General features: G+C 32.0%; 48 protein-coding genes, 1 riboswitch and 1 other annotated feature (1 of these 50 cut by a window edge). Of the genes, 23 read left to right on the forward strand and 25 right to left on the reverse strand.

Annotated elements, in window-relative coordinates; all coding sequences use genetic code 11:
- Positions 1 to 108: 108 nt before the first annotated feature.
- The gene (locus tag RAH41_RS11380; RefSeq protein WP_331222596.1) at positions 109 to 909 is read left to right on the forward strand and encodes a class I SAM-dependent methyltransferase; all 801 of its coding nucleotides are present in this window, start codon (positions 109 to 111) and stop codon (positions 907 to 909) included.
- Positions 910 to 951: 42 nt separating this feature from the next.
- Here RAH41_RS11380 and RAH41_RS11385 read toward each other — a convergent pair whose 3' ends face one another.
- On the reverse strand, positions 952 to 2,214 hold the full coding sequence (locus RAH41_RS11385) for an ATP-binding protein (protein ID WP_331222597.1): 1,263 nt from the start codon (positions 2,212 to 2,214) through the stop codon (positions 952 to 954).
- Positions 2,215 to 2,446: 232 nt separating this feature from the next.
- Between RAH41_RS11385 and RAH41_RS11390 the strand changes: the two genes are divergently transcribed.
- A complete protein-coding gene (locus RAH41_RS11390; protein WP_331222598.1) occupies positions 2,447 to 3,592 on the forward strand; it encodes a metallophosphoesterase in 1,146 nt (381 codons plus the stop codon).
- 129 nt (positions 3,593 to 3,721) lie between these two features.
- The gene (locus RAH41_RS11395; RefSeq protein WP_331222599.1) at positions 3,722 to 4,948 is read left to right on the forward strand and encodes a HAMP domain-containing sensor histidine kinase; all 1,227 of its coding nucleotides are present in this window, start codon (positions 3,722 to 3,724) and stop codon (positions 4,946 to 4,948) included.
- Between the two features lie 158 nt (positions 4,949 to 5,106).
- Here RAH41_RS11395 and RAH41_RS11400 read toward each other — a convergent pair whose 3' ends face one another.
- The 3 genes from RAH41_RS11400 to RAH41_RS11410 all read right to left on the reverse strand — a co-directional run bounded on the left by RAH41_RS11400 (position 5,107) and on the right by RAH41_RS11410 (position 7,535).
- Positions 5,107 to 5,742 carry an FMN-dependent NADH-azoreductase gene (locus tag RAH41_RS11400; RefSeq protein WP_331222600.1) on the reverse strand — a complete coding sequence of 212 codons (636 nt, stop codon included), beginning with the start codon at positions 5,740 to 5,742 and terminating at the stop codon, positions 5,107 to 5,109.
- A 163-nt stretch (positions 5,743 to 5,905) separates the two neighbouring features.
- A complete protein-coding gene (locus tag RAH41_RS11405) occupies positions 5,906 to 6,520 on the reverse strand; it encodes an acetate uptake transporter (protein WP_331222601.1) in 615 nt (204 codons plus the stop codon).
- A 133-nt stretch (positions 6,521 to 6,653) separates the two neighbouring features.
- Positions 6,654 to 7,535 carry a radical SAM/SPASM domain-containing protein gene (locus RAH41_RS11410; RefSeq protein ID WP_331222602.1) on the reverse strand — a complete coding sequence of 294 codons (882 nt, stop codon included), beginning with the start codon at positions 7,533 to 7,535 and terminating at the stop codon, positions 6,654 to 6,656.
- A gap of 1,040 nt (positions 7,536 to 8,575) precedes the next feature.
- Between RAH41_RS11410 and RAH41_RS11415 the strand changes: the two genes are divergently transcribed.
- The 5 genes from RAH41_RS11415 (at position 8,576) to RAH41_RS11435 (ending at position 12,432) form a co-directional block, all read left to right on the forward strand.
- Entirely contained in the window at positions 8,576 to 8,974 is a 399-nt protein-coding gene (locus tag RAH41_RS11415; RefSeq protein ID WP_331222603.1) for a hypothetical protein, read from the forward strand.
- A 20-nt stretch (positions 8,975 to 8,994) separates the two neighbouring features.
- Entirely contained in the window at positions 8,995 to 9,555 is a 561-nt protein-coding gene (gene lepB / locus RAH41_RS11420) for a signal peptidase I (RefSeq protein WP_331222604.1), read from the forward strand.
- A 449-nt stretch (positions 9,556 to 10,004) separates the two neighbouring features.
- Positions 10,005 to 10,264: a binding site (T-box leader), on the forward strand.
- Between the two features lie 66 nt (positions 10,265 to 10,330).
- On the forward strand, positions 10,331 to 11,107 hold the full coding sequence (locus RAH41_RS11425) for an amino acid ABC transporter substrate-binding protein (protein ID WP_331222605.1): 777 nt from the start codon (positions 10,331 to 10,333) through the stop codon (positions 11,105 to 11,107).
- Positions 11,108 to 11,123: 16 nt separating this feature from the next.
- On the forward strand, positions 11,124 to 11,765 hold the full coding sequence (locus RAH41_RS11430; protein WP_331222606.1) for an amino acid ABC transporter permease: 642 nt from the start codon (positions 11,124 to 11,126) through the stop codon (positions 11,763 to 11,765).
- Between the two features lie 13 nt (positions 11,766 to 11,778).
- Positions 11,779 to 12,432, forward strand: a complete 654-nt coding sequence (locus RAH41_RS11435) for an amino acid ABC transporter ATP-binding protein (RefSeq protein WP_331222607.1) — start codon at positions 11,779 to 11,781, stop codon at positions 12,430 to 12,432.
- 483 nt (positions 12,433 to 12,915) lie between these two features.
- Here RAH41_RS11435 and RAH41_RS11440 read toward each other — a convergent pair whose 3' ends face one another.
- From RAH41_RS11440 to RAH41_RS11465, 6 genes are all read right to left on the reverse strand, one after another.
- A complete protein-coding gene (locus RAH41_RS11440; protein ID WP_331222608.1) occupies positions 12,916 to 13,932 on the reverse strand; it encodes a cytochrome d ubiquinol oxidase subunit II in 1,017 nt (338 codons plus the stop codon).
- A gap of 115 nt (positions 13,933 to 14,047) precedes the next feature.
- Complete coding sequence (locus RAH41_RS11445; RefSeq protein WP_331222609.1) at positions 14,048 to 15,379, reverse strand: cytochrome ubiquinol oxidase subunit I; 1,332 nt, start codon at positions 15,377 to 15,379, stop codon at positions 14,048 to 14,050.
- Positions 15,380 to 15,765: 386 nt separating this feature from the next.
- Positions 15,766 to 17,094 carry an MATE family efflux transporter gene (locus RAH41_RS11450; protein WP_331222698.1) on the reverse strand — a complete coding sequence of 443 codons (1,329 nt, stop codon included), beginning with the start codon at positions 17,092 to 17,094 and terminating at the stop codon, positions 15,766 to 15,768.
- A 59-nt stretch (positions 17,095 to 17,153) separates the two neighbouring features.
- Entirely contained in the window at positions 17,154 to 17,516 is a 363-nt protein-coding gene (locus RAH41_RS11455) for a GIY-YIG nuclease family protein (protein WP_331222610.1), read from the reverse strand.
- Positions 17,517 to 17,535: 19 nt separating this feature from the next.
- On the reverse strand, positions 17,536 to 18,291 hold the full coding sequence (locus tag RAH41_RS11460; RefSeq protein WP_331222611.1) for a DUF2087 domain-containing protein: 756 nt from the start codon (positions 18,289 to 18,291) through the stop codon (positions 17,536 to 17,538).
- A gap of 509 nt (positions 18,292 to 18,800) precedes the next feature.
- Positions 18,801 to 19,556 (reverse strand): hypothetical protein, encoded by a 756-nt coding sequence (locus RAH41_RS11465; RefSeq protein WP_331222612.1) that lies wholly within the window; start codon positions 19,554 to 19,556, stop codon positions 18,801 to 18,803.
- Positions 19,557 to 19,615: 59 nt separating this feature from the next.
- Here RAH41_RS11465 and RAH41_RS11470 point away from each other — a divergent pair, with 59 nt between their 5' ends.
- Positions 19,616 to 19,804, forward strand: coding sequence for a hypothetical protein (locus RAH41_RS11470; protein WP_331222613.1), 189 nt, complete (start codon positions 19,616 to 19,618; stop codon positions 19,802 to 19,804).
- Positions 19,805 to 20,150: 346 nt separating this feature from the next.
- On the opposite strand, the gene RAH41_RS11475 is transcribed toward RAH41_RS11470, so the two are convergent.
- Both RAH41_RS11475 and RAH41_RS11480 read right to left on the reverse strand, forming a co-directional pair.
- Positions 20,151 to 20,285 carry a hypothetical protein gene (locus RAH41_RS11475; protein WP_331222614.1) on the reverse strand — a complete coding sequence of 45 codons (135 nt, stop codon included), beginning with the start codon at positions 20,283 to 20,285 and terminating at the stop codon, positions 20,151 to 20,153.
- Positions 20,286 to 20,608: 323 nt separating this feature from the next.
- On the reverse strand, positions 20,609 to 20,839 hold the full coding sequence (locus RAH41_RS11480) for a hypothetical protein (RefSeq protein WP_331222615.1): 231 nt from the start codon (positions 20,837 to 20,839) through the stop codon (positions 20,609 to 20,611).
- A gap of 327 nt (positions 20,840 to 21,166) precedes the next feature.
- Between RAH41_RS11480 and RAH41_RS11485 the strand changes: the two genes are divergently transcribed.
- The 4 genes from RAH41_RS11485 to RAH41_RS11500 all read left to right on the forward strand — a co-directional run bounded on the left by RAH41_RS11485 (position 21,167) and on the right by RAH41_RS11500 (position 26,702).
- Complete coding sequence (locus RAH41_RS11485; RefSeq protein ID WP_331222616.1) at positions 21,167 to 22,465, forward strand: polysaccharide deacetylase family protein; 1,299 nt, start codon at positions 21,167 to 21,169, stop codon at positions 22,463 to 22,465.
- 577 nt (positions 22,466 to 23,042) lie between these two features.
- Positions 23,043 to 23,528: an RNA polymerase sigma factor gene (locus RAH41_RS11490; RefSeq protein ID WP_331222617.1), complete on the forward strand. Its 486-nt coding sequence runs from the start codon at positions 23,043 to 23,045 to the stop codon at positions 23,526 to 23,528.
- A 24-nt stretch (positions 23,529 to 23,552) separates the two neighbouring features.
- On the forward strand, positions 23,553 to 24,425 hold the full coding sequence (locus RAH41_RS11495; protein ID WP_331222618.1) for a DUF3298 and DUF4163 domain-containing protein: 873 nt from the start codon (positions 23,553 to 23,555) through the stop codon (positions 24,423 to 24,425).
- A gap of 249 nt (positions 24,426 to 24,674) precedes the next feature.
- A complete protein-coding gene (locus RAH41_RS11500) occupies positions 24,675 to 26,702 on the forward strand; it encodes an acyltransferase family protein (RefSeq protein ID WP_331222619.1) in 2,028 nt (675 codons plus the stop codon).
- Positions 26,703 to 26,900: 198 nt separating this feature from the next.
- On the opposite strand, the gene RAH41_RS11505 is transcribed toward RAH41_RS11500, so the two are convergent.
- Positions 26,901 to 31,055 carry a S8 family serine peptidase gene (locus RAH41_RS11505; RefSeq protein ID WP_331222620.1) on the reverse strand — a complete coding sequence of 1,385 codons (4,155 nt, stop codon included), beginning with the start codon at positions 31,053 to 31,055 and terminating at the stop codon, positions 26,901 to 26,903.
- Between the two features lie 415 nt (positions 31,056 to 31,470).
- On the opposite strand from RAH41_RS11505, the gene RAH41_RS11510 reads away from it, so the two are divergent.
- Positions 31,471 to 32,691, forward strand: a complete 1,221-nt coding sequence (locus RAH41_RS11510) for a helix-turn-helix transcriptional regulator (RefSeq protein ID WP_331222621.1) — start codon at positions 31,471 to 31,473, stop codon at positions 32,689 to 32,691.
- A 62-nt stretch (positions 32,692 to 32,753) separates the two neighbouring features.
- Here RAH41_RS11510 and RAH41_RS11515 read toward each other — a convergent pair whose 3' ends face one another.
- The 5 genes from RAH41_RS11515 to RAH41_RS11535 all read right to left on the reverse strand — a co-directional run bounded on the left by RAH41_RS11515 (position 32,754) and on the right by RAH41_RS11535 (position 40,369).
- Complete coding sequence (locus RAH41_RS11515; RefSeq protein ID WP_331222622.1) at positions 32,754 to 33,560, reverse strand: M15 family metallopeptidase; 807 nt, start codon at positions 33,558 to 33,560, stop codon at positions 32,754 to 32,756.
- A gap of 885 nt (positions 33,561 to 34,445) precedes the next feature.
- Positions 34,446 to 36,020, reverse strand: a complete 1,575-nt coding sequence (locus RAH41_RS11520; RefSeq protein ID WP_331222623.1) for a SagB family peptide dehydrogenase — start codon at positions 36,018 to 36,020, stop codon at positions 34,446 to 34,448.
- A 25-nt stretch (positions 36,021 to 36,045) separates the two neighbouring features.
- Positions 36,046 to 37,989 carry a TOMM precursor leader peptide-binding protein gene (locus tag RAH41_RS11525; RefSeq protein ID WP_331222624.1) on the reverse strand — a complete coding sequence of 648 codons (1,944 nt, stop codon included), beginning with the start codon at positions 37,987 to 37,989 and terminating at the stop codon, positions 36,046 to 36,048.
- Complete coding sequence (locus RAH41_RS11530; protein WP_331222625.1) at positions 37,986 to 39,932, reverse strand: putative thiazole-containing bacteriocin maturation protein; 1,947 nt, start codon at positions 39,930 to 39,932, stop codon at positions 37,986 to 37,988. Before RAH41_RS11530 ends, RAH41_RS11525 begins: the two co-directional genes overlap by 4 nt.
- 206 nt (positions 39,933 to 40,138) lie before the next feature.
- Positions 40,139 to 40,369: a heterocycloanthracin/sonorensin family bacteriocin gene (locus RAH41_RS11535; protein WP_331222626.1), complete on the reverse strand. Its 231-nt coding sequence runs from the start codon at positions 40,367 to 40,369 to the stop codon at positions 40,139 to 40,141.
- Between the two features lie 1,150 nt (positions 40,370 to 41,519).
- Between RAH41_RS11535 and RAH41_RS11540 the strand changes: the two genes are divergently transcribed.
- The 4 genes from RAH41_RS11540 to RAH41_RS11555 all read left to right on the forward strand — a co-directional run bounded on the left by RAH41_RS11540 (position 41,520) and on the right by RAH41_RS11555 (position 45,750).
- Positions 41,520 to 42,953, forward strand: a complete 1,434-nt coding sequence (locus RAH41_RS11540) for a BglG family transcription antiterminator (RefSeq protein WP_331222627.1) — start codon at positions 41,520 to 41,522, stop codon at positions 42,951 to 42,953.
- Positions 42,954 to 42,986: 33 nt separating this feature from the next.
- Complete coding sequence (locus RAH41_RS11545; RefSeq protein ID WP_331222628.1) at positions 42,987 to 43,553, forward strand: HD-GYP domain-containing protein; 567 nt, start codon at positions 42,987 to 42,989, stop codon at positions 43,551 to 43,553.
- Positions 43,554 to 43,626: 73 nt separating this feature from the next.
- Positions 43,627 to 43,728: riboswitch (purine riboswitch) on the forward strand.
- Positions 43,729 to 43,831: 103 nt separating this feature from the next.
- On the forward strand, positions 43,832 to 44,419 hold the full coding sequence (locus RAH41_RS11550) for a xanthine phosphoribosyltransferase (RefSeq protein WP_331222629.1): 588 nt from the start codon (positions 43,832 to 43,834) through the stop codon (positions 44,417 to 44,419).
- Between the two features lie 278 nt (positions 44,420 to 44,697).
- On the forward strand, positions 44,698 to 45,750 hold the full coding sequence (locus RAH41_RS11555; protein WP_419471595.1) for an NAD(P)/FAD-dependent oxidoreductase: 1,053 nt from the start codon (positions 44,698 to 44,700) through the stop codon (positions 45,748 to 45,750).
- A 238-nt stretch (positions 45,751 to 45,988) separates the two neighbouring features.
- Here RAH41_RS11555 and RAH41_RS11560 read toward each other — a convergent pair whose 3' ends face one another.
- The 3 genes from RAH41_RS11560 to RAH41_RS11570 all read right to left on the reverse strand — a co-directional run bounded on the left by RAH41_RS11560 (position 45,989) and on the right by RAH41_RS11570 (position 50,480).
- Complete coding sequence (locus RAH41_RS11560) at positions 45,989 to 47,383, reverse strand: amino acid permease (protein WP_331222630.1); 1,395 nt, start codon at positions 47,381 to 47,383, stop codon at positions 45,989 to 45,991.
- Positions 47,384 to 47,531: 148 nt separating this feature from the next.
- Complete coding sequence (gene gabT / locus RAH41_RS11565) at positions 47,532 to 48,836, reverse strand: 4-aminobutyrate--2-oxoglutarate transaminase (protein ID WP_331222631.1); 1,305 nt, start codon at positions 48,834 to 48,836, stop codon at positions 47,532 to 47,534.
- Between the two features lie 222 nt (positions 48,837 to 49,058).
- The gene (locus tag RAH41_RS11570) at positions 49,059 to 50,480 is read right to left on the reverse strand and encodes an aldehyde dehydrogenase family protein (protein ID WP_331222632.1); all 1,422 of its coding nucleotides are present in this window, start codon (positions 50,478 to 50,480) and stop codon (positions 49,059 to 49,061) included.
- Between the two features lie 459 nt (positions 50,481 to 50,939).
- On the opposite strand from RAH41_RS11570, the gene RAH41_RS11575 reads away from it, so the two are divergent.
- On the forward strand, positions 50,940 to 51,947 hold the full coding sequence (locus RAH41_RS11575) for a LacI family DNA-binding transcriptional regulator (protein WP_331222633.1): 1,008 nt from the start codon (positions 50,940 to 50,942) through the stop codon (positions 51,945 to 51,947).
- A gap of 276 nt (positions 51,948 to 52,223) precedes the next feature.
- On the opposite strand, the gene RAH41_RS11580 is transcribed toward RAH41_RS11575, so the two are convergent.
- Positions 52,224 to 52,769 carry a hypothetical protein gene (locus tag RAH41_RS11580; RefSeq protein ID WP_331222634.1) on the reverse strand — a complete coding sequence of 182 codons (546 nt, stop codon included), beginning with the start codon at positions 52,767 to 52,769 and terminating at the stop codon, positions 52,224 to 52,226.
- 304 nt (positions 52,770 to 53,073) lie between these two features.
- Between RAH41_RS11580 and RAH41_RS11585 the strand changes: the two genes are divergently transcribed.
- Positions 53,074 to 53,421: a PH domain-containing protein gene (locus tag RAH41_RS11585; RefSeq protein WP_331222635.1), complete on the forward strand. Its 348-nt coding sequence runs from the start codon at positions 53,074 to 53,076 to the stop codon at positions 53,419 to 53,421.
- Positions 53,422 to 53,464: 43 nt separating this feature from the next.
- Here RAH41_RS11585 and RAH41_RS11590 read toward each other — a convergent pair whose 3' ends face one another.
- A complete protein-coding gene (locus RAH41_RS11590; RefSeq protein WP_331222700.1) occupies positions 53,465 to 53,899 on the reverse strand; it encodes a DUF488 domain-containing protein in 435 nt (144 codons plus the stop codon).
- A 298-nt stretch (positions 53,900 to 54,197) separates the two neighbouring features.
- Here RAH41_RS11590 and RAH41_RS11595 point away from each other — a divergent pair, with 298 nt between their 5' ends.
- The 3 genes from RAH41_RS11595 to RAH41_RS11605 are packed head-to-tail and all read left to right on the forward strand — an operon-like array spanning position 54,198 to position 55,274.
- Positions 54,198 to 54,395: a helix-turn-helix transcriptional regulator gene (locus tag RAH41_RS11595; protein WP_331222636.1), complete on the forward strand. Its 198-nt coding sequence runs from the start codon at positions 54,198 to 54,200 to the stop codon at positions 54,393 to 54,395.
- Positions 54,396 to 54,417: 22 nt separating this feature from the next.
- On the forward strand, positions 54,418 to 54,858 hold the full coding sequence (locus tag RAH41_RS11600) for a DUF6773 family protein (RefSeq protein ID WP_331222637.1): 441 nt from the start codon (positions 54,418 to 54,420) through the stop codon (positions 54,856 to 54,858).
- Between the two features lie 20 nt (positions 54,859 to 54,878).
- Positions 54,879 to 55,274: a hypothetical protein gene (locus RAH41_RS11605; RefSeq protein WP_331222638.1), complete on the forward strand. Its 396-nt coding sequence runs from the start codon at positions 54,879 to 54,881 to the stop codon at positions 55,272 to 55,274.
- A 155-nt stretch (positions 55,275 to 55,429) separates the two neighbouring features.
- Here the strand turns inward: RAH41_RS11605 and RAH41_RS11610 are convergent, their stop codons facing one another.
- Together RAH41_RS11610 and RAH41_RS11615 are read right to left on the reverse strand one after the other, a co-directional pair.
- A complete protein-coding gene (locus RAH41_RS11610; protein ID WP_331222639.1) occupies positions 55,430 to 56,647 on the reverse strand; it encodes an acyl-CoA dehydrogenase family protein in 1,218 nt (405 codons plus the stop codon).
- A gap of 13 nt (positions 56,648 to 56,660) precedes the next feature.
- Positions 56,661 to 57,671, reverse strand: the 3' portion of a protein-coding gene (locus tag RAH41_RS11615) for a CaiB/BaiF CoA-transferase family protein (protein ID WP_331222640.1). It continues 174 nt past the right edge of the window; the window shows 1,011 of its 1,185 coding nt (coding positions 175-1,185); its start codon lies off the right edge, out of view; its stop codon occupies positions 56,661 to 56,663.

A 57,671-nucleotide genomic window follows, 5' to 3' on the forward strand; every position in this document is an offset into this window, starting at 1 on the left:
ATAAAAATATCTTATTAATGCCAATAACTTATTGATATTATTCAGTGTAATATCATCGTCTATACTAATAAATAGAAGCACCTTTATCAAATTTGGGGAGGTAATCTGATGGCCATCAACTTCCACGATGCACAAAATAAAAAGACTTATACAACTAGAGAGGCTGATCAATCTTGGATTCAGTTAATGAGGGATACTGTTGATTTGTTTGGAAAGGACGTAGTTGATCTAGGCTGCGGTGGAGGCATCTATTCGAAAGCTCTCTCTAAGTTAAAAGTAAACCACGTTACGGCGGTAGATTTTTCAGAGGAAATGCTTAAGGGAACTGCTGAAAATTGTAAAGACTACGGTAATATCTCTTTTAGTAAAGGAGATGCATATGATACTAAACTTCCATCTTCAAATTATGATGTAATTTTGGCAAGAGCTTTAGTCCATCATTTAGATAATTTAAATGCCTGTTTCAGTGAAACAAATCGTTTACTAAAAAAGAACGGTATGCTAATCGTACAAGACCGGACGCCAGAAGATTGTTTACTTCCTGGAGACAATAGCCATATACGAGGTTATTTTTTTGACCTTTATCCAAAATTGAAAACGAAAGAAATAGCAAGGAGATATGATACACAAGAAATGCACTCGGCATTAGAATCAGCTGGGTTTCATATAGAAAAAACAGTGAAACTTTGGGAAACAAGACGCATCTACGCTGACCTAGAATCACTTCAGAGTGATTTATTACTTAGAACAGGTCGATCAATTCTTCATGAACTCACTGATAAAGAGCTAAAACAATTAGTAAAATACATCAATAAAAAGCTACAGCATCAATCTACTATTATTGAAAAAGACTGTTGGACAATTTGGTTTGCTAGAAAGAAATATTATGATGGACACAACTCATATTAATTGAAACGCTAAGTTAATTCTAAACGTTTTTTCAATCTCCCATTATGGTTCTTTAATCTCAACTTTTGGTAGTTTAATCGTTACTTTTGTTCCTTCATCAACGCTGCTCTCGAAAGTGATTGTTCCGTTCATTGCTTCAATGATTCGAACAGAGACTGTTGTTCCTACGCCAGTTCCCTTTTCTTTCGTTGAATAGAATAGTGTACCAATACGTGAAAGCTGTTCTTTAGTCATTCCTTTTCCATTATCTCTAATCGTTATGATCGTTTTATCTTTTTCTTCGTGTAGCTTTGTATGTACAAATCCCCCCGAGTTAGTTGCCTCTATCGCGTTTTTAATTAGGTTTATTAGTGCTTGTTTAAATTGATTTTTATCTGTATTTATAAATGTATCGACCTCTGTATCTCCTTTTAATTTAACATTTTGCTTTAAAGCTAAAGGAACTAATAAGGTAACTACATCTGAAACGCATTGCTTTAAATTGAACGTTTCTACTTTTTCAAATTGTGGTTTAGCAAAGTTTAAATAATCATTAATGATTCCTTCTGCTCTCCCTAATTCGCTTAATACTAGTGGCAAATATTCCATAGACTGATTGTCTTTGCTCTCTTGCATTAATTGAAGGAAACCTTTCACAACTGTAAGTGGATTCCTAACTTCATGAGCAATAGAGGCTGCCATCTCACTTAACGTATTAAGTTTCTCAGCTCTTTGGATTTCTTTATGTAATATTTTATTTTCAATTAGTGTTTCAATCAGTTTTGCTCCTAAAGTAATTGCGATTAACTCTATTACAATAAAAATAAGGACTAATCCAAATAGTCTATAATCGCTTTTAAAACTAATCTTATTTACGATTAAAAAAGTGAATAAGATTCCTAGTTGAACTAAAGCTGGCCATAAACTAATAAGAGCTGTTGCGATTATTCTCTGTTTAGGCTTAAATGTCCAAAACCATTTAAATAAAATGAAAGACCCTAGTGAGGATAAGGTAATACTGATGATACCAAATATGATAGCATCTCCGCCTAAAATGATTCTAGCTAACAAAATCGCTAAAAAAGTCACGATCCCCCAGCGATAGCCGCAATATAGAAACGCAATCGTTAGTGGGATATATCTCAAATCCCAAAATAACCCATATGCAGGATACGGAAAGGCCATGCAAAAAAAACCTGCTACAGCCTGAAACATACCAAAAAGATAAATTTTATCTTTATAGCCATGCCTTTCATAAATAATACTGTATATTAATATTGGACTTAATGTGATTAAAACATGTAGCAAAAGTTTTTCGATTAACACGTATTTACCCTCACTAAATTCGAAATTTCCGAAATATAATTAACATAGATATAATACGACAAAACTTCCAAAAATCCTTTATTTTACCCTATTATCTCACACCATTTTTCATATTCTGTCGATTAATATTATTATGGTATTTTTCAATTTAAAGAAAGTGTAATAGGTGCGTTTATAAGTTTAAACATTTATACTAGAAGTAGCTTACCACTATCGTATGAAAGGGATCTATATGAATAAAAGATTAGTTTTAAATATTATTTTGGTTATGACTTTCTTTTTCTTAATTAATTTTTACATTGGTATAAATGGATGGATTTATATTAATTCTTTACTAAGTAGATGGATGAATCCAACAATCGAAACAATCTATTGGATTATCTTTCTGTTACTAACTTTTTCGTACATTCTTTCAAGAGTTTTAAAGAGTAAGCTTCCTACTTCATTCTTTAAACAGATCCATAAAATTGGAGCATACTGGTTAGCCATCTTTTATTATTTAATTTTCTTTGTCATTGTTGCTGATTTGATTGCACTTATTTTAAGAGCATTTACATCTATCAAAACAAATAGTATAAGTGTAATGCTTGGAACAATTGTCATATTATGTGTCGTAACCCTTATCGTAAAAGGTAGAAAAAGTGCACTAGACACACAGATTGTTCATTATGACATCAATGTTGATAAACCAAATGAAAAGTATAAAGAACTATCAATTGTATTAGTTTCGGATTTACATTTAAGCACACTAGTCACGAATAAAAGATTAGAGTTTCTTGTTGAAAAGATTAATAAGCTTGCTCCTGATTTAGTCTTAATTGCTGGAGATATAATTGATGAAGATATTACTCCTTTCGTTGAGGAAAATATGATTCAAACGTTGAAAAAGTTAAAGCCAAAAATTGGTATATATGCAGTTCCTGGAAATCATGATTATTACGGTGGACATTTAGATTTACTTGCCCGGCATTTAAAAGATGCTGGTATTCATTTTTTATTAGATGAGAAAGAACTAGTTGATAACAATTTCTATATCGTTGGTCGTAAGGACCTTGCAAGTAAAAAACGCTTAGATTTACATGAACTACTTGAAGGAATTGATCATACAAAACCAATTATCTTACTTGATCATCAGCCTTATCATTTAGAAATTCCAACTCAATTAGGCGTAGATTTACAAGTGTCTGGACATACACATCGCGGCCAGTTTATGCCTAATCATATAATTACTCGTCGACTTTATGAGGTTGATTGGGGCTATTTACAAAAAGAACGCTCACACTTTGTCGTTTCATCAGGTTTTGGAACTTGGGGACCTCCAATTAGAACAGGGAACCCTTCTGAAATTGTAACAATCACTGTTTCATTTTCTAATTAATATAAAAGGAGACCAAAAATCATTTTTTGGTCTCCTTTTATATTAATTTTGTCATATTTTATCTATAAATAATTTTCTGAAAAGTGTAAAATATTATTGAAAGTTTCTTTTCAGAACGGAGATTGAAGCATGAAAAATACAGAGTACTACAACAAAAGGAGCCGTCGAATTTATATTTTTTTTATGGCTTCACTCACTTCCTTATTACTAGTAGGAATTATACTCTCTCCTTTAACTTTTAAGGAGCATCCAATTGAACTAATTACTCAAATTATTCTAATGTTCATTGTTTTTTTTGCTTTATTCAATTTTGTTAAAAAAGATAACACATCTTCAAAAGTATTATTTACGACCATTGCTTCGCTGTATGTGTATATTAAGTTTTGGACATACCCAGACACATCAACAATGTATAGTTTTGTAGCAATCATCCCTGTCTTTACAATCTTTTTATATAATCGCATAGCATTTTATATCGGTTGGGCATTAAATATACTAATTGGACCTACTTTTGTATTACTAATCTCATTCAGCAATCTAAAAGAAAAATATTCTTATATCGCATTAGACCCTGTCGGCAATATATTAGAATTCCTGTCCATTCAATTAATACTCTTATTTGTATTTTTACAAACAGAGACGAAAGTTATAGCTTTAGAAGCTAATCACAAGGAAATACAACAGGCAAAACAATTAAATTCGATTGGTCAACTAGCTGCAACGATTGCACATGAAATCCGTAATCCTATTACTGTCGTAAAAGGTTTTGCACAACTATTTCAAAAAACAAAAACAATGAACCCAGACGAAAAATACTATGTTGATACGATGTTAAAAGAGTTAGAATATGCTCAAATTATTATTAATGATTATTTATCACTAGCAAAACCTCAAACTGAAACGCTACAAGTTGTAGAAGTTAATAAAGAAATATTAAATGTAACTGATTTGCTTGCCTCGATGGCAAATAGCCAGAGCATCGGTTTCCATTTAAACTTAAATCAAATACTTTATACAAAAATAAATCCAATTGAATTTAAACAAGTTCTCGTTAACTTGATGAAAAATGCAATCGAATCAATGCACGATGCTGGTTTTATAACAATCAATCTATTTCAAGAAAATGAATATGCACTTATTGAAATCATAGATACAGGAATTGGAATGTCCCAAGAAACAATCGATAAGCTCGGTACACCATTCTACTCACTAAAAGAAAGAGGCACAGGCATTGGGTTAACCGTCTGTTTTAATATAATCGAAAAATTTAAAGGCAAAATTAAAGTAAGTAGTAAGGAAAATGAAGGATCTAAATTTCGGATTTATTTACCGATTTGGCAAAATGAAAATGAATGAAGAAAATTTGGAGTAGTCGACTTTTTATAAAAGGAAATATCTGTCATTAACTTGCCATAACAAATCCTTGAGTAAGTTAAAATTCTAAAAAACAAAAAATTCCTAATCATAATAAAGAAAAAACTCACCAAAAAGTGAGTTTTTTCGTTTTAAACAGATTAAAAATCTTTTGCAGTTTCTTTCGCTTTTTGAATTGCTTGTTCTTTAATTTCTTGTGCGCGGTCTGGGAATTGATTTTGACCTTCTACAAAAATTCCGTTAAAGTCTTGAACACCTAAGAAGCCCATTATCACTCCAATATAGCGATGTCCCATTTCAAGACCTGCAGCTGGTCCTTCTGAATAAACTCCTCCACGTGCCTGGATATGCAATGCTTTTTTACCACCTAATAATCCTTGAGGACCATTAGAAGTATATTTGAAAGTTTTACCAGCAACGCAAATCGCATCAATATAGTTTTTCATAATTGGAGGGAATAAAAAGTTCCATAAAGGTGTTACAAATACATATTTATCAGCTTCAGCAAATTGAGTAACAATCTCATTTAATCTTCCTACTTTTGATTGCTCTCCTGAAGAAAGTGTATCAAAAGATCCTCCAGATTGAAGTTTCCCCCAACCTGCAAACACTTCCGCATCAATATGAGGAATCGTTTCCTTATAAAGGTCAATATGTACTACTTGGTCATTAGGATGTGCAGCTTTATAACTCTCGATAAAAGCATCACCAACCGCCATACTGTACGAAGTAGACTTATCGTGAGGATGTGCTGTGATATACAATAATGTCGTCAAACGAATTTCCACCTTTCATTCTTTACCTTATTAAAAGCACGATATTATCATCTGTCATTTTGAACTAAACAATACAAATAATTATAAAAAAAACCTTTACTCAAAATGGTAAAGGTTTTTACGTATAGACAAAGTCCATAAAATTAATCCTAAGACTGAATTATTATTTCGCTTTAAAAATCCCAAAAGGTTTCCCTACAGGTAAGAATTCTCTTCCAAAGTGACTATTTAAAACAGCTGCAGCCGATCCATAAAATGACATGATTGCAATTCCTAATTCACTATATGCTGCAAAAGTATGAGTAGCTTCTTCCATAAAGCCTAATGTGCTTAATGATAAGCCAATAAATAAACAATCAATTAAAACAAAAATAATAAATAAGACCTTATGAGTTTCCATTGCACCAATTGTCATAAAAATTGAAAAGATTAAATAGCCTACAAAAGCAAAACCAAGTTGTTTAACATCAGCAGCTTTCATTAATGCTTCTCCAAAAACACCTAATTGGATTAACCAAGTAGTACCAACAGCTAACCAAAAGAATGCATATGCTCCAAATGCTGTTGCTCCAAAAACATTATTATGTTTAAAATCCTGGATACTAGCAAATAATTGTGCAATTGCACCTAAAAAAATCGCCCACGGTAATACTAATGAAACACCATCAGTAATTCCTAATTTTTGAGTTGAGGCAACAAGCGTTACCATTGCTAAACCGAATAAACCAATTGCAGATGGATCTGCAGTAGTTATTTTAATTTGTTGTACGTCTTTCATTGATGTATATCCTCCTAAAATATTAAACAGACTAAACTATACTACTATAAAATTTTAGTGATTCATATAGCTTTTTTTTGCTTTTAAATAAGAAAGCACTTTCTTTTAAAAAGAAAGCGCTTTTTTCCAAAAATTACTTTTTATGTCGTTTTGCATAGCCACATCTTTTGCATAATTCTTCCACTGCACATCGTCTTGAGAAACCATCATATATTGCTCTTGCTCGCTCAGAGTTTAAAATATCTTCTAACGATGTCTCATAAATATTCCCTAACGGAATCTTCCCTTCACTATCTAAACAACATGGTACAACTGTTCCATCAACTAATACACCAATTTGATCCCTTAAACCATAGCAGAATACATTTTCATCGATGATATCATTACCCATGTCTGGCCATTGGAACTTTTCTGCCATATTCAAATAAATTTTATCGCGCAGTTTAATATTATGTGTTTCCTGAAGTCTTTCACTTAAAGAAAAATCTAAATTTAATTTTTCCTCAAGCAAATTTAATATATCAATATTCAGTGAGTTACTTGCTCTTAACTCCTCACTATCCATATTCCAAAGCCTAATTGCACAAATCATATCACTTTTTTCATTCGCTTCATTAATGAAATTCGTAATATTTTCAACGTAATCGTGCAAATCCTTCGTTAAATCATTCGCCTCAAAACTATGAAGTGAAAAATTGATTTGTCTTAAACCTTTGGATTCAATTAATAAATCCTTTACTTTATTAATTAGTGTACCATTCGTTGTTATGTTAACCTTCAATCCATTTTCATGACTAATGTCCAAAAATCTACCGAGCTTTGTATTTAAGAACGGCTCACCCATCAAATGAAAATATATATGATCTGTATACGGTTTAACTGATTTTATAACGTGCGTAAATGCTTTTTCATCCAAAAACTTCAATGGTCTTTCCAACGTAGGACTCGGACAAAAATTACATTTCAAATTACAAATGTTTGTAATTTCTACATAAACTTTCTTAAATTTTCGCATTCTACTCTCCTATTTACATTTATCTATATCCCTATATCTCGTTCAAAAACAACTCTAATCCTATCATACAATAATTTTTAAGATATTAATATTTCAACACTCTGTTCAATTTTTTCCAACCGAACAGAATTGTAATCATTCTAAAACTTCATGAAACTGTTTAAATTTCACAATAATAACTTCAGTTAATAAAAAATTATTTTATTATAATTAAATCAAGCAATCGAATAGCATAGGGGAAATGGTTTTATCTTCTTTTCTACGTATTTTTTTGTAGAAAGGAGGTGCTGCCAATGCAACACTTGAAATACATACACTACTCTTTATCGCAATGACCTTTATCGTTGCATTGATTTAATTAGTAGTTAGTATTATTAATGCAACAAAAAAGAAATAGCCCCTATGCATCAGATGGCATGGGCTACTTCTTAGTACAACTTTAATAGATAAAACCATTTCAACTTATTTAGTTGCCTAGAACGAGTGTTACAACACTCGTTCTTTTTTAATATATATTTATATATTTATTATAGCATATGAATCATTAGATATACTTTGATGGCTTGAATATTTTGTTAAATATACTAAACTTTTCATAATGAAATTTGTCCTTTGCACGATCCAAGTAGTCAGTATTATTAATGCAACAAAATAGAAATAGCCCCTATGCTTTTGCTCGCATGGGCTACTTTCTTGAAAAACTTCATAGATAAAACCATGTCGGCTAGTTTAATTGACTAGAACGAGTGTAACAGCACTCGTTCTTTTTGTATTCTTATCATTAAAACGGATTAATTCAAAATAGAAACATTTGATAGAAGAAATCATAGTATTTCAAGATAATTTTTTATGATTTTAGAATTAATAATATCATTTAGACCTACAAACACTCAATATTCTTCTTTTTTATATCAGATATCCCCCTAAAAAATAGTATCTAAAAAAAAACACTTTTTCTTAATATCGGGATTTATGGATTTATTTTCCTTGTTATCGTTATTTTAGAGGCAAATAAATTGTAAAGAAAAGAGGAATAAGAAATGGTTTTTTTATCAAAAAGGAAAAATATATTTGTAATTATGTTTTCTTTGCTAATTTTTTTAGGATTTAATACATCTATAGCTAAAGCTGCAACCTTAGTCGATGATTCTGGTTTTAATTTACAAACCGGTATGACTAGTGCTACTACTAGTAGAGTTACTTTAAAATCAGGACAATCATTAAAAATTGAAGTTTACATGTACGCTAACAGTCCTAAAAAAGCTTTAAAATATAAGATATTTAGAAATGGTGTTGAATTGTTCTCTGGCTCTATAAACGGCACTACCCAAAGATACATTGAAAAAAGTTTTTCCCCTTCAAGTGCAGAATACTCTTTAAGAGTATATTCTGCCGATAAAAAACAATCAGCATATGGTGGTATCCAAGTATATAAATAAAAAATTGAAAAGGTGAAAGAATGAAAAAAGGAAAAAACGATTCATTTGAATTATTGAAAACAATGATAGCCTCAGTTGGAATAGCTTTGTTAATAAGAATTTTTTTATTTACACCAGTTGTAGTTGATGGGGAATCAATGATGCCTACATTAAAGAATGATGAGCGAATGGTTGTAAATAAAATTAATTATAATTTAAGTTCTCCCAAAAGATTTGATGTGATTGTTTTTCATGCATCTGAAACAAAAGATTATGTTAAACGCATCATTGGACTGCCTGGAGATAAAGTAGAATATAAAAATGACAAATTATATATAAATGGTAGAGTTTATAACGAGCCGTATTTAGACCATTATAAAAGTAAATTAACAGATGGGGACTTACTTACATACGATTTTAAGTTAGAAGAAATTCCTCCTAATTATAGTAAGACTGTACCAAAAGGACATTATTTTGTATTAGGTGATAATAGGAGAAATAGTCTGGATAGCAGAATTATTGGTAGTATTCCGAAGGGTAAAATTATAGGAAAAGTTAGCTTAGTATATTGGCCTGTTAAAGATATAACTTATTCTTTTTAGGAATTACAAAAGAGATTAACTACTGTTAATTTCTCTTATTTTTTATTTAATCTGGTTATAGGTAAGTAATCTGTTTTGGCTTTACTTTAATCCATCCATGAAAATGATAACCCATTCCACCTCTTTATTGACCGACTAAATATCTTTTTATATTCCAGATCAAAAAAATATATCTTTAACTTTTCCAGTTTTTTTAAATCTTTTATTAACGATTATCATATATGTGAATTTATAATATTTGACAATTCCAATCTATTTTATCAGCATATATCCGACAATTTTCCATATTTCCCGAGAAATTTCCTTCCCAAGTTTTGACAAATTCAAAGGTTTTTTAAATAAAATTTGTTGACAGTTGTTTGTAATCTGTAATATTATTTGTTCATCGCAAAACAAACTAGTTTGAATTTATAAAGACTGCAGTATTGAACATATTTGAAAATTTAATTTTAAAAGCAATGATGAGAAATAGTAAAAATATTAAGTTCTTAAACAGAGAGTTCCCGGTTGGTGCGAGGGGCGTAAGACAATATTTTGAACACATCTCTGAGCTGAGCACCGAACCCTTTTTGGTAGTAGACTGTTTCCGGATTCCCTGCACCCGTTATCGTGCTAGAGTATAGCTTAATTGCTGCACTTGAAGAGGTTGGTATCGTGAGGTATCAATAAATAGAGGTGGAACCACGTGAGTAATACTCCCGTCCTCTAGCTATTTCATATAGCTAGAGGTCGGGAGTTTTTTGTTTTTCAAGAATATTTTAAGGGAGAGAGTAAAATGAATAAAAAATTAATGTCAGCAATTATCATTTGTATGATTTCAATATTAGTTGTAACTGGTTGTGGAAAAGAAAAACGAAATGCAAACGAAGTTGTCGTTGGATTAGATGATACTTTTGTACCGATGGGTTTTAAAGATGATAAAGGTAAAGTTGTAGGTTTTGATATTGATTTAGCAAAAGAAGTATTTAAACGTGAAAATATGAAAGTAACTTTCCAGCCAATTGATTGGTCAATGAAAGAAACTGAATTAAAATCAGGAAATATTGATGCAATTTGGAACGGCTATTCAATTACAGATGAACGTAAGAAAAAAGTTAATTTCTCTGATGCATATTTAAAAAATAGACAAGTTATTATCACCCTAGCAGATTCGAATATAAAAACAAAAGCAGATTTAAAAGGTAAAAATGTTGGAATTCAAGAAGGATCAAGTTCTTTAGATGCAGTTAATAAAGATAAAAAATTAGTAAAATCGTTTAACGGTAGTAAACCTGTATTATATGAAAATAACAACCAGGCTTTAATGGACTTAGAATCAAAACGTGTTGATGTGGTTGTAGCAGATGAAACTTTAGCTAGATACTACACGAACAAAAGAGGCCAAGACAAATACAAAATTTTAGAAGATAACTTTGGTGAAGAAGAGTATGGCGTTGGCGTTAGAAAAGATGATACTGCTTTAGTTAAAAAAATTAACAAACAAATTCGTGCTATGAAAAAAGATGGTACTTACGACAAAATTTATAAAAAATGGTTCGGTACATTGAAATAAAAAGGAGCTTACGATCATGGATCAAATTACATCTTTATTACCTTCCATGCTTGATGGATTAAAAGTAACGCTAGAGGTTTTCTTAATTACTCTAGCGTTAGCAATTCCATTTGGAATCATCATTGCACTTGGAAGACTTTCGAATATAACAGCAATCAAATCAATTATTAGTTCTTATATTTTATTAATGCGTGGTACACCTCTACTTTTACAATTAATCTTTATCTTTTTTGGTTTACCACTAGTTGGAATTGTATTTGACCGTTTTACAACAGTTATTATCGCATTTGCACTTAATTATGCCGCTTATTTTGGAGAAATATTCAGAGCCGGTATTCAATCAGTTGATAAAGGTCAATATGAAGCAGCAGAAGTTTTAGGCTTGAGTCGCAGTCAAACTTTTAAAAGAATTATTCTGCCTCAAATGACTAAAAAAGTTTTACCTCCTGTTTCAAACGAAGTAATTACTCTAATAAAAGATTCAGCTCTTGTATATGTAGTTGGACTTGATGATATGCTTCGAGTAGCTAAAATCGCCTCTAATACAAGTGCATCACTACTGCCACTTGTTTTCGTTGGTATTATTTATCTACTACTAACAGCAATCTTAACGAATTTATTTAAACGATTAGAAAATCGATATTCATATTATAAATAAGGAGACACTAAACATGTTAAAAGTAAATAACTTAACAAAACAGTTTAATAAACAAACCGTATTAAATGAAGTCTCTTTTGAAGTTAATAAAGGAGAAATCGTTACGCTACTAGGACAATCTGGAGCAGGTAAAACGACAATACTTCGTTGTATTAATGGTTTAGAAAGCTTCGATAGTGGATCAATTGAAATAAGTGGCCAAATAATAAAATCTAAGAAAGATCTTTTAAAAGTAAGGAAAAACGTTGGCCTCGTTTTTCAAAACTATAATTTATTCCCACATAAAACAGTCATTGAAAATATTATTGAAGCCCCTACTCTTGTACTAGGTATGAATAAAGAAGAAGCTACAAAAAGAGCAATGGATTTATTAAAACAAGTTGGTCTTAGTGACAAAGCAAATTCATTACCAGACGAGTTATCAGGTGGCCAACAACAACGTGTGGCTATTGCTAGAGCGTGTGCACTTCAACCAAAAATTCTTTGCTTCGATGAACCTACTTCAGCACTAGATCCTGAACTAACGAACGGAATTGCTGAGATTATGAAGAAATTAGCAAAGGACGGAATGAGTATTTTAGTGATTACCCACGACATGGAATTCGCAAGTAATGTTTCGACTCGCACCCTACTTGTAAACGAAGGAAAAGTTTTAGAAAGTGCATAAATGTAGCGGAAACCAAATTATATTGATTAGACTCACTGATTTCTCAAAAAAAACTAAATAATATGAACGGAATTTAATATAAAATCGACTCATTTTAGGTGAATTTAGCATGTTAATTGCAAATTCACCTTTTTTATTTGCAGTTATGACATTGCAGTTTTACTTTATTTAATAGTTTTGCCTTCTTTATTTGTAGCTCAATGAGTTAATTTGCAGTTCTGCCCTATTTAATTGCAGATTCATCCATTTTATTTACAGCCTTCATCCTCATCCTTATTTCCATTTCAGCTTACTTAACTAGTCTCCAAAATATTTCAACATCAAAAAAAGACGCCTCAATATCGATAGGCGCCTCTCTCTATTCATTATTTAATGAAAAAATTTACTAATAAAAGATAATCCCATAATAAAAGCTACAATAAAGCATAGAAGCACAAGTCGCTTTTCATGTTTATTAGAAGAGTGCATTTCATCTCCCCCACTTTACTTTTTGCCTTGAACATACTCAGCATCAAATAAAAATAGTTTAAATAAGAACAATAACGATGGAACTAGCAGTAGTAACCCTAATACAAATACAGTTACTAGCATCGTACCGGATGTTTGATTAGTGTATCCATTGTATATCGTAATATATGGATCTAATATATATGGTAAGTGTGCTGCCCCATAGCCGAAAAAAGCGAAGAAAAATTGGAGCATAACAAATATAAATGCTGTTCCGTAATTTCGTTTTATTAAAATTAATAATGATGCTATTAAAAAACAGATTAATGATAATAAAAACATCCACCAATAATGATTAACTATATTTTCATAAAATCTAACATTATTATCTCTTAATCCAACAAATATAAGAAAGCTTGAAAGGATCGTTGGAACGGTCCAAAATAAAGCATATTGTCTTAATATTGCTAACGCACTTTCATCTTTTGCTTTACTTGCGTAATAGGTTAAAAATGTTGCGCTTATATATAAGACTGAAATGATTGCAATGATTACAACACTCCAGGAGTATATACTTGTTAAAAGATTTTTAGCTAAAAATTGAACGACTCCATTTTTTTCAACTATATACCCTCCTCCAGAAATGGTCAGAACAGTACAAAGTGAAGCTGGAATCAATAGGCCAGTCGCTCCATATAGGAATAAATAAACTTTGTTTTCCTTGGATCCATAATTAGAAAAGGCATAAAATGAGCCTCTAATTGCCAATAGGACTAGCGAAATACTTCCAGGAATTAATAGGGCAGTTCCATAGTAAAATGCAACACTTGGAAAGAAACCTATAATGCCAACAAAGAAAAATACAAAAAATACATTCGTTATCTCCCAAACAGGTGATAAATATCTACTAATCAAATTATTTATTAAGTGATCCTTTTTCGTTACTTTTCCATAATAAGCAAAGAATCCAGCACCGAAGTCAATTGATGCAATAATGATATATCCATATAGAAATATCCATAAAACGATTATTCCTAATAACTCAATATTCAATGTTCACCCTCCTATTCATTGGCTTTGTCTTTAACATCCAGTATTACTCTTTCAAGCTACAACATTTAAATATTCGTAACTTACCGAGAGTTTTTAATTGAATTTTAAACAGAGCCTATTTTTTTAAACGATATTGAAGTTCATCTTCGGGTGGATTATGAATGAACATTTTTCGAATAACGATTGTACAAAAGACTCCTAAAAAAACATACAATACAAAAAATAACCAAAACATACCGCCTAGTCCTTTAGCAGTTGTGGCTCCCTCTGAAACCTTCATATAGCCTCTTAATATCCATGGTTGGCGGCCAATTTCGGCAATCATCCATCCAAGTTCAATATTGATCATCGCTAAGGGGCCAGTCAGCGCTAGTCCACGTAAAAGCCATTTATTATGCATCCAATTTTTCTTCCTAATAGAAAACACAACAAATAGGAAAGTCATCGATATAATTAAACCTACAAAAGTCATCTTAATATCAAATAAATAATGTATAAACAAAGGTGGCGTCTCATCTTTTGGAAATTCATTTAATCCAGTTACTGGTGCATTAAAATCTGAGAAAGATAAAAAGCTTAGCAGTTTAGGAATTCGAATTTCATATTTTACTTCATGTGTTTTATCATCTAGTGTTCCGAATAAGACAAAATCTGCCCCTCTTTCTGTCTCAAAATGCCATTCAATTGCGGCTAGTTTTTCTGGTTGATATCTAGCAAGAAATTTTGCTGAAACATCTCCTGTGACACCTGTTAAAACGGCAAAAATTAAACCTAGTGTTGCTGCTAATCGAAGCCCTTTTCGTGTGTATTCCGTATTCTTTCCTCTTAATAATTGAATAGCGGCGATCGAGGTTAAGATAAGAGCGGATGCAACATATGCAGTAACTATTACATGTAAAGTTTTAGAAGGAGCAGCTGGATTAAACATTGCGGCAATTGGATCAACCGTTTTAATTACGCCATTTTTGAGCGTAAAACCTTGTGGAGTATTCATAAACGCATTTACTGTAGTGATGAAAAATGCCGACAAAGTTGAACCTAATATCACAGGTAAAATGATCAACCAATGATAAATAGGTTTTTTAAATCGATCCCAAGTGTATAAATAAATCCCTAGGAATATCGCTTCAAAAAAGAAAGCGAATGTTTCCATAAACAATGGAAAACTAATTGCTTGCCCCGCGATTCTCATAAAGCTCGGCCATAATAATGATAGTTGTAGACCAATACATGTTCCAGTTACAACTCCAACTGCAACGGTAATGGTGTAACCTCTAGCCCACCTTCTTGCCATTAACGTGTAATGTGAATCCTTTTTTAAGATTCCTAACCCTTCTGCAATTGCGATCATTAAGGGCATGCCTACGCCAATTGTTGCAAAAATAATGTGAAATATTAGTGTCATACTTGTTAGTAATCTACTGAGTGTGACATTATCCAACTCCATCCGCAAATCCCCCCTATAATGTAATATCTTATTGTCCAATGGATTTAATTATTCTAATCAAATGACCGATAATGTTACGATTTTATGAACACAATTAGTAAAATTGCATTTTAATTTGTATCTATAAAAGTATGTTCCTATAACACCAAAGGTATACGATATTTCTAAAGGGAAAACAAATAACCACAAGGAATTCCCTTGTGGTTTCAGACTGCCCGCCAAACGCTCGCTTTCTTCGTTACTTCGCCTGCCTGCGCGGTGCTCATTACCTTCTAAGGTAACTCCTTTCCTCACCAGGCTTCGCGCCTCGAAAGACAAGCGCTAGCAATCAGTCTGAAAATCAAGTTTTTAGTACTTTGTCTACACACTAAATAATGAATTTCAGATTAATTGACTAAACGGACTATACGTTTCTTTCTCCATGAAAATTTATAATATAAAAAGTTTAATCCAAGTCCAACTATAAAAGCTGCCGGGTATCCGAACCAAATTCCTTTCATTCCGAGACTTGTGTAATGAGATAAAAAATAGGCTACAGGTACTTCAATGCACCATATTACGAATATACTAATAATCGTTGGCCACAGTACTGCTCCACTAGCTCGCATTGTAGACGATAAAATAAATGAATGTCCGAGTATTAAATATCCCCATAACGTAATCATCAATAAACTATTCGCTATTTGTACAGTACTATCATTCGTTAGAAATAAATTTAAAATAGGCTTTGAGAAGAAATAAGTGAGTAATACTACTATGCTACCTAGTACATAGTTAAGTAATAATCCTATTTTAATAACTTGGTTTAATCGATCAACCTGATTTGCTCCAATAGACTGAGCAGCAAAAATTGATACTGCGATTCCAATACAAATTGATGGCATTTGAACATAACTTACTAACTGATTTACTACCCCATAGGATGCAGTAGCATCTGAGCCATACTGATTAACAAAAGTAATAACGGCAATCTCAGAAATCGAAAGAAATATCATGTTAATACTCGTTGGAATACCTAGTTTTAAAACTAATTTTAAAAGTTCAGGGTCCATCCTCAAATAGTTTCTTATTGAAGTATCAAGACGAAGGGGATGATTCGTTTTGTGTAAGTAGATGAATAGAACGATACATGTCAAAAACGTTGAACCTACTGATGCATATGCTGCCCCATATATTCCTAGCTTCGGTATGCCTAGCCAACCAAATACTAATGGTGGTAAAAGTGCAACATTTAAAACTGTACTTATTATAAGAAAATAAAACGGTGTTTTTGAATCCCCAATACCTCTCATTAGAGTTGTATATACCATATAGATAAATAGAACGGGAATCGACCAAAATACAATGGAAGCATAGTGTGTACTTACATGAAGAATATTTTCAGGAATTCCTATTAAACTCAAAATTTTTTCAATAAAAATATTGCCAATTATCGCAAGCGCTACTGAGAGGAAAAGAGTAAAAGTAAGAGTCGATCCAACAATAGCTTTTACTCTATCTTCGAGCTTTGCACCATATGCCTGACCGATTAAAATTGAACTGCCAGAACCAATTCCAATAATAAATGAAACTAAAAAGAAAAATATTGGAAAAAAAGCAGATATTGCTGCTAATGCATTTTCTCCTAACCAATTTCCTACAATCATCATGCTAAAAACCTGGCCTATAGACTGCATAATATTACTTAAAAGTAATGGAATTAGAAACATAATCATTGGACGTAATAAAGTAAATTTTACTTTTTTTTGCTCCTGAGGATTAATCTCAGATGTAATCAAGTCTGATCACCCTTACCAGTGTGATACCCTCTTTCGCCATATGGTTGGAGTTTTTCTAACCATTTTTCCTCAAGCTTTTTTAGATCTCCCTTGATACCTAATGGACTAATGTCTTCTTCCTTTAAAATTTCTAATTCCTCGAATACAAATGACTCTTTTCCATATTCATTCCATTCTTGTTGAAGAGTTTTATTTGTACAAGACCCAGCTTCTAATTCAAATTTCTTTCCATTAATTGTTTTTAAATTTTTAGTACTTACTATGAATAATTTTTGATTTTTTATGTTTTTAATTTGATAAATACCTGCTTGAACTTTCGTTTCCTTATATTGCATTTTTAATTCTTTTTTTCTACTCATTTTTAACAACCTTTCTCTTCTAAGCTTTTATCCAATAACTACTGCCATCTGATTTTCGATCAATAAAGCCATATTCAATTAAGTATCTTCTTAACACGACATAATCAGGATAAATAGCTGTCAGTACTTCATTTATCTCTTTTTCTGTATATTTCTTATTTGGTGAAAAACTTTTAACGATTTCTCTTAAAACAATAAGCTTTTGTTTTTCCTTTAATGGAAATTTTTTTAATGGTCCATCTATGCCTTCAGGAAAGTATTTTTTTAAGGTTTTTTCCATTTCTTCTTCCGTAATGTTATAGCGCTCATCGACCATTTTTGCTGTTTTATGAAGTGGTAAAAAACTTGGCGCATGCTGATCCTTTTCTTTTAAAAGCTCCATCATGACAAGAAATAATTTTGCTTGTCTTTCTTTTTCCTTTAAGACAAAACGATGATTCCTGATTGTAGAAGCGCTACCGATACCAGTTTCCTTTTGAATATCTGTATCACCCTTCCCTTGATAAAAAAGCCGTAAAAGATGGTTTTGATGCTCTGTTAATCCTGTTAGTTTTTTATCCAGTTGGATTAAATAATCAAAAACAGACTCATGACTTTGTTCTATATGAACTTTCATGTATTTTTCGGCTTCATATAAAATGCCTGAATCTTGATAAATAATTCCTTTTTCAATTTTTTTACTACAAAGTAAACAGAAATAATGATTTTCTTCTTCGATATATCCTTGTTTTAATTCTTCTATATCGGCATTCCAAAAAACGTCTAAATTTTCCACTTAACAAACACAACCCTTTTTTGTTTATAATATACCAAACAATTATATTTAATGTTTATTTATTTACAAACATAATATGTTATTGTTTACAAAATGTCAATTTTACTTTTTAATAACAGATGTTTTATACTTTCTTATTTATAAAAAGGATGCCTCAAAAGACCTCTTAAAATGTTGGAACTCTTCATTTATACAAAAAATGCGCCTCAAAGGTACTTTTTTCCTAATGAGACAAATTCACTAAATCTCTCTCCTTTTCTTTTTTATATTGTAGTTTGGATTCAAAAAAAATGTAAATTAACTAAACAGTAAGACCTTAAAGTATTTTATTTTTATCGCATAGTATATTATCTTTAAACCATATCTTGTTAGGAATAAAAAATAAACCTAATGGATTTCATTAGGTTTATTTTTTAAGTTAAGATATAAAAATCATAGTCAAAATAAATGGAATGGTCTATGAAACTTGTATTCACTTATTTCTTTCTATGAATTTGATATTGTATTTATCAAAACTTATAACTAGTCGTTCCATCAAAAATCGGTTTAACGCTTTTAGTATAAGATTCTTTGTTGGTCCAAACTTTTATATTGGTCTTTAATTTAAAATCTTCATACCATCTTGTTACTTTGTAATAATGACCAGCATATGGTTTAGGGAATCCTTTAGTTGAACTTGTTACACTTCTTAAATCAGATATTTTTTTATACCCTTCCCAAGCTGTAACAACTACAACTTTTGCAACTTTTCCACCAGGTGTTGCCAACGTAACAACAACATCAGCCCCAACATCATTAAGGATATAACTTGCTGCAGCTTCTTTTTTTGTGACGGTATGATATGTCACTTTTTTTGAAGTTGGTGCATTAAATACACTTTTTACTAGTTTTTCATCAGGGTAACGACCACTTAAATACAAACAGATATTTTCTCTACCAATTAAATTTACTTTTGGTTTTGGAACTGTAAGAGTATATGTACCTTTTTTATTTTTAGTTTTTACTTTTTGTGAATCACTCTGCCTGTAATTAGAAGGATACTCATATCCAATAGAAATACCCGCTGCACTTGTATCAAGAGTTCTTAAGACAGTATATTTTACTTTTACTGTACCATCTGAATTCTTGGTAGCAGAATTCACCTTCACGAAACTTCCTACTACTTCCCCAGAACTTGCAAACACACTATGAGTTACCATAGTTGACATGATGAAAACATTAATTAAAATTATATTTAACATACTTTTCCAATTTTTCTTAACCATGTAGTTCTCCTTACTTAAATAGAAATATTCTTTTTTCCCTTGAAAGGGTGGTGAAACAAATGAAATTAGGAAATATTGTTTTAATTCTTGGTTTTATAGTCTTACTTCTTGCGGGTGGCTATCGTCTAGGGTATTTCTCCAAAGAAGTGTACATTACATTAGATGTACTCTCAGGTGTTTTAATCGTTGCTGGAGTGATATTACGGCAGTCCAATCGTTCTAAACAGAGTAAGATTTGTAAAAACTAAAAATGGAGCATTTTATATGCTCTTTTTTTATTTCCAAATTTTCCCTCCTTCGTTTTTATTATAATCGTTTAATTTTTCACTTCACCCATTATCATTCGACAATGTTTTTAATGGTGGTGCATTTTAAGTAGAAAAATCTCGATATTTAGTGAAAAATGTACGAAATAAACAGCATCTTTTATTTAAAAAGATGCTGTTACGTTTTTTTAAAATGAATTTTTTCTAATGATTATTTTAAAGCATCATATTTAACTAAATATACTTTTTCACGCATGTTTATTTTCGCCCATTTTTTATTAAAAAACTGAAGGAACGCCCCTTTATTGGACATTCCTTTTCGCACTAGTCATTCGATTGTTTTTTTTAAATTCTCACCTTGAAGTTCTTCCCTTTTCTTATGGTTAGATAATTCAACTTCACGTATGATATCTTCAACAGTTGGGTCTGCTCGAAAATAGGGTGCGAATGCTGCATGTACCACTTAGTTGATATCTTTACTTCCGAAATTTTCTTTCCCTAAATTTAAGACAGATTCCTTTTTTTCATAGAGTACTCCTTAACAAGCACATATTGATAAACTTATTTTTCCGTTTACCAGTTTTTTATTCTGTAAGTGGAATTTGAAGACAAAATATATAATCATTCATTCTACTATTTTATTATTTATTTTGTTGTTATCACTAAAAAAGACTCAACCATTGATTGAGTCCCATAAAAATATTTACTTATGTTTTATTTTATAAATTTTAGATTTTTTTACATTTTTATTTGTTTTATCAATTATTTGGAAATACGTTCATTCCTTCACCATTTATCTTTATCTTCAAATTCAAATGTATAAAACTTATTACCTTTACCTGGTAATACATGAGTGTACCTTGCAAAATCTTCAGCAATTTTTTTGTGATTTTCATCAAGGATAACCATACTACGATTCTTATCAGTATATAATGCTTCATTCTCTAATTTTGAATCAATTTCCTCTTCATACCATTTGTTATCTTTTACCTGGAATTGGAACCATGGTGACGTCATTCCAATCTATTAAAAATTATTAAATGGTACTTTCTATACTTTTCAACCTAATTCTCTTGTTCCAAAGGGACTAATTTCAAATCTTCAATTGACAATTTCTTACAGTACTTTACAATTAAATTGTAAGGCAAATTTAATATTCGACATATTTTAATGTATTTAAAAAACCTGTTCTTAATAGGGAAAATCTTTACATATTATTTTCCTTATAGACTAATATATTTAAAGAAAAACAGTAGAAATACATATGACAAAAGATATAGGTCAGCCTTTACTGTCTTTGAATAAACGAAAATTAATGATTTCTTTACAAGATAGGAGGAAGTTATGTCAATTTACAATGAAAAACTTATTGATCTTTTATCAATCGAACAAAAATTCGATAAATCCTTTTTGCATATAAAACTATTTTTTAATCAAGAATTAGAACTTCATTGGGAAATTGACAACGAAACGGCCAATCTTATGAAATCAAAAATTATTTTTGATGATAACTATAAGTTTAGCCTTTCTTTATGTAGTACTTGGGATGAGGATAAAAATAAGTTTACTAGTTTTGTAACTAAATCAAACAATAATGAGAGTGAAGAAATTTACTTTTCTTGTTCAGAAGAGTTTCATCTTCAACTTCACTCCATAAAAAATATGAAGGATCTTAGGATTTTAATTGATCTACCTTATTTATCAATTAGTCGATCCAGTTCTAAAAAAGAAACGAGTAAATCGAAACGTTATAAACTTTATGGTTGGCTTACTGTTGCTGCTATTAGTATACTATCCATTAGTTTAATAGCTTATAAGAGTCAAACTTGTAAATCAGAATCTTTATTTTGCGGAAAAAAACCAGCAAAAGCTGAAAGTGTTTCAAAGGCACAAAATGTAAAATCTCCAGAAAAACCAACTAAAACAAATCAGGATAAACAAGATCCAAAGAAAACTAATATTAAAAACGTATCTCTACCAAATTCACACACAAATGAGCCTGATGTTAGATATGCAATAAAGCAAGAACCAATCAATAAACCTGTCCAATCAATTTATCCGACTGTAAAATTAAACAATGTAGTTAACTATAGTATCCCGCAAGGTAGCGTTGCCCTTACTTTTGATGATGGTCCCTCGAAATATTCAAAGGAAATTGTAAATGTATTAAAAAAATACAAAGTAGGCGGTACTTTTTTCTATATCGGAGATAACGTTCAAAGATATCCTGATTTTGTACAATACGCATATTCTAACGGTTACTCGGTTGGAAGCCACTCCATGCACCACAATGACTACTTAAAACTATCTTATAAGAATCAAGAAGATGATCTGGTTAGAACAAGTAACTTAATAACAAATATTACAAAGCAAGACACGACTCTCTTCAGACCACCATATGGTGCAAAAAACCAAGCGACTGTTGAATTAATGCAAAAGCATCAATTTAAAATGGTTTTATGGGATAAAGATACTGAAGACTGGAAGAACCGCAATACAAATACAATTATAAATTACGTTAAAAACCACACTGAATCTGGAAGTATTATTCTACTTCACGAAACTAAACCTTCTTTAGATGCTTTACCACAAATTATTGAATACCTTCAATCAAAAAATTTAAAAATAGTTAGTTTAAATTAATAAAGTAGTCGCTATTAGCTTAGCGACTACTTATTTATTCAAACGTTTGTTTAAACTTTAAAATCCTTTCCTACTTCAATGACTTGTAAATCAAGTGTATTAAATCCATATGCTAACACTGATTTTAATGCCTCTTGCATAATTCCTTTTCCTTGAGCTCTGGTAAAAGTTCATATTCAACTTCCCCTTTTGATTGCTCGATTGAAAACTTCTCACAAGCAAATTGTACCAATTGACTATCGTGTACTTTAATCATATATCATAGAACGACTACAAAGAGCAGGTTTCTAGATTCTTGCTTTTTTTTCGTTCTTTTTATACTGTTAAAAGCCGGTTGATTCGATCTGACGTACGCTATGGCTTTTATTTTTAATTAACCGTCTATAGTTTGTTTACGAATAAGTATGTCATCTGTATACTACTAATTTAGGCCGAAATTCCATTAAACTATTAGGTTGATTTTTAGTAAAAATTTCCTTAAATATTTTTTACTTTTTATAAAACTTTTTCGAATCGGTATACGTCTTTTATAATGTGTACCTTCTTAGATACGTATCTCAAAAAAGGAGCTCTTTAAATGAAGGGGAAATCTAACTTAGAAAAGGAACTTGTAGATTTTATTATTAATAATAAAGACGATTTTTACCGGTTAGCTTATAGCTACGTTAAAAATTCAGAAGATGCGGTGGATATATTACAAGATTCTATTCATAAAGCCATTTCCTCAAAAGATAAAATAAAAAATGAACAATCTTTAAAAAGTTGGTTTTATAGAATTGTAGTAAATACATCATTAGATTTTTTAAGAAAACAAAAAAAAGTAACTGTAATGGATGAAGAAACGATTGAGTTATATTCTTCAGGACAGGATGATAATTATACAGATATTGATTTAGAAAGATCATTAGAATCTTTACCAACTAAATATCGGGCTGTAATTGTCCTCAGGTATTTCGAAGACTTAAAGATTGAAGAAGTTGCTGAAATTTTACAGGAGAGTCCAAATACAATAAAAACTCGTTTATATAAAGCTTTAGAAATACTCCGGATTAAAATGAAATGAATTTATTTTTGGGAGGCCAATTAGTTGGATAAAAAATTAGAAAAATTAAGATCGGACTATAAAAATGTCCCTATCCCTGATAATTTGGACATTATTGTTAAAAAAGCAATTAAACGTTCTATACAAAAAAGATTCCCTCTAAAGTCAATTACAGGTTTTTTTACTGCTGCACTATTTGTTTTATCAATTAATACTAGTTCGACTTTTGCAAAGACATTATCGAATGTTCCAATACTTGGAGATGTAGTTAATGTATTAACTTTTACTGAATATACTGTAGACGAGCCAACTTATAAGGCTAATTTAAAAGTCCCAGCAGTTAAAAATTTAAAAAATAAAGATTTAGAGCAAAGCTTGAACAAAAAATACTTAAAAGAAAATAAGAAGCTCTATGATCAATTTATGAAAGAAACGGAATCTGTCAAAAAAGATTCTGGTGCACACTTAGGAATTGATAGTGGTTATGAAGTTAAAACAGATAATGAGGACATATTGTCGATTGAAAGATATGTTGTTAATACTGCTGCTTCCTCCTCAACAACTATGAAATTTGACACAATTGACAAGAAAAAGGAAATTTTATTGTCATTACCTATTCTTTTTAAAGATAAATCATATGTAAAAATAATTAGTGAAAACATTAAAGAACAAATGAAAGAGCAGATGAAAAAAGATGAAAGTAAGGTATACTGGATACCGGAGGCAAATCTTGACTATTCAATTGATCCTTTCGTAACCATTAAAGACAATCAAAATTTTTATATAAATAAAGATCATAAGCTTGTTATTTCATTTGATAAATATGAAGTTGCCCCAGGTTATATGGGTGTTGTTGAATTCACGATTCCAACTGATGTTCTTTCAAATGTTTTAGTTGGACATCATTATATTAGATAACTCTTAAACAAACGAATAAAGGAGCCGCTCTTAATCCATTAGGTTTGGCTCTCTTTAAAGAAAAAAATACATTAAAGAAAAAGCCAAATATATATAAAGAAGGCTGATATAAATAGTTAAATTAGGGGAAGGGGAAATTAGTAATGAACTTCGCGGTTCAGACAGTTAAGAAATTAAATTTTATAAGAGCTCAACATTTTTTCGAAAAAGAAATGGTTTATGAGGTGTTTAAACAAAGAGGTTCTGCTTATGTCTAATACTAATAAACCGTTTCGTTATATGGCTGGATTAGACGGGCTTAGAGCATTAGCAGTTTTATCGGTCATTGCATATCACTTAAATTTTTCTTGGGCTTCTGGTGGGTTCCTAGGAGTAACAGTATTCTTTGTACTCTCAGGGTATTTGATTACTGATTTATTAATTGCCGAGTGGAGTACAAATAAAAGGATCGACTTAAAAAGTTTTTGGTACCGCCGCGCTAAAAGACTTTTACCAGGAATGTTCACCTTACTACTAATCGTCATTGCATTTGTTTCATTATTCAACTCATCAATGATCGGAAATCTAAAACAAGATTCAGTAGCTGCAATATTTTATTACAGTAACTGGTGGTATATTTTCCATCATCTTTCGTATTTTGAGTCTTTTGCAAATCCATCAATCTTAAATCATTTTTGGTCGTTAGCAGTTGAAGAGCAATTTTATATTATTTGGCCAATCCTTACATTATTAGGATTAAAATATATTAAAAATAAAGATCGCCTATTTTTGTATACATTAATTGGTGCAATCGTTTCTGCATTACTGATGGCTATATTATTCCATCCGGGTAGTGATCCTAGTAGGGTCTATTACGGTACTGATACGAGAGCTTTTTCATTATTAATAGGAGCTTCCTTAGCATTAGTATGGCCTAGCCGAAAACTTACAAATAACGTTACAACCTCTGGAAAGATTTTAATTGATCTAATTGGGATTACTGGTTTACTTATTTTTCTACTTATGGTCGGTAAAACAAATCAATATGATAGTTTCCTTTATCGCGGAGGAATGTTCCTATTGTCTATTTCTGCTGCAATGTTAATCGCAGCACTCGCTCACCCTACAAGTAAGATTGGTATATTCCTATCAATGAAACCATTGAAATGGATTGGATTACGTTCATATGGAGTCTATTTATGGCAGTATCCTGTAATTATTTTACTTTCCCCTAAGGTTAACACTGGCGATATTTCACTTTTTAGAGCAATTTGTCAAATTACTTTAATTTTTGTTCTTGCAGCACTATCCTATCACTATATTGAAGACCCAATTAGGAAAGGTAAACTAGGTATACTTTGGAAGAACTTCCTCGCAGGGAATATAAATTTAAAAGAATTCTTTCATAAACATATTGTAATTATTAGTACGTTTATTTTACTATCTGGTATCGCAAGCTTTGGACTATCTGTTCTCCCTGATGCGAAAGGTGTAAAAGCAAGCTCACAAATTGAATCGGTTCAATCCGTATCAAAGCAATCATCTGAAACTGTTGTTGAAAATGATACGAAAAAACCTCCTTCAACAGCTATAGTTGATCACGATAAACAGGTAACTAAGCCAATTCAGCAAAAAGATGACGAAAAAAATGTAAATAATGAAGAAAAAAACGCAAATAAAGATGAAAAGCCAGTTACTGACAATACGAATAAGCAAAATAATAATGGTCAAACATCTGAAGTTACTAAACCAGGTCAAAATAACAATCAAACTCCAGATACTACTACTAACAATAAACCTGCTGAAACAAATAAGCCGGTTGTTTCAAACAATAGTGTGTTTATCATAGGAGATTCTATCGTTATTAATTCGATTCCTGAACTCAAAAAAACATATTCATCTCTTTCAGTAAATGCCAAAATAGGAAGACAATTTACCGAAGCATCTCCAATTATTCAACAAGCAAAAAATACAAATTCGCTTGGTAATATTGTTGTCATAGAGCTAGGTACAAACGGTCCGTTTACCGTTAAACAAATGTCTTCTCTTATAGATTTAATTGGAAAAGATCGAAAAATTTTATTTGTTAACACACGTGTACCAAGACCTTGGGAATCGATTGTTAATAAAACTTTAAGGGAAGTTTCAAGTAAATATTCAAATACTAGAGTTGTAGACTGGCATAGTGCTAGCGCAAATCATAATTCCTATTTTTCTCCAGATGGTGTTCATTTAAAACCAAATGGTGCAAAAGTATTTGCCTCATTACTAACAAATGCCATTGAATCTTGGAAGTAACACCGATTGAATTAGATACATGGTAAAAGACCGCAAGTTAAAATTGAAGTGCACCCCAAATGTAAGGGGTGCATTTTTTTATGATTAAATTTACTATGGTTTCATCATAATGTTTATCTAAACTCTTTAAAACGAGAGAAAAGCCACAAGGTAAATTCTCCTGTGGCTTATTATCGCAAAATCACCTAATCTTGCAATCTAGTTAAATTTCTTTTTCAATTCTTCTAATGTTAATTTACCTGTTTTTTCAACTGGTTTTATAGATGTAGGGAAAAATGGATTTGTTGTCATAAAGTTCTTTTCAACATAATTGAAGTCCTTTCTATCAACTACTCCATCTTTATTTAGATCTTCCTTCAACATATCGCCAGTTTCCTGAGCTTTATTTGCAATAAGCTTTGCATCATAAATATCGATTACATTATCTCCATTAATGTCTCCTGCCGCTGCAGTATCAGTATAAGCGATATAGTCTATACCTTGGATTTTTCCATCTATTAATTTTCCTAATTTAATTTTTCTACTATATTCATAGTGTCCTGGAATGTTAACTACGAGTGTATAATCATCTTCAGTTGCCGGAATATCAAAGATCGTCATATAACCATTTTCGGAAATATCCGCTTTATATTGTTTACCGTTTTTATCTACAACATATGCTTTTACACCTAACTTCGAATAATCTAAATCGTAGTTATAAAAGTTAACTGCCTCACCGTGGAAATACCCTTCTACCACTGAATGGTGGGCGATGAATTTAAAGCGATTAGCATATGTCGGTAACGTAACCTTATTCCCTTCATTTGTTTGATATGTTGACTCTTGATAATAGAAGCCACTCTCCCTCATATAATTAAGGTCACTCACAACTTTGAAATTAATATCCAACAAATCAATATTGCCATTAATTTTCACTGGTAAATTTGTCTTTTTATCCTTAATATCAATTGAAAGTGTTGTATTACTTGACCAGGTATCCTCTATTACTTGTGGTTTTCCAATGCGAATACTCCAATTATTTTTCTTTATTAACTCATCTAATTGTCCCGATTGTTTTACACTCATAACTTTGTAATAGTTTGGAATATTTATTGTCGCGTTGGCGCTTGTTAAATCTTTTGCGTTGTGGACCGTAAATGTACTTGTAAACTCTGAACCAAGTGTCACTTCTTTAGATTTTGTATTAATCGTTGAATATCGATCACCTTTATTCATAATTGTAAAGTCTGGGAAAATTGGATTTCCCGCTGATGCATAATCATAAGTATAGATTGCTATGTTCGTAGGGTAATTTGCATACTCTTCTGGTAATACACCAAATTTGAAGTCTCCATTTTTAGTTGGGAAAAATTGTGCTGTCGGCCATGAGGAATCTTGATATGCATAAACTGAATTTGCTTCCTGCGTTAAATCATGTCCTTTACTCTTTAAATAATCAATCGTATCGTCGTATACATTCCCGTGAACCCAGAAAGCTTTGTAATCTTTACCATCCATTGGGTTCGTTTCGGTTGTTAAATCTGCATCAGAAATTTCATTAATACCTGTCTTTTTATCAAATACTACTTTCGGAGGTGTATTATCAATTACCATATCATTGTCTACTTTATAGGTTTTTCCATCTGCATCTGTACCAATATAAGAAACAATATATTTGCCCTCATCTAATGATTCATACTCTAGAGATAGTGGCTTATTTGGGTCACCAGTAAATAATTTTACATCACCTGAAAAGCCGTACATAATTAAGTAGTCTGTATCAACATTTGCACCATCTAAATCGAAAGTACCATACAGACCAATCGGTTTACCAGATAGATCGCTAACAACGACATCGATTTTTTTCATTTCACTATTTAATCTTATTGTAACTGGTGTAAAAGGTAGTATATCAGGATGGAAGTTACTTAAGTCATTTGTAATGGCATTTTTAAAGAAATCAACCTTTGCAAAGCCACTTGTCGTGTATCTCACGTGGAATGGAATTTGGTACTCCTGTGTTTTTGATTCATTTTCTACATAAATATATCCTTCATAAATGCCTAACTCAGCAGTTTTTGGTATTGTTACTTTGGCTTCTAGATTGACACTTTTATTTCCATCAACTGATACTTTAGAAGGCAATTCGAGTTTTACTCCATTTTTACTAGCATCCTTTGAAACATCATTGCTCCTTAAAAATTCTACTCTTGTTTGATATGTTTCAACATTTTTACTTAAATTTTTAATACTAATTGATGTTGTTCGATTTTGTTCCTCGCTTGTTTGTGTAATACTTCCGAAAGGTAATGAACCTGAGACATCATCAATTTGCTTTTTAAACCCATTTTCATCTAATGTGTACGTTTTATTTTGTACTTCTACTAAAGTGGTGTTATGAACTGCTTCATATGCATCCACACGTCCAGCTCCAACTTCATTTACATTATATGTTCTTCCTTTTAATGGATCTGCTGTATTCATAAGTGCAGCTTTTACATCGGCTACAGTATATTCCGGATGAGATTGTAGTAATAATGCAGCTACACCTGCAACATGCGGTGTAGCCATTGAAGTTCCATCCATACTCGCGTAACTAGTGGAATAATCCGTTTCTTCCCCAGGATTATTGATATATTCTGGAACGGTTGAGAAAATCGAAACACCTGGTGCCACAACATCTGGTTTAATATCAAAATTATTATTTACTGGTCCTCTGGAACTAAAGTCTGCTAATACGTCACCAGATGTCATATTTGACTGTAAATCCGTCATTTTTAATTTAACATTCGGATTTTTATTGAGTTCATCAACAATACTTTCTCCTTCCTCTTGACTCATTTTAAAGGTTGGTGCATATCCAAAGTTTTCTCCTAAGAAGAAAGGAATCTCTTCTTCTATATTGTTATAAATTAACACTGCTACTGCCCCTTTTTCATGAGCACGACGGATTTTTTCATCAAAAGATAAAGTACCACGTGATATTAAAGCCACTTTTCCATTTACGTCTTTATTTGTATAATCCTCTTCGGTACCTATTCCTACATCTACTACATTTAGTTCTTTATCAAGAATACTTACATAATCTTTCCCTAAACCGTGAGCCATTAACTCATTTTTAACTGAAACATTCCCTAGACTCGTCTGTACAGTTGGTATATCTGTAGGAACATCGCTTGCTCCAACAGTTATAGCTAACGGTGATGAACCAGGAGAACCTAATGAACCTGGCGTAGGACCTGCGTTACCCCCTGCTACAACGGGAACTACACCTTGCAATGCTGCATTATTAATCGCTACTGCTGTGGCATCTAAAGAATAATTATTACTGTTTCCTAAAGAAAGATTAATTACATCCATACCATCTTCTACAGCCTTTTCTATACCGGCTATAATCCAAGAATCATAACCTGAACCATAGTGCCCTAACACACGGTAAGCATATAAATCAACATTAGGTGCAACGCCAGTCATCGCATAATCAACGTTATTTCGTGGGTTTGATGCAATCGTACCTGCTACATGCGTTCCATGCTCAGTAACAAATGGGCGACCATCAATTTCTGCCGGCTCACCCGAAGCAGAAAGATCTGCAGGTGTAGACTCCATTGGATCCGAGTCATTATCTACAAAATCATAACCACCTTTATAAGCATCCTTTAAATCCGGATGATTGTAGTCAATACCCGTATCAAGAACTCCTACCTTAATCCCCTGGCCATTTATATCCTCGTTATGTAAACGATCTACACCCATAAGTGGTAATGCTGGTGGAACACTTTTATTTTTAGTAGAAGAATTAACAGAAAGTTCATTGATTGGTACACTAATTTTGTTATCTTTCCATACTCGTTTCACAACACCTGTTTGAAGAAGCAAATTAATTTGATCTGTCGGAATCGTCATTGCTACTCCATTAAATACATTTTCAAATGATTGTTTAATATGAAACTGATTTGTCTTCTCCTTAGCTTGCTTAGTTACTTCCACCTTTTCGTTTTTCTTATCCCATAATTCCTTTAATCGCTTTTTAAAGAACTCTTGTTCACCTTTAATTTTTTCTTTCTTACTTTTAGATACCTCTTTTAATTTCCTATCTTGACCATTTTCAACTGGAGATGTTTTTAGTTCAACGATTATGTTTGCAGTTTTATCTTTTAAAGATAATAAACTAGGGTCGATCACGAATCCTTCTTGAGGAGTTAAACGCTTAATCGATTGTCTTTGCTCATCTGTTAACCCCTTTAAGATTGATTCTACAGAGTTCGAGGTAGCATAAGATTTTTTTTGAGGCATTAAATAAGATGTAAAAAAGCTTGTAGTTAATACACTTGTTACCATTACATTTAGCATTTTCTTATTTCTAATCTTCATTTCGATGCGCTCCTTCTACTAGATTAAGTTAAATTAAGTAAAAAAATCGTACTGCATGAAAAAATGATCAAATAAACTAACTTTAATTCATTCCTCCAATTTAAAAAATAATGTAAAATTAGAATAATTAGACAAATCTAATAATTTGATTTTAATTTAGCTATTTTTCGTGGTAAATGGGGGTTATTTCAGACCAAATTTTCACGTATAATCCTTATTTCGACATTAATCTTCATAATTAATTTTTCTTTTTAGAATTAAATCTCATATTTTACTAAATTTATTGATATAAAGATTGTGTTTGGAAAGAAACTATTAAAATTCAATAGAAATTTTTATTATTAACTTGGGGGAATCGATGGTTTTCTGCTGCTCAAACCATTAATAAAAAGCTTTACAAAGGGAGAAATTTGTTATGTATGAGGGGAAAATCATAAAATATTATCGAGAAAAATCTCAGATAACACAAGAACAGTTAGGGAAGGGAATTTGTTCTAGTACGCATATTAGTAAAATAGAAAGATCTCAAACTGAATATGCAAATGAAATTATAGCCCTACTATCGGATCGACTTGGAATAAAAATCGAAAATGAGATTTTAAAATTAAAAAATATTAAAATGCGTATAAATAGTTGGCAGCAGTCTATTGTAATGCAGCTATTTGACGAAATAGAGGAAATCAACTTAGAACTTGAGCAAGAAGAGTTAATTCAAATTTCAAATTATGTTAATCAATATAAATTACTTCGCATCAGATATTTATTAATGAGTAATTTAATGAATGAAGCAAAAGAGCTCATTAATGAAATAAAAAAAATAAAACACAAATTGTCACCATATGAAATAAATCTTTTTAGACATGTGCAAGGTATTTATCACTTAACGAACCATGAACCTTTACTTGCCATTCAAGTTTTAAAGAAAATTAAGATTGAAGAATATGCCAATGAGGAATATTATTATCATTTAGCATCTGCTTACCATTCTAATGATTTACCTGTTATGGCTTACTTTTATGCTGATAAAGCCCGTCAGTATTTCAAAAGTATTAATTCCTATCTTCGTGTAATCGATTCCGAAATGCTTATGCTAATACAAGTTAAAGATAATGAAGAATTTTCAGAGACGATTAAAAGATTTGAAAACTTAATCCAAAGCTGTGAAATATGTAGATCTTTAGACCGAAAAGCAAGGGTATATCATAATTTAGCCTTTGAATATTACCGAAGAAAAAAATATGAGTTAGCAAAAAAATACTATTTTGAGTCTATGAAGTTGAAGGATTCTAACTCTATACCATACTTACTTTCCATGGAAGGGTATATAAGAAGTTCCTATTACGGAGAACTATTATCTAAAGATGAATTATTACAGTATGTAGGTAAAGGGTTTGACATTGCTTCAAAAAAAAATGACAAACTTTTTATGAATCTATTCATCTTATTAGACTTTTTAATCTTAGAAAAAGAACAAGAATATCACCAATATTTGGCCGATCATTCTTTACCATATTTTAAAAAAGTAGGATTCGCTTATTTAATCAATCAGTCAGAAAAAGAATTGTTTAACTATTATTCTAAACGGAAACAGACCCGTAAGGCACTAGGTATGGCAAATACTTTAATCAATCAGTAATAGTATTTTGTAGATAGTAAAAGGCATGTCTCATACGAATGGGACATGCCTTTTTGTTCATATTATTTTTTGGCTGGCATCGCTTCTTCCAGCGCAAGATGATTCTTATATAAATAAGTAGCGTATTCTTTTCCAACGTAACGAATATGCCATGGTTCATAGTGATATTTTGTTATATCAACTTTATCTTCTGGGTAACGAATAATAAAGCCGTATTCATGAGCATGCTTTGCTAGCCATGTTCCTTCAGGTGTTTTGGCAAAACCTACTTCTAAAGCATTACCAAATGCCGGTGATGAAACATCCATCGTTAGTCCAGTTTGATGTTCACTCGTTCCTGGGTATGCACTGTATGCCTTAGTCCATTCCTCACCGTGTACAGAAATATAATTATTGTATAAAGCAACTTGTCGATCATACGAACGATAGCCAGAAATTGCAGTTAATGTATAGCCATCCGCAGCTGCACCAGCAAATAACTTTTCTAATGCATGTCCAGCTTCACTTCTCATTCTAGTTTTATCTTTTACTGCCCCATTTAGTGGTATAGATGGATAGATTAGATCGTTAGGTTCATAACCATCTGGTAACTTTCGATCTTTATTAACTAAGACTAAATTTGAATCAACGTTTAATACTTCTAATAATCCAGATTCATCTTCTTTTGTCGTTTTATAATAATCAGGAAAATTTAGTACATTATCATTATTTACAATGTCATTTTTAACTTTTGAATTCTTTTTAATCACAATCGTTTTAGGTTCTTTGTTTTTTTCATAGAGAGTACCTGCAACTCCAGCTACTAAAACTAAGGAAATTGCGATTCCTAAAATTGGTTTTTTTCTACGATTTTTCATAACTCTGGACAATGGTTGTCTCCTCCTAAAGTTTCTATACTTTTATCGTTTTTTATTTGTTAGTTGTCGTAAGTATTTGATTGATGATTAATAAGCTATTTTTATTCTAGTATCGTCACGAATTCTTTTAATCAAACTACTAATAATCAACGTTTAAGATTAAACAAAAGCTAACAAGAAATATCGTTAAATTTGGGTTTACTAAAAATAGACGATTTAATTATACAAAAAGTTTTATAATCTGACATTTTTTTTAATTATATATTATGTTATTAAATAGTATTTATAACAATTTTAAAGTTGTTTTAATATAATTTTCCCAGTAGACATAAAGCATAATTTTTTAATAAGAATTTTTACTAAAAAGGCTAATTTATCTAAGAATTTATAAACTGAAGATTAAAATAAAAAAACCTTCATTTTGGAAGGTTTTTTTATATTTAAATAATAACTTATTTCATTATCCTATATAATTTTAATTCAAAAGAACTATTCATTCTAATTTCTGAGACTTTTGTATGTCGAATTAATTTCGATTGAGTATTTAACTCACGCTGCTATTGGGTTATGGTTGATTCTATTACAAAGTATTCTTGTCATACTGTTGAAAAACTACCTCGTCAATTAATAATCAAATTTTCGTAAAAGGAGTAGAGTGATGTTGATTTGGATGCTTGCTTTCCATGGGGCGAGATTCTTTTCGGGATCTTTAGCCTTCCCGCATTTCCCATAGGATTCGAGCACTCCTCTATTCCAATCAACTTATTCAACAAAAATGATCATTAAGTCATTTAATGTCCGTTTTCCCTACTGACCATATTTTTATTTCAACACTCAAAAAAACAAGAATACCCAGAAAGTATTCTTGTTTTTAGCTTTTAGCTTTTTAAGTTTTTATTAACTATGCAAATTTCCTTTTAGCCAAGGTCGATTCCGGTAATGGCCTATTGGTATTTGAATTAAACTTGTTTTTCGTATTTCGTCTAATTGGTATAGTTCATCGCATAATTTTACATTATATCCAAGTAGTGGATGCCCCCCTAATCCTAATGCTGATGCGGCTATAAGTAAGCGCTGAACCATTATGCCAGCTTCCATCTGTTGGATTCGATAGCCTCTGTAACTATGTGTCGATTTTAAATGCTCCATATTCCCCACTACATGTATACAAATTGGCACTTGGAATAAATTAACGGTAGGGGCATTCATACCATATTGGAGTTGCATACGATGATCTCCTAATTTAATTTGTACTAGCGTATGGGTATGATCATCGTAATAATAAGCACCATTGTTAATGCCTTCAACGTTATACAAACATAAATATAATTTTGGCCGGTTAGTATTATCTTTAAAAGATTTATCTAAATCATTTATATATGAGAAGGATGATGTTGCCTCTTTAAGTAGTGTTGCTAGGTTTATTTGACTAACAGGACGTAAAACAAAATCAAGTTCTGGTGAAAACCGTTCTTTACATATAGTAGCTAAATCATAAGATAGACGCTCCACTTTAGGTAATCGTATTCGATGTCGACCATCAAATGCATCAACAGTTTCATCAACTTTTCTAAACATATGTGTCGATTCGATCATCGATACTTTATTCAATTTAATTAGCATCGGGAACTCTTTAATTTTTTTCGATTTTACTAAATATTTATGTGAAACAGCTTGTAACTCTTTACTTAGATCGGTAGAATTGTATTTTTTACTTTTTACTTTATCATTTGAAATTAAAGAAGATTCTTCAATAGAGAGTGGAATGACTCCATATACACTTTCCTCACGTTCGTTTATGCCAATTAAATGGTTGATTGCTTGATCTAGAAACTGGTAATATACTCCCGCATTAAACCCAAAACGTTTAGCCACCTCTAAAATCTGCCCAATTAGCACACCACAATCTAGCCCTTGAAGGCGATATGAAAAATTATTATATTTAAAGAAGTTTTTCCAAAACATTGTTGAAATAAAAATAGTACCAAAACACTTTGGAAGTTGACATCTATTTCCTAAAGCTGTTGATATATAAGAATCAAAATTCCCTTCTCTTAATAAAACTAAGCAATGTCTAACAACATCATAATGATAAATCCCTGATGAGACTTTGTCAGACTTAAGATATAAATACACTTCATTTGGATATAATCCTCCACCAGAAGGGATGAATCTTCGGTTTGAAGTCATCATATTAACCATTTCGTTGGAACCGGAAGTTATTGCTGTTTGAGCAACCTGTGCCACTCCATATACATACCATAGAAAGTAGCCTATTTCTTCTAAATTCGGCTTAAATGAGACCCTTTTTTCTTTTAAGGATAATGGAACGTTAAGAGAAAGTGGAATAGTAGGTAAATCTTTATAAAGCTTATAAGTTAGTGGGGCATCCTCCCAATCTACTTCCCAATCCGATTGATTTGCCTTTTCAATATCAAAATGAAGATTGTGTAGAAATGTTTGTAAACTCATCCAAAATGACCTCCTAGGACACCACCTACGGGAACGGGTGCGGATATGGATTGAGTTGCTCCGGCTTTAGCGGCTTCTTCGTATAGCCCATTTTAAAAGGAACTTTTAACACCCGATCAAGTCCATTCAATCGTTTTAGATGATTGCCGAATGTCATAGGCAACATTCCTGGAATTAAGACTTTTACACACGATAATCCATTTCTTTTGATTTCAGGTGTCGTTTGATCGATTACAATCACATCTAGATTTAATTGTTTAAATACTTGTAAAATATCCTTCAAATCATTCGTCAAATCTAGATGGTTTGTTTCCCATTTAAATTCTTCTTCAAAAGTCTTTAATGGACGGTTATCAGCTAATAAAAACTTTAGACGCTCCTCTGCTTGTCGTAAACCATATAACATTCCATGGTCATCCATTTGTTTAACGAGAGAATTATCTAAAAGCATTTTCATAATTTGAGCGTAATTTTCTTCAAACTTTTTATCCAATGTTAACATCATTCCAGCTAACTCATGAACTGCGCTTTTAACTGCCCTAACTGGATCAAGATGTGCTCCTGCTGCACAAATAAGATTTAAACCATGTTCTTTACGATTTTTTGCAATGGCAACAATACTTGGAATTCCATTCTCCATCGTCGAATTAAATAAGTGAAGATCATATCCGCCAACCAAGCGCATGCGCTCAATCATTAAATCAAGTTCTTGATCCTTGGCTGATTTTGGATCAAGTCGAGGAAGAGGCAACTGAGCATACCAAGTCATTAAGAATGAATCCCGTTCAACAATTTCCAAAATACCGTAGAATATAGCTTCTTCTAAACTGCCTCCTAATGCACATCCATTGGAAGTTTCATATACAAAACCGTGTCCGCATCCTAAACTATAGTATGAAAGCAACTCTGGTACAAGAATCGGCTCTTCCTTCATAAACGAATAGCCCCATACCCAATCAATCTTCCGTTTAGGATTAAACTTCTTAAATGGAAAACGCGGCAAAGCATATTGCTCATTCGAATGAGTACCGACAATTTCAGGATTAATTGCATAATCTTTTACGTTGTTATAACTATCATGTACTACCGTTTTTTTCCCTCTTGGAGTAAGGCCGCAATACCTTTCTAATCCTTCCAAAATGGCAGTTAATTCACTAGATTCATATGAAAGTGTACGCCCCGCTGTTCCTTCATCCCCTTGGAGTAACGGTAGGTTTACGACCACATCTGCAAATGGCGTGGATAGATCATATGCCTTTCCATTTAAAAACCCCGTCTTTTGACCTAAATAGTCATTAACTAACACTTTTTTTAATTCTTCCATTGAGCGACTACGATAGCTAGTTGGAGAAATTTTCATACTAGGCTCGAGTGAAATAATAGCAGAATCAGAAGTATCATCTTCTAATTCACCACAAATTGGGCATAAAGGATTTGGTAAAAAAAAGTGATTAGAGCTTTTGAATGTTTTCATATTTAGTAAAAAAATACGTTCCTCTAGACGAGTTTCTTTACCGTTCATAAATTTTTCTACTTCAGCAGCAATTAAGTAAGCCATTTGTAAAAGCCCCGTTCTTGTACCCCATACATCATCCGGTACTCCATTACCTTCTAATAACTGATGATCTATTTCTAGCATTTCTCTGCGTTCTCTACCAGCCATTAAACGTCTAAAATCGGCACACTTTATACACCCTTTTTTCCCTGGATGTACTAAAGGTCCGATTACACCTTCTCCAAATGAAACACAAGCACGTAGCCATGGAACAGTTCCTATTCTAAAAATTTCATCTGCTTTTTCATATACTTTAGGGTTCCATGCGTCATCCAAAAAAAGTATTAAACTAGTATCCTCAGAAACCTTTAACTCTAAATCTTTCTGATGAACTATTTTATATTTATTTAAAAGAATTTCTGATGTGTATTTACTTAATAATCCCTCTCCAAAAATGGTAACCGTTGAATTCAAATCGAGCTCACCTCTCTTAACAAGACACCATAAACTCCCGCTAGTTCATCTACATTAATCGATTCAAGCATAAATTCTAATGTTAGTATTTCCATCTTATTTTGTTTTAAGATTTCAATAGCCGTGGCTAATAAATCTGAATGTACAGCACGATTAAATTCAGGGATGGTCATTTCAGGTACTTGTTGTGATTCCAATATAATTGATGAAGTCTGGATAGCAGTTGATGCAAGTAGTGGAGTTTTATTTTGTGATTCCTTAAGTACTTGTTTTAATGCATCTTGTAAGGCAATTGTTCTATTTAAACCAACACTTCTATACCAGCCATTTTCTGTACCAATCCAGACTACCGGAAATCCGCAAATCTCTTTTCCTAATGCTATTTTTGGAGATTCATATATTGTATTTAATGTTTGTAAATAAAATTGAGCACAATCATCTTCAATTTTTATCGCTTTAATTTCTTGAATATGATTTTTATGATCACCCGTTTGTTTATTAAGCTCTTCAGACAAATATTTTTGTAATGCTCTACAAATACTTTCTGAAAAAGTTTGACCAGTAGCGATTGCGATGTATTCCCCAGGTTCAATACACTCTACAACATCAGAATCAGAATTCTTAATAAGTTGATTCGCTATTTGAGATACATACATTTCAACTCCAGTAAGTCCCGCCTCTCTTCGTGCTTCTTCATGAGTTAATTCAGTACAAATTGTACTCGTTAATAGTTTTACTGGACCTTCTGTAAGAGGATCTATTACTTGTATCCGACATTGAGCTAATGGAAGTTGATTTAATTCACCCTCATCCCAAACGTGAAATAATCCTGTTTCTTGTGAATTAAACTGACCTAAGTAAGTTAATAACTTACGTTGATCTCCTCTAGGTTTGTTTTCCTTTAACTTTTCATCAAAATTATGAACTATTTTAGCTTTCGCTTTTCCATTCACTAGTGGATGAGGAGAGAATGTGTGCCAACTGCCCTCTAGTGTCTCTTGGTTAATAATATAAACCTGATTATTCTTTTCTGTTTCTCGTGACTTTGTAATATCCTTAAATAACTCGAACACCATTATATTTGCTAACATTGCTGATGTAATCGAAGACAAATGTTGGTTGGCTCCTTCTTCACAGAGTATGTTTTGATGTACACTTCTCCACGCCGACTCGAAGCAAGCTTCAGAATTTGAAGTCACTATTGGTCCGGCCATACAGATTTTTTGCGAAGAAATCGCTGGGATAAATCTTTTTTTCTCTCTTTTACAAATCTCATTGAGCATTTTCAGCTCATAAACATGATCATCTTCTGAAACGTATAAAATCGAATCAAAAGTAGAAACAATCTCTTGTAATGAAAGCTTCTTTCTCTTAATTAATTCAACTTCTACTTCATAATCTGTCTTCCGTGCGTTGTCTACAATTTCTTTAATTCTTTTTTTATCTGTCCTTTCAGTATTCGTTATTAAAAGATGGAATTTCGCTAGTCCCGACTCTAATAATGCTGAAACTAGTGAAGTGACAATTGTTCCAGAACCAATTGCCAATATCTTGGATTGACGATAAGTTTGAAAACGATATGAACCAGACTCTCCAAAACAATTTAAAAACTCAATTTGACTTGCATACTTATCTAAAATATCTTTAGATAATTGATGTGGATGATCCTTACTTACATCCCTTGCAAAGCCATTTTTATATAAAATCTCACCAATTTCATATACTCTTTCTCGGTATTGGTCAGGTAAACCATTTGTTAACATGTCTAATGAGTGTTCACCGTTAAACATAGGAAGTAACTTTTCAATCCACTGATAAACAGATGCACCTTCCATTCGAAATGAACTTAAGTTATTCCTAAAATAAACACCTCCATTTGAATCAGGTACAAAAAAAGTATCTCGATTAATCTTTAGACGTGCAGATGGATTCAATTTTGACATCCTTTTCAACCCCTTCGATACAGTGAGTTGTACATTAAATTTCATAAATACTTTCTTCATAATCCTATGTATATTATGTACTCCTTATGTCATAACCTAACTTGATAGCCGTTGCCAAAAACTAATAAAAATGTATAAATGGCCCCTACTAAAATGAGTAAGGGCCAATTGTCACATTGACAAATAGTTTTTATGAAACATTACATTTAACGGTGACAGCGACCGCAGCCTCCGCAACGGAAACAGCCTCCGCAACCTCCACAACCAAAGCAGCCTCCACAGCCTCCACAACCAAAGCAGCTAAAAATAGGGAAAAAGCATGCAAAGCAAACTCGAGCATCGTTATTTTGATACTGATTATAATCCCATGGAACTACTTGACTAGCTTGAAACTGATCAACGTTTAATTGTTGAAGCTCTCTTTGAAAATCATACATTTTTATTAACCTCCGACATAAAATTTGAAAGCGATTAAAACCATAACGTACTTAAATAAAATAAATACGATTCCCTAATTTGAATCTACTAAAACGCAGACTCTCAACAACAAAATATGTTGAGGACTTGGGCATTGTTACCGATTCACTTGCCCAATTTATTACTCATTCGTAAGATTATGAACTGATTGAAAGTGCAAAAAAACCTCACATCAAAAGTGAGGTTCTTCGTACGTCTTTCATTTTTTTTACTCTTTCATGATTAAAATCAGTATTCCTTAATCTTCATTAAGTTTAATGTTTCTAAGAGGTGAATATGATAATACATTCTTTTTAGTTTCTCTTTAATTTCTCCTGATTACTTTTCCAAAAATTAATTTCGCTAGCTTTATTTTATGTACTTTAAATAGTAAGAGGTATAGGAATAAAAGAAAATCAAAAATGAATAGTAAGTCCCCTATCATAAAAAACGAGAATATTGTGCTGGAGGAGATTTCTTCTGTTTGATTAACAGTAGAATATAAAAAAGCAGCATATCTTTCATAAACAGTACAGATTAAAAATATAGTTCCAACCACTAGCGAAGTAAAACTATAACCAATTGATCGTTCTCTTTTATTAAATTTTAAAAAGATTGGAAGTAAATATAGCAAAGCAATAATAAAAATACTAAATAATAATCCTGACAAAGTAATTCGGCTATATAACATAGACTGAACTAGCAAAAGTTTTCCTAGGATAAAAAAAAGTAACACTATCCCCATCATTTCCCTCCTCATCTCCCCAATTAGAGCAACATTTATGATCAAATCCGTATACAAATTAAACGAGTTCCTTTTCAAAATAAATTATAGCCGTGCTTATTAAAGTTTCAAATGCTCTTTTTTACCGTTTTGATAGGTAAAAAAAGTTAATATATAAAGTTTCATTAAATGGTGTATGACCTTCGTTATAAAAAAGGTGATTGTTGTTTTAAAAATATTTATTACCGTTTTTAACGGTAAAAATAATCATATCCTTATTCATCATCTAAGTTTAAAATAATTTTGAAAACATTATCTCAACAACACTTTTTGTGATTGTTATCACAAAAATAGTTCGTTTATTTATGTTAGTAAAAATATTATTCAAGATCAAAGTAGGAGATGAGATGGATAAAGCGAGTTTAAGAAGATTGCACTTGATCGATATTTTAAGCAGTCAAGAAAAATGGTTCAAAACGGAGGAGCTTGCTAACTATTTAAATTGTACTGAGAAAACGATTCGAACTGATATACAAATTATCAATGCAATATTCCCAAATGGATGGCACATTGAAACGATAAAAGGAAAAGGTATTTATATCAAAAATCCAATCAATTCATCGCTGGATCAAGTTCGTTCACTTTTTGTTAAGAACTCTATGTCGCTTCAGGTAATCATGTTTATTCTAATAAAAGAGATTGAACACATTAGTGATCTAGGAAAAGTCTTATATACGCATCACAATACTATTTATAAAATTCTCGAACGAGTAGACAAATTATTGAAGTCGTATAATTTAAGTTTGAAGCGTGCACCACTTGAAATCGTAGGTAATGAGTTTCAAAAAAGAATCTTATGTTGTGATGTATTGTATGGTTTATATTCCCATACAAATAATTGGCCTTATGATTCTCTATCGTTTTCTATTATTAAAAAAGTAGTTACAAAGTCAGCTGAAAAACATCATTTACTTTTATTTCCACCTACTATATATAAATATATTTATTATGTTGGTACGATGCTTCAAAGAATCGATCGAGATATACAATTGGATTTAAATCCTTCTAACAATATTCAGAATTCAAATTTTTTTTCAGTTGCAACTGATATATGCTTACAGCTAGAAAACATTTATAAAGTATCAATTCCATTAAATGAACGAAAGGCTCTTTCTATAATGATATCTGCATTCCCCTATTTTTCTAGCGATAATGAACCTCCAGATGAAATTATAAATAGCTATCATAATAAATCAGAAAGACAATATATAGAATTACACCAGCTCGTTACAATGCTCGAAAAAAAACTTAGTATAACATTACATGATCATCACGATTTTATTCTCACTCTTCAAAAACAGTTTAAATCCATTTCCCTTGTTCTTTTTTTAAATTGTAGAATTGATCGGTCTTCTCTCATTTCCGAATATGTTAAAAAGCGATATCCGGAGTTATTTAATAAAGTAAAAACTGTATTTCGCAATTGGTGCAATTACTTTTCATACCCAGAAGTAAATAATGAAGTAATTGCTAAAATTACATTAAATATTCAAGCAATCATCATTAAATTATCATTAGTAAAAAAAAGGGTACTACTGCTAAGTAGTGAAGGTTATGGTGTAAGACAGTATATAACTACTAAACTAATAAAAGAATTTAGAGATAAAATACAATTTGTTGAACTCCAAAATGGAGAACTGAGTTCTGAAACGGTTAGTGAATTATGTTTAGACTTTATCATTGCTGATTTTCAAATTGATATAGAAATTGTTCCAATTGTAGTAATTAGTTCTACTCTTTCACAGCGCGATATTAATCATATTGCCCATTTATTAAAATAAATTTAGTTTGAATAAGTATTCAAAGGTGATTTTATGATAAAAGAAAGGTCAACATTAGTCACAAATGAGTTAGTTGAACTATTAAGACAACTTGATTATGATACTTTTTTACACGGAATGCGTGTAGGAGAAATGGCGTATAAATTTGGTAGATATTTAGATCTCTCTTTACATCAATCGAATCAATTGCATTTTATTGGTTATGTACATGATATTGGTAAGCTTAAAATACCGATTTCAATCGTTACAAAAAGAGGTCCTCTTACTGATTTCGAGTGGAATCTAATGAAGAATCACACAATTTATGGGTATGATTTATTAAAAAATTTTTCGTATCATACTGATATATTAAATGCTGTTCGTTATCATCACGAAAATATTGATGGGACTGGCTATGAAGGATTATATAGTAACGAAATTGATTTTAATTCAAAAGTAATAAGAATAATTGATAGTTTTGATGCACTAACCCATGATCGTTGTTATAGAAAAAAATGTTCAATTGATCTATCGTTAAAAAAAATTCAAAAACAAAGTGGTATCATTTATGACCAGGATTTAATAAAGGAATTCACTAAGTTTATTTGTAAACTGAATTAAGTAGTATTCAATAATGCTAATAATTTACACCTATTAATTGCTAGACCAGAATCTATTAACATGTTATAGTTTCATTAAAATTATAAATTTCACTCGTATAATAGTGAGGATATGGCTCACAAGTTTCTACCGGTTAACCGTAAATTTACCGACTATGAGTGGTAACACATCTGACATGTTAGCTCTAGCGAATCAAAAACTCAAAATGTGTTACTTCACTCATTTTATACAGTGAAGTACATGTTTTGAGTTTTTTGTTTAGATTAAGGGGGATCATTATGGAATTATTACTAAAAAAAATTGAGCAAGAAGGAATCGTTTTAGCAAATGATGTATTAAAAGTGGATGCTTTCTTAAATCATCAAATGGATCCTGTTTTAATGAAAGAAATTGGGGAAGAATTTGCCCGTTTATTTTCTGGAGAAAAAATAACAAAAGTAGTTACGATAGAATCTTCAGGTATCGGACCTGGGCTAATGACAGCACTTGCTTTAAATGTCCCTCTAGTTTTTGCTCGTAAGAAAAAGTCAATCACAATGCAGCAAGATGTTTATACTGCCAAAGTATATTCATTTACAAAAAAAGAAGAAAATGAAATTTCAATTTCACATAAATGGTTAGACGAAGGCGATAAAGTATTAGTAATAGACGACTTCTTAGCGAACGGAAAGGCAGCTCTTGGATTACTTTCAATTATGGAACAAGCAAAAGCAGAAACAGTTGGCTTTGGAATCGTAATTGAAAAATCTTTCCAAGATGGCGGAAAAATTCTGCGTGATCGTGGTTATCGAGTTGAATCTCTAGCTCGTATTCAATCTTTAAAAGACGGACAAATTAAATATTTCAATGAAGAATTAACTGTTTAAAAAATAAAAAAAGACATTGTTTGAACGATTTTTAGTTGTTCACAATGTCTTTTTCTATTAGTTAAGCCTTTTTTAGGATTAACTAAACGAACCATAAACGGACCTCCCTTCATTTAGAATTCCAATATTAAGTGGTATTGATAAACTAGGTAATATAAGTCTATTTACTATTATTGTCAATATTAATTTTCAGTGAAATCGTTGAAAATTTCGCAAAAATGGTTTATATTTTACTGAGAATGATAATCAATGACAGAATATTCTGGAGTGAGAACGTAATGAACAACATGAACGATCTTTTTGATGTAACAGTAATCGGAGGAGGTCCGGCTGGACTTTACTCTGCCTTTTATAGTGGTTTACGAGAAATGAAAACAAAAATAATTGAATTTCAATCTGAATTAGGTGGTAAGGTTCACTGTTATCCTGAAAAGATGATTTGGGATGTAGGAGGACAACCACCAATCCCTGGTGAGCGATTTATCGGACAAATTGTTCAACAAGGATTAACGTTTGATCCTACTGTTGTGTTAAATGAAAAAGTCGACACGATTACTCGTGACGATAATGGTTTTTTTGTTTTACATACAGCTTCAGGTCAAAATCATTATTCTAAAACAGTTATTGTTGCAGTTGGGAGCGGAATATTAAATCCAACTAAGCTTCAAATAGATGGTGCAGAAAGATTCGAAGTTTCAAATTTAAACTATACAGTAAAATCACTTAAACATTTCCAAAATAAAACTGTAATCGTTTCGGGTGGTGGTAACTCTGCAATTGATTGGGCCAACGAGTTAGAGCCAATTGCTAAGAAAGTTTATTTAACTTATCGAAAAGATGCGTTAAAGGGACATGAAGCACAAGTCTCTCAATTAATGAATAGTTCAGTTGCATGTCTTTTCAATACATCTATTACGAAACTAATTGCTGGTGAAAACCATGAAGAAATAGAAAAGGTTGAACTGACAAATAATGAAACTGGTGAAATATCTCATTTGGAAATTGATGAAGTAATCATTAACCACGGTTATGAGCAAGATACTTCTTTATTAAATAACAGTGAATTAAAGGTAGAATTGATTCAAGATTTCTATATTAAAGGAAATACAACGAGTGAAACTTCGATTGAAGGGATTTATGCAGCTGGAGATATTTTAATGCATGAAGGAAAGTTACAATTAATTGCTGGCGCATTTCAAGATGCTGCTAATGCTGTTAATAAAGCAAAGCAATATATCCAACCAGATGCTAGTGGATCAGCAATGGTTTCATCTCATAATGAAGTGTTTAAACAACGAAATCGTGATTTAATTAAACAGATGATGAACTAGAAAACAACTTCTCTTTTCCATGTTATACTATATAAACTTATGTAGATTAGATTGAGATTGGTTTATATGAATTTAAAATCCCCTTATAGCAGACTGCCCTATCCATTTTATCAGATAGGCTTTTTCACGTGTCTACTATAAGGGGATAATATCAATACCGTGTCTGCTTTTTGAATTCTCTAATGTATTTAATCACTAGTGCTTTCATAACAATTGTAATTTTTGTTTCCTTTAATCATCAACTTGGTATATTAGTCCGCCTGCTGTTTGTATCAACTTCTTCTTTTTTTCCAATTTTAAAAATAAAGAAGGAAGAAATCACTAAAACTGTAATTAATGAAGTTAAATAGAACTGAGAGCGAAGATCATCCATAAAGTACATCGAAAAATAGATGACGATCATCGCTAGTATAGTAACGTAAGTAACATATGGGAATCCCCACATTTTTAAACGTAACATTTTTCCCGTTTTTTCAGCTTGTCTTCGCTTAATTACGTGTGATACTGCAATAACAATATACACTAGAAGCGCAATTGAACCTGATGCATTCAAGAGAAATGAAAAAAGTTTATCAGGTGAAATAAAATTAAAAATTGCAGCTAGAAAGGCGAAAGCTGAACTTGCCCATACCGCCCAATACGGTGATCCACCTTTATTTACTTTTGTAAAGATTCTCGGAGCACTTCCTTGCTGCGCCAAAGAATAAAGCATTCGAGAATTCGTATAAAGTGCTGAATTCAAACAAGAGAGTACTGAAAATAGTACAACAACCTTCATGATTGTTCCAGCTCCTGGAATCCCTAAATTGTTAAGCAACGTTACATATGGGCTACTTAATGATTTTGCATCATCCCAAGGCATTAATAAAACTAAAATAGATACTGACCCAATGTAGAACAATGCTACACGCCAAACAACAGTATTAATGGCAGTAACAACAGATTTTTGAGGGTCTTTTGATTCTCCAGCAGCAATTGCTGCAATTTCAGACCCAAAGAACGCAAACATAACTGTCATAAAACCACCTAATATTGCGCTTATACCTTTCGGGAAAAATCCGCCATGCTGTGTCAAATTTGAAAGTCCCGGAGACTGGATCGTAGGGATTAATTTGAATAAAATTGCAAGACCTAATATCATAAACGCTGAAATCGCCACTACTTTTGTAATCGCAAACCAATATTCAAACTCTCCAAATGTTTTCACTGATAAAATATTAGTAAGTGTAAGTACAAATGTAAGAATTAAAGCCCATCCCCATAATGGGATACTTGGGAACCAAGAATTCATTATATTTGCACCTGCAATCGCTTCAATTGCAATTGTAATTAACCAGAAAAACCAATACAACCAACCGATCGTGTATCCTGCCCAAGGGCCAATCGACTCTTTTGCATACGTTGAAAACGAACCACTAACTGGGTTCTCAGCAGCCATTTCTCCTAACATTCTCATTAGTAGTGCAACTAGTAATCCTGCTATTAAATAGGCAACAATTGCTGATGGACCCGCACTATGAATAACATTCCCACTACCTACGAATAAACCTGCCCCTATAATTCCACCAATTGAAATCATTTGAATATGACGGTGTTTTAGATTCTGTTGTAAACCATTGTGTTGTTTCTCCATATTCACCCTATCCTTTTTTCCGTTAATATAAAAGAATTTATAAAAACCTTGCAGTAAAAGACTCGAGCAAGTCCTATTAATCTACACATTTGGACGTTACTTTTATAAAGTTTGAACATATGAAAATCAATGATCAGTTTAACAAAATTTAGCAATTAGATAATACGTTTTCTAGAATAGCAAGACCTTCGTTTAACTCATTTTCTGTAATTACTAGTGGACTTAAAAAGCGAATAATATTTCCATCTAAACCTGCAGTAAGTAATAGAAGCCCAGCTTCATTTGCTGCTTTTGCAATTTTTGTAGTAAGATCTTTATTCGGTGTTTTTAATTTTTGATCTGTTACAATCTCTACTGCACACATTGCTCCTAGACGACGGAATTCTCCAATGAAGTTATACTCTAATTGCCACTTTCTCACACGGCTTTCAAGTACATCTCCAATCCATTCTGCTTTTTCACACAATTTTTCTTCTTCAATGACTTCTAATACTGCCAATGCGGCTTCACACGCAAGTGGATTTCCACAATAGGTTCCACCTAATTCACCCGGATCTGCTATATCCATTATTTCTGCCTTACCAATAACAGCACTTAGTGGCATACCACCTGCGATAGATTTAGAAGCCGTCATTAGATCAGCTGCAACTTCGAAATGCTCCATCGCAAATAATTTCCCTGTTCTTGCGAATCCAGTTTGAATTTCATCTGCCACCATCACAATGCCATGTTTTGAACAAAATTCACGTACGTGTTTTACAAATGATTTTGGCGGTATTACAAATCCACCTTCTCCTTGAATCGGCTCCATGACAATACACGCTACAGTCTCTGGTGCTACAGTTGCTATAAAAAATTGGTTAAACTGTGCAATAACATCTGCTTCGTATTGCTCATCAGTCATACCGTCTGGCTTACGGTACATATATGGATATGGTGCTTGATATACTTCAGGTGCAAAAGGACCAAAACCAAGTTTATATGGTTTTACTTTGCTCGTCATTGTCATCGTCATTAAAGTACGTCCGTGAAATCCACGAGTAAATGTGACAACTGCTTGACGTTTTGTATATTTCCTTGCGATTTTCACGGCATTCTCAACTGCTTCAGCACCACTGTTTAATAAAATAGCTTTTTTTGCAAAATCTCCCGGAGTTGCTTTACATAATCTTTCACAAACTTCAATGTATGATGGATACATAACGACATTGAAGCCAGGATGAATGATTTTTTCTGCTTGTTCTTGGATGGCTGCTACTACTTTCGGGTGTGAATGCCCTACGTTAATGGTTCCTATAGCTGCACCGAAGTCAATAAACTTATTACCTTCTAAATCATATAATGTAGCTCCCTTGCCTTTTACTGCAACTGCTCGATTTCCATTGCTAACGCCTTTTACAACGTATTTATCTCGCTTTTCTTGCCATTCTTTTGTGGATAGTTGCTTAATCATTATTTGATTCCTCCGTTTTTATAAAAATTTTTCTACGATGTTTGTTTTTTCAATTACTGAATTAATTACGAGCTAATCATAGTAATATGTATAACTGCCTATACACTTATTTCACCTTCCAGTATGAGAAACCTATACACAGTTAAAATGTGTACCGTCTAAAAAACGGTAAAGCTAAACGGTACACATAAAAATGAAACCATTTTAGATAATGTCGAAAATTTATCCTTTGTGCCAAATAACGAGTTTCATTTCAGTCATCTCTTCAATTGCATATTTCAATCCTTCGCGTCCTGTACCACTTTCTTTTACACCTCCATATGGCATTTGATCAACACGGAACGTAGGTACATCATTAATAACTACGCCTCCTACATGCAGATCGTCCGCTGCTTTTAGTGCATTAACAACACTATTAGTGTAAATTCCAGCTTGCAGACCATATCGAGAATCATTCACAGCATCAATTGCTACTTCAACCGAAGATACTTTACAAATTGAAACAATAGGAGCAAAAACTTCGTTACATGATACTTTCATGTTATTTGTTACATCTAAAATCACTGTAGGTTCAAGAATATTGCCTTGCGTTTTGCCACCCGTTGCAATAGTCGCACCCTGTGCTTTTGCTTCTTCGATCCAGCTTAAAGCACGGTCCAAGTCATTTGATGAAATAAGAGATGAAACATATGTTTCAGGATCTAGAGGGTCACCTAGTTTGAGTTTGCTAGCGCTTTTTGCGAACTGTGAAACAAACTCATCATAGATTTTTTCGTGTACATATATACGTTGTAAAGAGATGCATACTTGCCCTTGGTTTGAAAATGCTCCCATTAAGCAACGATCAATAACCTTTTTTACATCAATAGCCTCATCAATGATTAATGCCGCATTTGAACCTAGTTCAAGTGTTGTTTTCTTAAGCCCTGCCTTTGCTCGAAGCGCAATTCCAACAGAGGAACTTCCTGTAAATGTCACCATACTAACTAAATCACTTTCTACAATAGCGTCACCTACAACTTTTCCTGGTCCTGTAACAACATTTAATACGCCATCCGGTAGACCAGCTTTTTTAAACAAATCTGCTATATAAAATGCAGAAAGTGGTGTTTGTGAAGCTGGCTTCAATACCACGGTATTCCCAGAAGCAATAGCTGGTCCCACTTTATGTGCAACTAAATTCATCGGAAAATTAAATGGAGTAATTGCACCAATAACTCCAATTGGATTTCGAACGGTGTAGCCTATTTTTCCAATACCACCAACTGCCGCATCAAAAGGGATTGTTTCTCCATGAATTCGTTTTGCTTCCTCTGATGCAAATTTATAAGTTTCTATCGTTCTTATTACTTCTGCTTTGGCAAAGATAAGTGGTTTAGCCGACTCGAGAGCAATTACTCTTGCAGCTTCTTCTAAATTTTCTTCAAGAAGTTGCGAAACTTTCTCTAAAATGGCTGCTCGTTGGTGAGCAGGCATTTTAGCCATTACTTCTTTAGAATCATAAGCAACTTGAATTGCATTTTGGGTTTGTACTTTATTCGCCATTGCAATATCTGCAATTTTTTCTTGTGAATAAGGAGAAAGTAATTCTGAATAATTTTCTGTTTCCACGTATTGTCCGTTAATCCAAATATTCTGTCTCATGTTTCCCTCCAAATCTTATGAATACGTATTAATAATAAGCTTCGTTTTCGTTAATTGTCAAACAATTTTTATTTTTTAGCATTTTGTAAATATTTAACTCCTATCTAGAAAACTTATCTATATTCACTAATTAGTAGTGCTTATTTGTAATTGTATATTTGTTCCAATAAGATTGCTTTCGATTTGTATAAAATTTTTATCAGCAAGAATCTAAATCTAATCTACATATTCATTTCAATTACTATGAATACGTATGCAAAAAAATCATTAATTTACACAAAACTTCTAATCAAATTCGATTTTATTTGCTATAATGTTAAAATAGTACCTAGAAAATTCCAAAAACTATGTTGTTTTGGGGGTAATAAGATTTAGTGCCTAAAACCGTATTTATTGCTTTTTTAATTAATTGACTATTATTTTAAAATTTTTATATTATATGAGCTTGGAGTGATTTATTTGGTTTCTTCACACGATGTTGCGAGGCTAGCTGGTGTTTCTCAATCTACTGTTTCTCGTGTATTAAATGGTTCTAAAAATATTAAACAATCTACAGTAGAAAAAGTAGAGAGAGCCATTAAAGAATTAAACTATCATCCGAATTTGAATGCTAGAAATCTCGTAAAAAAGAAAACCAATATGATTGCGTTAATCACAGGACATACTCATGATCCATTTTATGAAGAATCTACTCGAGGGATTGTATCAATCGCAGCAAAAAAAGGATATAACGTACTCGTATTTTTCCATAAAGATAACGATAAAATGCTTTACAACCAAGTATTAAGCGCCCCTGTTGATGGATTCATAATGTCTTCTATTTTAATGAATGATTCTATTTTTCCCGTATTAGAAAGTTTGGAAGGCAAACCGTATGTGACCTTCAACCGGAAGCATTCGTGTGGGACAAACTATTTTGAGATTGATAACGTAAAAGCCGGCGAACTAATAACAAATCATATGATTGATTTAGGTCATAAAAATCTGGCGTATATAGGTGGACCGCTACAAGCATCTACTTTTCACGGTCGTTTAGAAGGGTTTAAAAAAGAGGCTAATAGACAAAAAATAGCAGTACGTGAGGATTGGATAAAAACGACCGATACAACTATAGAATCCATTGTCCAAGCCTGTAAGGAGCTATTTTCAGGTATTGAATTTCCAACAGCCATAGTCGCTGCGACGGATGCTATTGCATTAATTTGCTTAGATTTCCTACTTAATAAAGGCTTTAAAATACCGGAAGATATCAGCATTGGTGCAATCGATAATATCGAGTTTTCTGCCCATGCATCTATTCAATTAACAACAGTGGGAACTCATTTAAGTCAGTCTCTAGGAAATCTGGCTATGGAACATCTAATTAATTTGATTGAAAATAAAAACAAACAATTAAATTCCGTAACAACTACAATCACACCTCATTTAATTGTTCGACGATCTACTGGAAAACCTAGAATAAAATAGATTTTAAATTTGAAACTATTTTAACAAGTAATTTGAGACGTGTATCACTCACGTCTCCTATTTTTAGCTCCATTTATTTATAGCATTATATTCGCTAACAATATTCCCATCCGAAATTCTACTCTTGAACTCGCATGCCATCATTTGTCATTGCTTAAACTCTTTTTACTATTACGATAAAACAAAAAGGATTGTCCCCTGTCAGTACCAAGTCCAATCCTCTTTCGCAGCATAAAACTATTTCTCTAACTTTTTTGAGTTCACTTTAAATGTGCTTTACTTCCACACTGTCATATATTTTTTTCGATATTTTGGATCCTCTTCTTTTTCTATCAACTCTAAAGCCTTATGTTTAATCTCTTCATTCTTAACCGCATCATACAGATTTCTCATACATTGAATAATATCGTATCGAATCAATGTATAGTTCTTTTCTTCTTTACAGTTTAAATAACGATTTTCTAGATGATCAAGGACGATTGCTCTTTGTTCTGGACCAGCTAGTCCTACCCTCCATATTGATTGTAGAGTATGTCTTGCGGTAACAAATTTTGGATCATATGTAACTTGCCAAATAGCATGAAAATCATTTAGCATTCTTTTCTCTGGATCACTGATCGCTAAATTTGAGAGAAATTGTGCCGCTCTTGACCTTCTGTGATTTCCTTTATGCGTTAGATCCGATTTTAATCGATCCCATACTTCATACGACCAATCTACTTTTTCTTTTGTAACGGAAATAATATAGTCAAAAGCTTCGAATTGCAAATTCTTGTCATTTGATTCAAGGTTTTCAAAATAAGTCTGTACTTGTTGATCCATTTCACGTACCTCTTTTGAGAATAGTAAATAATTCTTTTATCTAGATGATATCATTCCCTAGCTTTCACTAGCTATGAAAAAAATTTAACGATTATTCAACTTTTTTCGTATTTTTACTGATACTAAACCTACATAAACATCGTAAGTAAGCTATATCGTTTGATTGTAAGTAAAATTTAATTAAACGTTTGTTTAGTTTTTTTTAAGTGGTTTTCGGTAAAAAGGTTACCTATTTATTAATAAAATTAAAATAAATGAACGATATTCAATCCCTGATCGTATAAGAATTAAGGAGGGATTTTTTATGAAAACAATTTTATTTAAAGAAGACAATTTAATTATTACACTTTCTAGTCTTGAGACAATTTTAGGGTTAAAACATACAATTGAGATTCCCTATAGTGCTATCAGTGATGTTTCTATTGAGGATATTCATGAATTTCTATGGAAGATGTACGGTACACACTTGGGGGCAACTAAATACGGCCATTTCAAAAAAGATGGAGTGAATTATTTTGTTGCTACAAACACTAATAAGGGAAATTTAGTATTAACGTTAAACAACCATAAATACGATAAAATCATTTTAGAACTGGATCACGTTGAAGATGTTTTACAGAAGATACAAAATAAGGTGAGTACTTATCATTAAATAACTTAAGTAAGACTGTCTTTAGCGGACAGTCTTTTCAATTTTATAAATGAATAATTTCAAAACGATGATCAAATTCTCTTAAGTACTCTACAACTAATTTACGGTGACAATGATGTGGTTTTTCTTCGCTACACAAAAAGCATGGAACGCCGTTGCTTGTAAAGTCGTTTATTTTTGTTTCTATTTTACGATTTTGTATTAAGGTTAAAAAGTCTTTTTCAAAATCATTCCACGAGAGTTCCTTTTTCTTAATTGCTTTCAGTAATTCTTCTGTTGGAGCTAAATCCGTGTCATGTGTGTATTTAATGTTTAATAAATCCATCACAAAATGAAGGTCATCTTTTTTTGCAAATCCTGCTAGTTGTGATGTGTTATGTAAACGAGTATCAATTAGATGTGTTACGTTATTTTGTTGGAGCATTGTTGCGAAGGTTCTTAATGATTTTTTTGAGAATCCGATTGTTGTTATGTTTATTTTGAATAACTCCTTTCTTTAAATGTTTACTATCTATTCTTCAGATCGACTTAAGTGAATTTTTTTAAGAGTTATACTAATTTAAAACAGAAATATTTTAAGATAATTCAAACTTTTAGTAAAAACAATACTTTAATTAGTACTAATTGTCAATTTGTAATAATCCTATCTTTTCTTAACAGACATTGATGTTTTTTATTTTTGGAAATTTTTAGTAATATATATTTGACATTCCTCACTTATGTAACATATAATTTACATAAAGTAATATATATTTTACTTTAACAGGAGGAAAACAGTGAATGGATCTAAAGTCAAACTCGCTCGCGTTGAAAAAGAACTAACTCAACAAGATCTAGCAGCATTAATTGGTGTAACACGACAAACCATTAATCTAATTGAAAAAGGGAAATATAACCCAACAATTAAATTATGTGTAGAGTTAGCCAAGTCTTTGGGTAAAACGCTAGATGAACTCTTTTGGGAAGAGGATTAAATTATTAGGAGGGAAATGTAAAATGATGTTTAAAAAACAAGTAATGGATGAACGAATTATTCTAGAACGTTATAAAATTTTAGGGATTACTGGTGCAGTTTTTTCAATCGGAATACTATTTGATGTTCTTTATAAGGCTTTATTTTTAAAAGCCTCGAGTAATTCTTTCATAGTAGAATTGATTATATTTTTACTTGCTGGAACCATTTATTTAATTTTAGGTATATGGAAGAGCGTATTATTTCAAATGAACACTAAGTCAGATAAAGTGATATTCAAATTTAAAGCATTTTGGTCAAGTTTATTATTCGGGTTATTATTTCTAATTTCTGATTTATTTACCAAGGATGATTTTGTGATCATAAAAAATCATTTAGGATGGACTTTAGTAGCATTTATGACTATAGTTCTTATTTCGTGGATTATTGATGTTTTTTTGATGAAGTTTGCAAATAGAGAGTAATAGGATAGGAGACGGATCAAATGATCACCGAAAGCAAATTTTTTGATAAGATTAAATTAGATTTGATTGATCACGAAGAATTACAAATAATCGTTGAAGGAAGAACTGTTCCTTCTAGCCCCACACTGATATTTTTACCGGAAATCTCCTGGTTAACAAAAGAAAATATGCAAGTAGTTCTTGCCTTTACCTCTCAGAGAATCATAGTTTATAAAATTCATCTCAACCAATCACTTTCTTTAGCCTTGGATATAAATAAGTCTGCAATAAAATCAGTTACAGAATCGAGTGGACCTCTAAACGGGGGAATTAAATTAACTCTTGATACTAAAAAAAGTTATAAGTTTATATTTAAAAAGGAACGAGTTAAGAAAATAAAACACTTTTTATCGGAGCAATATGGACTAAATTTCTAATTACTTTCGTCACGTATACTATTCAGTTTTTAATAAAATAAAAGGATAGAAAAAGCTGCTGCTTCTCTATCCTTTATTACTTTACTATTTAGTGAAAGTCACAATAAAAGTTTCATAAGTCCTTGAATTAAAATTATGAATGCCTTTTTAGTATCTTAAGACTTCACTGCCTCGGCTGTAACTTCTTCAAATGGCCAAGATGGAAGCATTTTTCTTAGGATTTTATCTTCTCTGTAGCCAAGATCATATTCAGCTTGCATAATTGTATGAATTTCTCTTGTTCCTTCGTAAATAACAGGTGCTTTTGAGTTTCTTAAGTAGCGCTCTACTGGGAATTCGTTTGAGAATCCGTATGCACCGTGAATTTGCACTGCATCGTTTGCTGCCTCATTTGCTGCATTACAAGAAATCCATTTTGCAAGTGATGTTTCTCTTGTATTTCTCTTTCCGTTATTTTTTAACCAGCCAGCTTTATAAACTAATAGACGCGAGATTTCAAGGTTTGATGACATTTTAGCGATCATTTGTTGTACTAATTGATGTTTACCGATTTCTTTACCAAATGTTTTTCGCTCATTACAATATTTTACGCTCGCTTCAAGTGATGCCTGGATTAATCCACAAGCACCAGCTGCAACTGTAAATCGTCCATTATCAAGCGCAGACATTGCAATTTTAAATCCTTCACCCTCGAAACCTAGTAAGTTTTCAGCTGGGACCCTTACATCCTCTAAAAATACTTCACCAGTATTACCTGCTCTAATTCCCATTTTTCCTTTAATCGCTTTTGTGGAAACGCCTTCAAATTTCCGTTCTACGATAAAGCAAGAAATTCCATGATGCTTTAAGTCATGATTTGTTTTCGCAAAAATTAAGAAATGGTCAGCTACATCACATAAGGAAATCCATGTTTTTGACCCGTTTAAGATGTAACTATCTCCATCTTTTACGGCTGTTGTTGCCATTGCTACTACATCTGATCCTGCATTTGGCTCTGTTAATCCAAAGGCGCCAATTTTCTTACCTTGCGCTTGAGGAACAAGATACTTTTTCTTTTGTTCTTCAGTTCCCCATTGAAGTAATGTCATACTATTTAATCCAGTATGTACTGAAACAGCAGTACGGAAAGCAGTATCCCCACGTTCTAATTCCTCACATACAATCGCTAATGTGTTATAATCCATTCCTACCCCACCGTATTGTTCTGGAATACATACACCCATTAGTTGTAAATCTGCAAGTCGCTTTAGAATATTAGCTTCAAAATGTCCTTTTTCATCCCATTCTTTTATAAAAGGGATAATTTCTCTGTCAACAAATGACCTGACTACTTTCCTTACACTAATTTGTTCCTCTGATAATGAAAAATCCATTTTTATTTCCTCCTTAAATTGTTTTATTTCGTTTCATTTCTTCTATTTCAATTTGGGAATATCCTAGTTTACTTATTATTTCTTCTGTATGCTCACCATGTAAGGGTGGGTGTCTTACTACTTCAATAGGTGTTTTTGATAATTTTAACGGTGATCCGACTAATTTTAGATCCTTTATAAAAGGATGGTTTACATCCAACACCATATCTCTTGATTTAGCTTGTTCAGACTGTAAAGCTTCACTCACATTATTTATTGGGCCATTTGGGATCCCTATTTGATCTAATAATTCTTTCCACTCATGTTTACTTTTCATCTTCAACTTATTTTGAATTAATTGCTCTATTTGTTTTCTGTGATTTAAACGGCCCGTATTTGTCTTAAATTTTTCATCTAATAAGTTTGGTTCATCAATTAGTAAAGTAAACCTTTTAAATTGTTCGTCATTACCTACCGCTATGACTATTTCACCATCACTTGCAGTAAAGACTTGATATGGAACGATATTTGGGTGTTGATTCCCCATTCGTTCAGGAACAATTCCACTACATAAATAATTACTAGCTACATTTACTAAAGCTGCTAGTTGCGAGTCAAACAATGAAATATCGATTTCCTGACCTTCTCCTGTACGATCTCGATTCTGAAGTGAAGCAAGAATCCCAATACATGTAAATAGACCAGTTAAAACATCCGAAATAGCTACACCTACTTTTGTTGGATCTGCCTCTTTCTCACCGGTAATGCTCATTAGACCAGACATCGCTTGGATAATATAATCATAACCTGGTAAAATTGAATTTGGCCCTTCACTACCAAATCCGCTAATGGACGCTAATATGATGTCTTCTTTTATTTTTTTTAAATCCTCATACCCAAAACCTAGTTTTGTCATTGTGCCAGGTTTGAAATTTTGAACAACTACATCAGCCTCTGAAACTAGCTTTTTTAAAATTTCTTTACCTTGTTCACTTTTTAAGTTTAGTGTTATGCCTTTTTTATTGCGGTTTGCACATAAATAATA

It is taken from the genome of Gottfriedia acidiceleris, from assembly GCF_036421055.1.
GTDB classification, from domain to species: Bacteria; Bacillota; Bacilli; order Bacillales; family Bacillaceae_G; genus Gottfriedia; species Gottfriedia acidiceleris_C.

Bases quoted from the DNA above. Each gene is read 5' to 3' on its own strand.
- RAH41_RS11380 (WP_331222596.1), top strand. From the start codon at position 109: ATGGCCATCAACTTCCACGATGCACAAAATAAAAAGACTTATACAACT.
- RAH41_RS11390 (WP_331222598.1), top strand. From the start codon at position 2,447: ATGAATAAAAGATTAGTTTTAAATATTATTTTGGTTATGACTTTCTTT.
- RAH41_RS11395 (WP_331222599.1), top strand. From the start codon at position 3,722: ATGAAAAATACAGAGTACTACAACAAAAGGAGCCGTCGAATTTATATT.
- RAH41_RS11405 (WP_331222601.1), bottom strand. From the start codon at position 6,520: ATGAAAGACGTACAACAAATTAAAATAACTACTGCAGATCCATCTGCA.
- RAH41_RS11410 (WP_331222602.1), bottom strand. From the start codon at position 7,535: ATGCGAAAATTTAAGAAAGTTTATGTAGAAATTACAAACATTTGTAAT.
- RAH41_RS11415 (WP_331222603.1), top strand. From the start codon at position 8,576: ATGGTTTTTTTATCAAAAAGGAAAAATATATTTGTAATTATGTTTTCT.
- lepB (WP_331222604.1), top strand. From the start codon at position 8,995: ATGAAAAAAGGAAAAAACGATTCATTTGAATTATTGAAAACAATGATA.
- RAH41_RS11425 (WP_331222605.1), top strand. From the start codon at position 10,331: ATGAATAAAAAATTAATGTCAGCAATTATCATTTGTATGATTTCAATA.
- RAH41_RS11430 (WP_331222606.1), top strand. From the start codon at position 11,124: ATGGATCAAATTACATCTTTATTACCTTCCATGCTTGATGGATTAAAA.
- RAH41_RS11435 (WP_331222607.1), top strand. From the start codon at position 11,779: ATGTTAAAAGTAAATAACTTAACAAAACAGTTTAATAAACAAACCGTA.
- RAH41_RS11445 (WP_331222609.1), bottom strand. From the start codon at position 15,379: ATGGAGTTGGATAATGTCACACTCAGTAGATTACTAACAAGTATGACA.
- RAH41_RS11450 (WP_331222698.1), bottom strand. From the start codon at position 17,094: ATGATTATGTTTCTAATTCCATTACTTTTAAGTAATATTATGCAGTCT.
- RAH41_RS11455 (WP_331222610.1), bottom strand. From the start codon at position 17,516: ATGAGTAGAAAAAAAGAATTAAAAATGCAATATAAGGAAACGAAAGTT.
- RAH41_RS11465 (WP_331222612.1), bottom strand. From the start codon at position 19,556: ATGGTTAAGAAAAATTGGAAAAGTATGTTAAATATAATTTTAATTAAT.
- RAH41_RS11470 (WP_331222613.1), top strand. From the start codon at position 19,616: ATGAAATTAGGAAATATTGTTTTAATTCTTGGTTTTATAGTCTTACTT.
- RAH41_RS11480 (WP_331222615.1), bottom strand. From the start codon at position 20,839: ATGACGTCACCATGGTTCCAATTCCAGGTAAAAGATAACAAATGGTAT.
- RAH41_RS11485 (WP_331222616.1), top strand. From the start codon at position 21,167: ATGTCAATTTACAATGAAAAACTTATTGATCTTTTATCAATCGAACAA.
- RAH41_RS11490 (WP_331222617.1), top strand. From the start codon at position 23,043: ATGAAGGGGAAATCTAACTTAGAAAAGGAACTTGTAGATTTTATTATT.
- RAH41_RS11500 (WP_331222619.1), top strand. From the start codon at position 24,675: ATGTCTAATACTAATAAACCGTTTCGTTATATGGCTGGATTAGACGGG.
- RAH41_RS11505 (WP_331222620.1), bottom strand. From the start codon at position 31,055: ATGAAGATTAGAAATAAGAAAATGCTAAATGTAATGGTAACAAGTGTA.
- RAH41_RS11510 (WP_331222621.1), top strand. From the start codon at position 31,471: ATGTATGAGGGGAAAATCATAAAATATTATCGAGAAAAATCTCAGATA.
- RAH41_RS11520 (WP_331222623.1), bottom strand. From the start codon at position 36,020: ATGAGTTTACAAACATTTCTACACAATCTTCATTTTGATATTGAAAAG.
- RAH41_RS11530 (WP_331222625.1), bottom strand. From the start codon at position 39,932: ATGTCAAAATTGAATCCATCTGCACGTCTAAAGATTAATCGAGATACT.
- RAH41_RS11535 (WP_331222626.1), bottom strand. From the start codon at position 40,369: ATGTATGATTTTCAAAGAGAGCTTCAACAATTAAACGTTGATCAGTTT.
- RAH41_RS11540 (WP_331222627.1), top strand. From the start codon at position 41,520: ATGGATAAAGCGAGTTTAAGAAGATTGCACTTGATCGATATTTTAAGC.
- RAH41_RS11545 (WP_331222628.1), top strand. From the start codon at position 42,987: ATGATAAAAGAAAGGTCAACATTAGTCACAAATGAGTTAGTTGAACTA.
- RAH41_RS11550 (WP_331222629.1), top strand. From the start codon at position 43,832: ATGGAATTATTACTAAAAAAAATTGAGCAAGAAGGAATCGTTTTAGCA.
- RAH41_RS11555 (WP_419471595.1), top strand. From the start codon at position 44,698: ATGAACAACATGAACGATCTTTTTGATGTAACAGTAATCGGAGGAGGT.
- RAH41_RS11560 (WP_331222630.1), bottom strand. From the start codon at position 47,383: ATGGAGAAACAACACAATGGTTTACAACAGAATCTAAAACACCGTCAT.
- gabT (WP_331222631.1), bottom strand. From the start codon at position 48,836: ATGATTAAGCAACTATCCACAAAAGAATGGCAAGAAAAGCGAGATAAA.
- RAH41_RS11570 (WP_331222632.1), bottom strand. From the start codon at position 50,480: ATGAGACAGAATATTTGGATTAACGGACAATACGTGGAAACAGAAAAT.
- RAH41_RS11580 (WP_331222634.1), bottom strand. From the start codon at position 52,769: ATGGATCAACAAGTACAGACTTATTTTGAAAACCTTGAATCAAATGAC.
- RAH41_RS11585 (WP_331222635.1), top strand. From the start codon at position 53,074: ATGAAAACAATTTTATTTAAAGAAGACAATTTAATTATTACACTTTCT.
- RAH41_RS11600 (WP_331222637.1), top strand. From the start codon at position 54,418: ATGATGTTTAAAAAACAAGTAATGGATGAACGAATTATTCTAGAACGT.
- RAH41_RS11605 (WP_331222638.1), top strand. From the start codon at position 54,879: ATGATCACCGAAAGCAAATTTTTTGATAAGATTAAATTAGATTTGATT.
- RAH41_RS11610 (WP_331222639.1), bottom strand. From the start codon at position 56,647: ATGGATTTTTCATTATCAGAGGAACAAATTAGTGTAAGGAAAGTAGTC.